Origin of the sequence: Peptoniphilus sp. HMSC075B08, assembly GCF_001815405.1 — a bacterium.
GTDB classification, from domain to species: domain Bacteria; phylum Bacillota; class Clostridia; order Tissierellales; family Peptoniphilaceae; genus Peptoniphilus_A; species Peptoniphilus_A harei.
Genome location: NZ_KV820437.1, coordinates 5673 through 63343, shown reverse-complemented (window position 1 = coordinate 63343; position 57671 = coordinate 5673). Strand labels below are relative to the sequence as shown.

52 protein-coding genes and 1 pseudogene (1 of these 53 only partly in view) are annotated in these 57671 nt (G+C 35.9%); 13 read left to right on the top strand and 40 right to left on the bottom strand.

What is annotated here, in order from left to right:
* The 4 genes from HMPREF3023_RS02370 to HMPREF3023_RS02355 all read right to left on the bottom strand — a co-directional run.
* Window positions 1–7774 carry the 5' portion of a SpaA isopeptide-forming pilin-related protein gene (locus tag HMPREF3023_RS02370; RefSeq protein ID WP_070700254.1) on the bottom strand. Its footprint begins 5675 nt before the window's first position, so the window shows 7774 of its 13449 coding nt (coding positions 1–7774); its start codon is at window positions 7772–7774; the stop codon falls past the left edge of the window.
* Between the two features lie 1357 nt (window positions 7775–9131).
* The gene (locus tag HMPREF3023_RS02365) at window positions 9132–10385 is read right to left on the bottom strand and encodes an ABC transporter permease (protein ID WP_070700253.1); all 1254 of its coding nucleotides are present in this window, start codon (window positions 10383–10385) and stop codon (window positions 9132–9134) included.
* A complete protein-coding gene (locus tag HMPREF3023_RS02360) occupies window positions 10385–11068 on the bottom strand; it encodes an ABC transporter ATP-binding protein (RefSeq protein ID WP_070700252.1) in 684 nt (227 codons plus the stop codon). The genes HMPREF3023_RS02365 and HMPREF3023_RS02360 overlap by 1 nt, the downstream gene beginning before the upstream one ends.
* On the bottom strand, window positions 11065–13188 hold the full coding sequence (locus tag HMPREF3023_RS02355) for an efflux RND transporter periplasmic adaptor subunit (RefSeq protein ID WP_083315493.1): 2124 nt from the start codon (window positions 13186–13188) through the stop codon (window positions 11065–11067). The genes HMPREF3023_RS02360 and HMPREF3023_RS02355 overlap by 4 nt, the downstream gene beginning before the upstream one ends.
* Before the next feature lie 173 nt (window positions 13189–13361).
* Here HMPREF3023_RS02355 and HMPREF3023_RS02350 point away from each other — a divergent pair, with 173 nt between their 5' ends.
* Window positions 13362–14663, top strand: a complete 1302-nt coding sequence (locus HMPREF3023_RS02350) for a Na+/H+ antiporter NhaC family protein (RefSeq protein WP_070700251.1) — start codon at window positions 13362–13364, stop codon at window positions 14661–14663.
* Between the two features lie 49 nt (window positions 14664–14712).
* Here the strand turns inward: HMPREF3023_RS02350 and HMPREF3023_RS02345 are convergent, their stop codons facing one another.
* The 4 genes from HMPREF3023_RS02345 to HMPREF3023_RS02330 are packed head-to-tail and all read right to left on the bottom strand — an operon-like array spanning window position 14713 to window position 18175.
* Window positions 14713–15357: an ABC transporter permease gene (locus HMPREF3023_RS02345; RefSeq protein ID WP_070700250.1), complete on the bottom strand. Its 645-nt coding sequence runs from the start codon at window positions 15355–15357 to the stop codon at window positions 14713–14715.
* Window positions 15350–16327, bottom strand: a complete 978-nt coding sequence (locus HMPREF3023_RS02340; protein ID WP_070700249.1) for an osmoprotectant ABC transporter substrate-binding protein — start codon at window positions 16325–16327, stop codon at window positions 15350–15352. The genes HMPREF3023_RS02345 and HMPREF3023_RS02340 overlap by 8 nt, the downstream gene beginning before the upstream one ends.
* The gene (locus tag HMPREF3023_RS02335) at window positions 16327–16962 is read right to left on the bottom strand and encodes an ABC transporter permease (protein ID WP_070700248.1); all 636 of its coding nucleotides are present in this window, start codon (window positions 16960–16962) and stop codon (window positions 16327–16329) included. Before HMPREF3023_RS02335 ends, HMPREF3023_RS02340 begins: the two co-directional genes overlap by 1 nt.
* The gene (locus HMPREF3023_RS02330) at window positions 16955–18175 is read right to left on the bottom strand and encodes an ABC transporter ATP-binding protein (protein WP_070700247.1); all 1221 of its coding nucleotides are present in this window, start codon (window positions 18173–18175) and stop codon (window positions 16955–16957) included. Before HMPREF3023_RS02330 ends, HMPREF3023_RS02335 begins: the two co-directional genes overlap by 8 nt.
* A gap of 195 nt (window positions 18176–18370) precedes the next feature.
* Here HMPREF3023_RS02330 and HMPREF3023_RS02325 point away from each other — a divergent pair, with 195 nt between their 5' ends.
* Window positions 18371–18742 carry an encapsulin-associated ferritin-like protein gene (locus HMPREF3023_RS02325; protein ID WP_070700246.1) on the top strand — a complete coding sequence of 124 codons (372 nt, stop codon included), beginning with the start codon at window positions 18371–18373 and terminating at the stop codon, window positions 18740–18742.
* 58 nt (window positions 18743–18800) lie between these two features.
* Here the strand turns inward: HMPREF3023_RS02325 and HMPREF3023_RS02320 are convergent, their stop codons facing one another.
* The 4 genes from HMPREF3023_RS02320 to HMPREF3023_RS02305 are packed head-to-tail and all read right to left on the bottom strand — an operon-like array spanning window position 18801 to window position 22820.
* Window positions 18801–20009 carry an AI-2E family transporter gene (locus HMPREF3023_RS02320; protein ID WP_070700245.1) on the bottom strand — a complete coding sequence of 403 codons (1209 nt, stop codon included), beginning with the start codon at window positions 20007–20009 and terminating at the stop codon, window positions 18801–18803.
* A 20-nt stretch (window positions 20010–20029) separates the two neighbouring features.
* Window positions 20030–20473 carry a hypothetical protein gene (locus tag HMPREF3023_RS02315; protein ID WP_070700244.1) on the bottom strand — a complete coding sequence of 148 codons (444 nt, stop codon included), beginning with the start codon at window positions 20471–20473 and terminating at the stop codon, window positions 20030–20032.
* Window positions 20474–20475: 2 nt separating this feature from the next.
* Complete coding sequence (locus tag HMPREF3023_RS02310) at window positions 20476–21342, bottom strand: radical SAM protein (RefSeq protein ID WP_070700243.1); 867 nt, start codon at window positions 21340–21342, stop codon at window positions 20476–20478.
* Between the two features lie 23 nt (window positions 21343–21365).
* Complete coding sequence (locus tag HMPREF3023_RS02305) at window positions 21366–22820, bottom strand: nicotinate phosphoribosyltransferase (protein ID WP_070700242.1); 1455 nt, start codon at window positions 22818–22820, stop codon at window positions 21366–21368.
* Between the two features lie 273 nt (window positions 22821–23093).
* Between HMPREF3023_RS02305 and HMPREF3023_RS02300 the strand changes: the two genes are divergently transcribed.
* Complete coding sequence (locus tag HMPREF3023_RS02300) at window positions 23094–23912, top strand: tRNA lysidine(34) synthetase (protein ID WP_070700241.1); 819 nt, start codon at window positions 23094–23096, stop codon at window positions 23910–23912.
* Between the two features lie 126 nt (window positions 23913–24038).
* The gene (locus HMPREF3023_RS02295) at window positions 24039–25250 is read left to right on the top strand and encodes an FprA family A-type flavoprotein (RefSeq protein ID WP_070700240.1); all 1212 of its coding nucleotides are present in this window, start codon (window positions 24039–24041) and stop codon (window positions 25248–25250) included.
* A gap of 143 nt (window positions 25251–25393) precedes the next feature.
* Here HMPREF3023_RS02295 and HMPREF3023_RS09440 read toward each other — a convergent pair whose 3' ends face one another.
* Window positions 25394–25531, bottom strand: coding sequence for a hypothetical protein (locus tag HMPREF3023_RS09440; RefSeq protein ID WP_168165796.1), 138 nt, complete (start codon window positions 25529–25531; stop codon window positions 25394–25396).
* 613 nt (window positions 25532–26144) lie between these two features.
* Here HMPREF3023_RS09440 and HMPREF3023_RS02290 point away from each other — a divergent pair.
* A complete protein-coding gene (locus tag HMPREF3023_RS02290) occupies window positions 26145–26495 on the top strand; it encodes a Spx/MgsR family RNA polymerase-binding regulatory protein (protein ID WP_070700239.1) in 351 nt (116 codons plus the stop codon).
* A 293-nt stretch (window positions 26496–26788) separates the two neighbouring features.
* Here HMPREF3023_RS02290 and HMPREF3023_RS02285 read toward each other — a convergent pair whose 3' ends face one another.
* The 4 genes from HMPREF3023_RS02285 to HMPREF3023_RS02270 form a co-directional block, all read right to left on the bottom strand.
* Window positions 26789–28324 carry a ClC family H(+)/Cl(-) exchange transporter gene (locus HMPREF3023_RS02285; protein ID WP_246829170.1) on the bottom strand — a complete coding sequence of 512 codons (1536 nt, stop codon included), beginning with the start codon at window positions 28322–28324 and terminating at the stop codon, window positions 26789–26791.
* Entirely contained in the window at window positions 28305–29501 is a 1197-nt protein-coding gene (locus HMPREF3023_RS02280; protein ID WP_070700237.1) for a hypothetical protein, read from the bottom strand. The genes HMPREF3023_RS02285 and HMPREF3023_RS02280 overlap by 20 nt, the downstream gene beginning before the upstream one ends.
* 111 nt (window positions 29502–29612) lie before the next feature.
* Window positions 29613–30965 (bottom strand): MATE family efflux transporter, encoded by a 1353-nt coding sequence (locus HMPREF3023_RS02275; protein WP_083315492.1) that lies wholly within the window; start codon window positions 30963–30965, stop codon window positions 29613–29615.
* Window positions 30958–31584 (bottom strand): NAD(P)H-hydrate epimerase, encoded by a 627-nt coding sequence (locus HMPREF3023_RS02270; protein ID WP_070700235.1) that lies wholly within the window; start codon window positions 31582–31584, stop codon window positions 30958–30960. The genes HMPREF3023_RS02275 and HMPREF3023_RS02270 overlap by 8 nt, the downstream gene beginning before the upstream one ends.
* 294 nt (window positions 31585–31878) lie before the next feature.
* On the opposite strand from HMPREF3023_RS02270, the gene HMPREF3023_RS02265 reads away from it, so the two are divergent.
* From HMPREF3023_RS02265 to HMPREF3023_RS02245, 5 genes are all read left to right on the top strand, one after another.
* Window positions 31879–32514, top strand: coding sequence for a helix-turn-helix domain-containing protein (locus HMPREF3023_RS02265; protein WP_070700234.1), 636 nt, complete (start codon window positions 31879–31881; stop codon window positions 32512–32514).
* A 55-nt stretch (window positions 32515–32569) separates the two neighbouring features.
* Entirely contained in the window at window positions 32570–34006 is a 1437-nt protein-coding gene (locus HMPREF3023_RS02260; protein ID WP_070700233.1) for an MBOAT family O-acyltransferase, read from the top strand.
* Window positions 34007–34014: 8 nt separating this feature from the next.
* Window positions 34015–35043, top strand: a complete 1029-nt coding sequence (locus HMPREF3023_RS02255) for a hypothetical protein (protein WP_070700232.1) — start codon at window positions 34015–34017, stop codon at window positions 35041–35043.
* Between the two features lie 172 nt (window positions 35044–35215).
* On the top strand, window positions 35216–36091 hold the full coding sequence (locus HMPREF3023_RS02250; RefSeq protein WP_070700231.1) for a LysR family transcriptional regulator: 876 nt from the start codon (window positions 35216–35218) through the stop codon (window positions 36089–36091).
* Window positions 36092–36613, top strand: coding sequence for a phosphatase PAP2 family protein (locus HMPREF3023_RS02245; RefSeq protein ID WP_070700230.1), 522 nt, complete (start codon window positions 36092–36094; stop codon window positions 36611–36613).
* Window positions 36614–36617: 4 nt separating this feature from the next.
* Here HMPREF3023_RS02245 and HMPREF3023_RS02240 read toward each other — a convergent pair whose 3' ends face one another.
* The 12 genes from HMPREF3023_RS02240 to HMPREF3023_RS02185 form a co-directional block, all read right to left on the bottom strand.
* Entirely contained in the window at window positions 36618–37307 is a 690-nt protein-coding gene (locus HMPREF3023_RS02240; protein ID WP_070700229.1) for a hypothetical protein, read from the bottom strand.
* A gap of 28 nt (window positions 37308–37335) precedes the next feature.
* The gene (locus HMPREF3023_RS02235) at window positions 37336–37941 is read right to left on the bottom strand and encodes a C39 family peptidase (RefSeq protein ID WP_070700228.1); all 606 of its coding nucleotides are present in this window, start codon (window positions 37939–37941) and stop codon (window positions 37336–37338) included.
* A gap of 42 nt (window positions 37942–37983) precedes the next feature.
* Window positions 37984–38718 carry a TIGR03915 family putative DNA repair protein gene (locus HMPREF3023_RS02230; protein WP_070700227.1) on the bottom strand — a complete coding sequence of 245 codons (735 nt, stop codon included), beginning with the start codon at window positions 38716–38718 and terminating at the stop codon, window positions 37984–37986.
* A gap of 9 nt (window positions 38719–38727) precedes the next feature.
* A complete protein-coding gene (locus HMPREF3023_RS02225; protein ID WP_070700226.1) occupies window positions 38728–39957 on the bottom strand; it encodes a putative DNA modification/repair radical SAM protein in 1230 nt (409 codons plus the stop codon).
* A 545-nt stretch (window positions 39958–40502) separates the two neighbouring features.
* On the bottom strand, window positions 40503–42101 hold the full coding sequence (locus HMPREF3023_RS02220; protein ID WP_070700225.1) for a Na/Pi cotransporter family protein: 1599 nt from the start codon (window positions 42099–42101) through the stop codon (window positions 40503–40505).
* 151 nt (window positions 42102–42252) lie between these two features.
* Entirely contained in the window at window positions 42253–43473 is a 1221-nt protein-coding gene (locus tag HMPREF3023_RS02215) for an MFS transporter (RefSeq protein ID WP_070700224.1), read from the bottom strand.
* Window positions 43474–43508: 35 nt separating this feature from the next.
* Window positions 43509–43784: a hypothetical protein gene (locus tag HMPREF3023_RS02210; protein ID WP_070700223.1), complete on the bottom strand. Its 276-nt coding sequence runs from the start codon at window positions 43782–43784 to the stop codon at window positions 43509–43511.
* A gap of 1 nt (window position 43785) precedes the next feature.
* Window positions 43786–44325, bottom strand: coding sequence for a GNAT family N-acetyltransferase (locus tag HMPREF3023_RS02205; RefSeq protein WP_070700222.1), 540 nt, complete (start codon window positions 44323–44325; stop codon window positions 43786–43788).
* Window positions 44326–44329: 4 nt separating this feature from the next.
* Window positions 44330–44749: a histidine kinase gene (locus tag HMPREF3023_RS02200; RefSeq protein WP_070700221.1), complete on the bottom strand. Its 420-nt coding sequence runs from the start codon at window positions 44747–44749 to the stop codon at window positions 44330–44332.
* A gap of 7 nt (window positions 44750–44756) precedes the next feature.
* Window positions 44757–44969, bottom strand: a complete 213-nt coding sequence (locus tag HMPREF3023_RS02195; protein ID WP_070700220.1) for a helix-turn-helix transcriptional regulator — start codon at window positions 44967–44969, stop codon at window positions 44757–44759.
* Window positions 44970–45073: 104 nt separating this feature from the next.
* Window positions 45074–45946, bottom strand: a complete 873-nt coding sequence (locus tag HMPREF3023_RS02190) for a hypothetical protein (RefSeq protein WP_070700219.1) — start codon at window positions 45944–45946, stop codon at window positions 45074–45076.
* 89 nt (window positions 45947–46035) lie between these two features.
* Window positions 46036–46518 (bottom strand): acyl-CoA thioesterase, encoded by a 483-nt coding sequence (locus tag HMPREF3023_RS02185; RefSeq protein ID WP_070700218.1) that lies wholly within the window; start codon window positions 46516–46518, stop codon window positions 46036–46038.
* 420 nt (window positions 46519–46938) lie between these two features.
* Between HMPREF3023_RS02185 and HMPREF3023_RS02180 the strand changes: the two genes are divergently transcribed.
* Window positions 46939–47904: a stalk domain-containing protein gene (locus HMPREF3023_RS02180; RefSeq protein WP_070700217.1), complete on the top strand. Its 966-nt coding sequence runs from the start codon at window positions 46939–46941 to the stop codon at window positions 47902–47904.
* Between the two features lie 98 nt (window positions 47905–48002).
* Here the strand turns inward: HMPREF3023_RS02180 and HMPREF3023_RS02175 are convergent, their stop codons facing one another.
* From HMPREF3023_RS02175 to HMPREF3023_RS02120, 11 genes and pseudogenes are all read right to left on the bottom strand, one after another.
* Window positions 48003–49520 carry an ABC transporter permease/substrate-binding protein gene (locus HMPREF3023_RS02175; RefSeq protein ID WP_070700216.1) on the bottom strand — a complete coding sequence of 506 codons (1518 nt, stop codon included), beginning with the start codon at window positions 49518–49520 and terminating at the stop codon, window positions 48003–48005.
* Window positions 49513–50250 (bottom strand): ABC transporter ATP-binding protein, encoded by a 738-nt coding sequence (locus HMPREF3023_RS02170; RefSeq protein ID WP_070700215.1) that lies wholly within the window; start codon window positions 50248–50250, stop codon window positions 49513–49515. The genes HMPREF3023_RS02175 and HMPREF3023_RS02170 overlap by 8 nt, the downstream gene beginning before the upstream one ends.
* Window positions 50251–50401: 151 nt before the next feature.
* Entirely contained in the window at window positions 50402–51160 is a 759-nt protein-coding gene (locus tag HMPREF3023_RS02165; RefSeq protein ID WP_070700214.1) for an SDR family NAD(P)-dependent oxidoreductase, read from the bottom strand.
* Between the two features lie 87 nt (window positions 51161–51247).
* Window positions 51248–51856, bottom strand: a complete 609-nt coding sequence (locus HMPREF3023_RS02160) for a hypothetical protein (RefSeq protein WP_070700213.1) — start codon at window positions 51854–51856, stop codon at window positions 51248–51250.
* Between the two features lie 8 nt (window positions 51857–51864).
* Window positions 51865–52266 (bottom strand): HIRAN domain-containing protein, encoded by a 402-nt coding sequence (locus tag HMPREF3023_RS02155; RefSeq protein WP_070700212.1) that lies wholly within the window; start codon window positions 52264–52266, stop codon window positions 51865–51867.
* A complete protein-coding gene (locus HMPREF3023_RS02150) occupies window positions 52263–53069 on the bottom strand; it encodes a molecular chaperone DnaJ (protein WP_070700211.1) in 807 nt (268 codons plus the stop codon). Before HMPREF3023_RS02150 ends, HMPREF3023_RS02155 begins: the two co-directional genes overlap by 4 nt.
* A 401-nt stretch (window positions 53070–53470) precedes the next feature.
* Window positions 53471–53782 (bottom strand): PadR family transcriptional regulator, encoded by a 312-nt coding sequence (locus HMPREF3023_RS02140; RefSeq protein WP_070700209.1) that lies wholly within the window; start codon window positions 53780–53782, stop codon window positions 53471–53473.
* A 2-nt stretch (window positions 53783–53784) separates the two neighbouring features.
* On the bottom strand, window positions 53785–55026 hold the full coding sequence (locus HMPREF3023_RS02135) for a DUF2812 domain-containing protein (protein ID WP_070700208.1): 1242 nt from the start codon (window positions 55024–55026) through the stop codon (window positions 53785–53787).
* Between the two features lie 291 nt (window positions 55027–55317).
* A pseudogene (locus tag HMPREF3023_RS02130) lies at window positions 55318–55953 on the bottom strand (MgtC/SapB family protein).
* A gap of 293 nt (window positions 55954–56246) precedes the next feature.
* A complete protein-coding gene (locus tag HMPREF3023_RS02125; RefSeq protein ID WP_070700207.1) occupies window positions 56247–56708 on the bottom strand; it encodes a hypothetical protein in 462 nt (153 codons plus the stop codon).
* A gap of 24 nt (window positions 56709–56732) precedes the next feature.
* Window positions 56733–56954 (bottom strand): DUF3784 domain-containing protein, encoded by a 222-nt coding sequence (locus tag HMPREF3023_RS02120; RefSeq protein WP_070700206.1) that lies wholly within the window; start codon window positions 56952–56954, stop codon window positions 56733–56735.
* A 147-nt stretch (window positions 56955–57101) separates the two neighbouring features.
* Between HMPREF3023_RS02120 and HMPREF3023_RS02115 the strand changes: the two genes are divergently transcribed.
* Window positions 57102–57359: an AbrB/MazE/SpoVT family DNA-binding domain-containing protein gene (locus tag HMPREF3023_RS02115; RefSeq protein ID WP_070700205.1), complete on the top strand. Its 258-nt coding sequence runs from the start codon at window positions 57102–57104 to the stop codon at window positions 57357–57359.
* On the top strand, window positions 57359–57625 hold the full coding sequence (locus HMPREF3023_RS02110) for a type II toxin-antitoxin system RelE/ParE family toxin (RefSeq protein WP_070700204.1): 267 nt from the start codon (window positions 57359–57361) through the stop codon (window positions 57623–57625). Before HMPREF3023_RS02115 ends, HMPREF3023_RS02110 begins: the two co-directional genes overlap by 1 nt.
* Window positions 57626–57671 lie beyond the last annotated feature (46 nt).

Genomic DNA, 57671 nt, shown 5'->3' with positions numbered 1-57671 from the left:
GATTAAATCCACTGTTTTTCGTTTTGTTGAATCTTATTTTTACTTGACCACTGATATTGTTGTCATCAGTAACCCCTTGTAGGAATAGGTCTTTTCCTGGCGATATTAAATCATCTACAGTAGACCCTTGGCCAACTGTAAATACCCTCACATTCACTTTTTTTTGCGATAATGATCCATTAGGTTGTCTATGGATATTAAGGTTAAAATCTCCATTTGCATTGTAATTTCCATTTATTAGGAAAATTTGCTTAAACTGATTTGTATCCTTGTTGATTTCAGTAATCTTTGTATGAACCCTTGTTGGATTATTAGGATTTGCTCTTGTATCTGGTTCATCTGATCTTGTTGGATCAATTGGTTGCCATCCACTAGCTCTTTGTGCCTCTGGAACTGGTTCATCAGAAATTTCTAATCCACCATTGTCTGCGGCTTGGGATTCTTGCAATGGAGCATTTTCTTTTTTCAAATCTTCTAGTCTTTCAGAAAAAGTTGATTTATAACCTATAACGTTACTTATTCCAAAGTCTTTATGACCTGTGTTGCCTATTCCCAATAGTTTTTCTGTAATAACATCTGGATCTTCTGATAAAGTAACTGCTGAATAAGATGCTACTCTCATTGCATTTGCACAAGTTCCTTTATTAACTTTTATTGTCGCATTTTTATCAGTAGGAGATTCTTGTGCTGGATCTAGGCTTACGCTATCTAGACTGTTATATTTCTCTGCTGCCCAGTAAGTTCCCCTATACTTAAAGTCCATACCTAAACCAAATGGTCCTGATTCTGGTAGGTCTGATTCTACTTCTACCATAAGAGTTTTACTTTGGTTAACTGTAGTATTGATTACAAACCTATCAATGTCTTGTCCTTCTTTGTTTCTTCTAGTCTCTATTTTAGATGTATATGGTACATCTTTTCCAGCATTTTCAATTTTATTAGGTTCAGAATTTGCTCCTACTTCTTTAATTGATAATATCTTTGTGTTTTCTTCAGAAAGATTTCTATTTTCTGGATAGAAGTGGATTTCAAGTTGTGGATTATCCAAGTAGTTTCTTTGTTTATTTACAATAAATACTTGTCTGAACTTCTTGTTTGCTTTATCTACTTCAGTAATATAGCCTTTATTGGCTTTACCAGAGTTATAAGGATTTGTATCGTATGAAGATGATTCTCTTTCTCTTCCAGCATTTTCTTTATCTAAGTCATTTACTTTTTGCCATTTAGGTCCTTGAGAACCTTTGTTATCTCTTATATAAGTTTTGCCATCTCTAGTTATTGTCACTGTCCAATCTGTATTGGCTTTTTCATAACCTTGAGCCGCGCCTGTTTCTATAAGTTTGTAAAATCCTGGTTCTAGGTCTCTGAAGTTTACATATCCATTTTCATCAGACTTAGCATATCTTTCATCTTCTTTTGGTTCTGGACCAGTAAGTTTAAATGTTGCTCCAGAAACTGCATCTGTAGAACCTGCTCTTATTTTTTTGAAAGAGAAGTTTTGTTTGTCAAGAGTATTAGTTACGTTAAGTGAGTCTTCTGAAATATATGCACCCTTGATGTTTCCAGCTTCACCTGTTTTTGTAACTGGTTCGCCTTCAACGATTTGGTTGGCTCTATCGTAGTAGTCAGATTTCCAGAACAAGCCTTTATCAGTTTTAAGGTCCATTCCTGTACCTACTCCACCATCTTCAGATGTGTAAGGTACTTTTACGTCAATAACAATAGGTTTTGTAATTTGTCTGTTGTTAAAGTCTAGATAAAGTCTTGGTTGGCCTGAGATAGTTTGACTTGAGGCTTTTACATCTGTTATTTCTGTAAGGCCATAGTTTTCAAGTCTAATGTTTTCTACATTGCCTTCTACTGCTTTATCTAATTGGAATATCTTATAAACTCCATTACCTACATACCAATCCATGTTAGTAAATTGTGGTTTTTCTCTATGGATTGATGCGTTGTTAAGAATTATTGAGTCGGCTTCTGGGTTTATTACATATCTTTGGATAACGTATTTTTGGTCAGTATTTTTAGCAACAATTCTTGTACCAAGTTTATGTGGTACTGGATAGTTGTTGTACCAACCAGTTTGTCTGTTATCTCCAAGAATCCAACCATCAAGTGGTCTTTTTGCAACATTAACCCATTTTGTTCCCACCTCTCCAAGGATTGACTTATTAACTTCAGGGTCTGTTGTTCCTGATGGTTCTACATAGTTGTAGACTTTTACTTTGTTGTCTGCATCTACTTCTACTACCCATTTTTTATTTAGCTTATTGTAGCCAGTAGGTGCCTTAGTTTCTTCTAGGATATATGTTCCTTGTGTCAAGTCCTTATTAAAACTTACTACACCTTGGTCATTTGATGTGCCTGTTGCAAAGACCTTTGTTTCGTCTTTTTTAGTTAGCTTAAATTCTGCACCTTCCAGTGGTCTATTGTCGCCGTCTTTTTTGTAGACAACAAACTTTTTAGCAACTGGTTGGTTGGTAACTTGAAGTGTGATATTATCTCCACTTAATTGTTTTCCAGTTGAGCCTATACTAAATTCAGTTATTGTTACATTTCCTTCATTACTTACATCTATTGTCCAAGTTTTTTCAGATTTGTTGTACTTTTCTGGTGCTTTAACTTCTTTTAGTGTATAGGATCCTGGTTTTAGGTCTGTGAAATCTATTTTACCATTTGCGTCTGTAGTCCTATAAATTGTGTTATTTTCTTCATCTGTCAATGAGAAGGTTGCACCTGATAGTTTTTCACTATTATTTAGTTCATTTACTTTCTCTATACTAAATTTACCTGGTGTAAACTTATAGTTGAAAAGTCCAACTTTTTGGCTGAAGAATTTTGGAATTTCTCCACCTGTTTGGTCTCCAACGGCCTTGTTATAGTTTGCTCTTGTAACAAAGGCAGAGTTAAAGGCGCCATTGGACATATTAAAGGCTCTCCAAGTATTATTGAACTTATTCATATCATCAATCTTGAAGGTTTGTTCAACTACATAACCATAATTAGGGAAAGGCCCTACACTTGGCATTTGTACATCTAAAGGCCCTTTTTGCCTCATAGTTCCAAATGGATTTAACCTATTTGGATCATAGCTAAGTGTAATGTTTCCTTGTCTATCATTGGTTATTTTTTGATTAGGATTAATACTTCTGCTGTATAACAAACGATAAGTTGATGGATCTTGTTCTGGCCTTATACCAAATGACAATGGCATATTTTTATTAATCTTCTTATTGTATATAGTGCCTTCTATAGGTTGTGTGATGATGTTTGGGCTTGTCCTATAAACTTTAACATCTCTTAGAGTAAAGGCTGGTGTTGTACCATTACCTTTCCAGTTAACATAGTTACCAGATTGGTAGTTAGTGGACTTCCAGTTGAAGTTTAGTGTGTCATTATCTCCCTCATTTGCATAAATAGGGTTGTAATATGCAAGAGCTGTTACATACCACTCGCCATCATCGCCCTTATAGACATCTCTAAAGTAATATGATTGTGATGTTTTTTTGGCTGCTGGGTCATAGTCATAATCTTCATAATTGGCCTTGACAGGTTGTGTTATTGTTTGTTGTCCAGTAATACCTTCCTTACCTGGTTCAACTGTTATTGTGAAGTTATAAGTTCCATCATATTGGGCAAAGTATTTACTTGGAATAATACCTCTCAGGTTAATCTTTGCAGTACCCTCACCACCAGCTGAGTTTTCATTAAATACATAAGTCAGCCTATTTGTACTGTAGTCAAAGTATGGATCTGCAACTTCTTTACCATTTATCAATAGTTTAGGAAGCTCTCCAAAATATTGAGTGAAGTCAAGGTTAGGGTCAAATTGGATTGAAAATCTCTTCCCTGGTGCTGTGTCTGTAAGCTCAATTTCAGCGTGGTATTTTAAAGATTCAAGTCTGTAGGCTTCCCATACACCTGGTCTTTTACCAATGTCACCTTCTTCTCCTTCTTGGATAGATAAGGTTTGAGTTACGTGTTTTACTCCTGCTTTAGCATCTTCTTGAGTTTGTTCCTCATCTTCTATCCAGTAATCTTTACCGTTTATTGGATTACCAGCACCTGTTTTAAATTTAGCCTCATAAGTTACTTGATTTGAATCATCTACTGTTACATTGAAAATAACATTTGATTTGTTGTAACCTGCTGGTGCTTCAATTTCTTCTATTATATATTTGCCTTCTGGAAGATTTCCAAAGGATGCTTTACCTTCAGCATCTGAAGTCACTGTAGTGATAGGATTTCCTGCTTCGTCTTTTATAACAAAAGTTGCACCTTGGATTGGTTTTTTGTCCTTATCGATTTTTAATACTTCTACAGGACGAGTTTGAAAGGCTTCATTTGTGATAGTAAGGGTTGTGTCCTTCTTAGCGTCTTCTGCTGTAGTAGGAGTAATAGTTTGGTCCAGTAGTTTAGCGTTGTTTCCAACTATTTCTTTATTAGAATCATCCATCAACCAGTCGTAGGTAACGCTTGTGTCTTTTGGTGAATTCGCTACTACTAAAAATCCCCAGTCTCTTTCAAATCTCTCTTTTGGGAATGTAATCCTATAACCTAACTTTTCTGTATAAGGATCTCTAGGATATATAGAAGCTCTGATTGGCTTTGAATCTGGTGCATTTAGGACGTTTGTATTTCCTATACGATTTAAAACATCTTGATTAACACCTTGTTGGATCATTTCTTTTCTAAGATAATCTCTATGGTCTGGATTTACGTCATAGACTTGGACGTCTTTAATGTTCTTGAATTTTCCTGGGTCTATTCCATTTAATCTTAGATTAAGCCTAGTGTCCTTGTCTGTGGATCCATCTTTGGATTCATTTGCCTTTAGATAGATGTAGGTTGTAACTGTTCCACCCTCATTCACTCTCGCATATTGCATAGCGTTCATAAAGTCTGGATAGCCCTGATGAGCAACTGTAACTGTTGGGTTAGCTCCTACTTCTAAAGTTCCAGGTCCACCTTCTTTTGAAAGTCTGCCATTTTCGTCAACATTTAGAATTGTATTTTCTGTGTTGACTTTAAAGCCTTTTGGAGCCTTTGTTTCTTTAAGAGTATGACGTCCAGGTTCTATATTAGAAAATAGTGCCTTACCATTTTCGTCTGTTACTACTTCAGGTCCGTTAAGGAGTTTGAAAGTAGCTCCTGGAAGTGGATTGCCTTCTTTGTCTTTCTTTACAAGTGTAAAGCTAGCAAAATTTGGAATTTCATCTACTGTTGCACCGTTGTGAATATAGTATTCGTCAGTTTCTTTTAGATAATAGTTGTTGTTTTCGTAATATCTGATTGTTTTTCCAGTATTTGGATCTTTATCAGTAGTCGGGAAATTTTCTTGGATAAGCTCTGGTTGAACTTTTGTAGTTTTCCCATTATCTATATTCCAAACTTTCACTTGTGGAATTGTTATAGATCTACTTGGATCAGTGTTTTCTGATGCAAGGACATCAACTTTTCCGAGTTCATCATTTGTATTAGGGTCTACTGCCTTAATAGTTTGACTTGGCATTTTTTGGTCTTTTTGTAGGGTCCAAGATTGGTTTATCTTAAGATCTTCGTATCTTGATATTGCTACTCCGCCAAGTGTTTGTGGTTCTTTGTTTTCTGTAGGAATGCTTGTGTCGTATTCATATACTGCAATTGTACCTACTGGTTGGTTCCCTATTGGATTTGATTCTTTCTTAGGAATTTCATTTACAACTTCAGTTGCTCCATCTTTAACCATCATTCCAGTAGATGGGTCAATCTTATAAACTGCAACTTGTCCGTTATTAAATGTTTGGTTTCCAAGTTCTCTTTTCTCTAATGGTAGAGCTGTTTCAGTGTCGCCAGTTGAAACTCCATCTGTTACTGTCCATTTTGCGGCATCATTTGATGTGAACTCACCAAGAATTGTAGTTCTGTTGTTCATGCCTACACGGTTTGGTGTGGCTTCTTTTACTTTTTCTTCTGGCCAGCCTTCTTCTATAACGATTCTCTTTGCACCGATTTTATTTTGTGCAGTTAGTATTACAGATAAGTCCATCATATAGGAAGTTTGCTTGCTTATTATAGGTGTGTGAAGTTTGTAAGTGATTTCTCTTATGCCTGCTTTTGGAGCATGGTGTTTAGAATCATTAATACCAAGGCTTCCTTTTATGCCGTTGTCATCTAATTGAATATCACTTTGGATATCTCCAAATCCAGATCCCTTTACTGTTGTAAAGTTAACCTTATAACCAAGTTCGTTTAAATCTCTATCTGCAGATACTCTTACTATCCAATCGTATCCTACAAGTTCTCCGTCTTTTATTACAGGAGTGGCATTTGCATCCATATTAACCTTGTAATTTTTATCGTCTTGTTCAATAATTTGGATAACATCGTCCCTACCCGGTTCGATAATGGATCCAACTACCTCACCGTTCTCATTAACTCTTTGTGGTAAAAGATCTTTAGGCGCTTGTACTCCAAGTCCTGATACCTTATTGATTACTACAAAAGTTCCGTCTTCATTAAGCTTAATGTTGTCTATGTTGTAGTCAACAGGTATATCAATTGGTACGTTAATATTTTTATTTATATCTCTTGTTATAGTATAAGTTATTGTATTATCTGTAGAATTATACTTTGGAGTTGCTATAACTTGTCCACCGTACTCTATGTTTTTTAAACTAGATTCATCTTTTACAGTTAGTTGTTTGTCTAAGTGAATTATAAAGTATTGCCCTTTTTTAATCGGTCCAACTGCTGTCGATGTATCAAATCTAGTTTTGATATTAAATTTTTTGTTTGCCAATGTTTTTGTCAAATCAACAAACATATTAGGTCTGAAGTTTTCTTCCCTGTCTCTTTCTATAAGTTCTTGGAAGGCTTCTGTGTTGTCTGCCATTAGTTTAGCTTGGTCTTCTCTTGACAAGTCGTACTTATCTTCGAAAGTATCAAGTAGGGCTTGAATTTCTTCTAAACCATTCTTCTTATTTTTGAGTGCTTTTTTAAGTTCTTTGTCTGCCTTTTGTAGGTCTGTAAGTCCAAGGCCTTCTTTGATCTTTTCTAGTAGACCTTTTTCTTCTTCCTCTTCTGCGACTTCTTCTTCTAATTTTTTATCTTCTAATTTATTTAATTTTTCCTGGTTTAGACTTTTTTCTGATTCTTGTTTTTGTTGGTCCCTTAGACCCTTTTCTTTTAACTTTTCTTCTAATAGTTTTTCTAGCTCGATTCTCTTTTGGCGAGCATCCCTATATTCTGCTTCGGCTGCTGCAGCTTCGGCTTCGTTGGCTCTTGCTGCTTGTGCTTGTTTTTCTGCTTCGATTCTCAAAAGCTCTTGTTTTTGTTTTTCAAGTTCTGCATTTTCTTTTGCAGCTTGTTCTTCTTTGGCCTTTGCTTCTTCTGCAGCTTTTGCTTCAGCTTCTGCCTTAGCTTTTTCTTCAGCTTGTTTTTGATTGTCTTGACTTTTTTGTGTGTTTTCAAAGAATTCATAATCATTCTTTGTTTTCTTAGCCGGTATTAGTTCAGGAGCCTTGCCTGTTTCTTTAGGCTTGTTAGAAGAATTTTTATGTACTTCTTCTTTCTTATTTGAATTGGTCTTCCTAGTATCCTTCTGACTGGTCTTCTCGGCCGGCTTATTAAAGAGTTCATCGGAAATCTTTTTCTCAACCTTATTTGAATTTGAGTTTTCATAATTAGTATCATCTACTAATCCTGCAGCCAGTGCTGTGACTGGACTAAATACCTCCAATATCATTAATAATGCCAAGAATAGGCACGTAAATCTTTTAAAAATATTATCCATTTTCTTTCTCCTATCTCTTAATCAGTAATAAGTCTTTACTAGGAAATATGTAACTCTCTAGTAATGATATATACATTCTAATACAAGGATAAAAAGATATCAATACCTATTTTGTAAATTATCCTTAGATAATGGCTTGTTTCGGTCTTTCTTGAATGCTCTCGAAGAATCTTCATTTTTATTCATGCCTTATTATCAATGTATCTTATGTAATACTTTTGTAACTTTCCCTAAATATAGCGCTTTCCTATATTTACTTATTTTTAAATATTTATATATGTATTATATAAGTATATTTTTTGTATTTATTTTATACAATTTTTCTTCAAAATAAAATTTTTGATTTTTTAATTTTTTTGATTTTATATTGTGACTCTCCCTGGTTTCCTGACCTATTTTTTTATTTTTGTAAAACCCTTTTATTTTTATGAAATCTTTTCTCCATAGATAAAAATACAAGAACCTAATTTTGATATTATTTATCTAATAAATATATTTTTTATTAGATCTCCAATTATTTTTAAAATTATTACATTTGTAATATTTATCTTATTTTTATTGGTCTTTTATAATTTTTCTCTTTTGAATATTTCTTCCATATATAATAGAAGGAATTTTGTTTTTACGCTTTTAATTTCATTCGTGGGTCTGTAATTTTGGGAAGATTTGCAAGAAAAAGTGACTTCATATTTTCTTATGAGTTTTTTTTAATTAAGTCTTTCTTACTTAAGTCCCATTTTTTATTGACTAGGCCCCTATTGGGACTTGGAAACTTATTATAAACTTATACTTATTTGTGACTTTGGAGTTTCTTATGGACTTATATTTGCTTACGACTTATGAATTTATTAGCAAGTCTTACTTATTTGTCACTTCGGAATTTATCATCAAGTCTTATTTGCTTATGACTTAAGAGTTTATCATCAAGTCATACTTATTTGTCACTTTAGAATTTATTAGTGAGTCCTACTTGTTTGTGACTCAGGAGTTTTTTTATAAACTCATTTTTCAATCAGGAACTTATAATTTTTTACTAGGTCATAGGACTTTATGACTTCAAAATTAATTTGCTCTTTAATCTTTTAGATCAAGAGCAGACGTCTGGTGAAATCGAAGTTCGTCTTGGTCTTTTTCCTATTAAAAATTGCAGCTGACCTACCTACAATTTGATTTTGCAAATTGGGTTAGGCAAGAGCAGACATCTGCTGCAAATCGAAGTTCGCTTCGGTCTTTCTTCTATTAAAAGTTGCAGCTGACCTAACAGCAAAGAAAAGCACTGCCTCTCGACAGTGCTTTTCTTCTATTATATAGTCTATTTAATTGTTTATAAGTTTATAAGTTTCTAATATCTTACGTCTTATTCATACCTCAAGGCTTCGATTGGGTCTAGCTTGGCTGCCTTGTTGGCTGGGTAGTAGCCGAAGAAGACTCCTATTAGCATGGAGAATCCCACTGCCACCACTATGGAGATAAGGGATGGAAGGCTTGGTGCTTTTAGGAGCTTGGATCCAACCATACCTATTACAGACCCTAGAAGGATGCCAAAAATTCCCCCGATGATACAAATTATTACGGACTCGATGATGAATTGCTTCCTTATGTCGCCCCTTGTTGCTCCCAGGGCCTTTCTTATTCCAATTTCCTTGGTCCTCTCTGTCACAGACACGAGGAGGATATTCATTACGCCGATTCCTCCAACTAAGAGAGAGATAGCTGCTATGGCTCCTATGGCAACTTGAATGGACCCCATGGCGGAGTTCATTTGTGATATTTCGCTCTCGGCTGAGTAGTGGGCAACTTCTGCTCGTGGGTTGTCCTTGTAGAATTTGGCATTTAAGTCATCAACTAGAGCCTTGGCATCTTCTTCTATAGTGTCGGGTTTTTTTAAAGTCATGGCGATGTCGTAGTAGGATGTCCTTGGTTCTGTCAAAAGTTCTCTGTCCCCTGTTGTCCTTGGGATGTAAACGGATGAGCTGGCCCCATTAAGTGATTGGCCCATGACCTTCATCTCTTCGTACTCATAGACTCCAATTATTGTGGCAACTAGGAGTTTACCATTGACGTCAATTTTTACTTCTTGGCCCAAGGCTTCTGGTGCTGGGACCTTGTAGATTTCTTCAAGGACCTTGTCTGATATTACTGCAACAGACTTGCCCCTTGCCACGTCTTGGTCATTTAAAAACCTTCCGGCAATCATCTTGAGTTTGAAAAGATTTTTTTCGCCCTCTGATGTGGAAACTATGGATACTGGCTCCTTGTCTCTCCCTTCCTTGACATAGCCTTGGCCGCTGGCTCCATGGTAGACTAAGTCTTCAATGGTCCTGCCCTTTTGTGCTTCTAAATAGTTTATTATGTTTTCTGAGAAGTAGTCGGAGTCGGTGAGTTCTCCCCCATCGTAGTCGGCATTTTTTGGCTTTACATAAATTTGGACTGCTGTGTTGGCTATGGAGTCAAAGGCCTTGTTGACTGACTTGGTGAGGGCATCTCCTATGGTTGTGATGCCGATTACTGACCCGATTCCAATTATTATCCCTAGCATGGTTAAAAAGGACCTGAGCTTGTTGGACCTAAGTCCCTCAAGGGAGAGTTTTATTGTTTCTAGTATGTCCATTAAATCTCCTCCAAAAGTCCATCTGTCATCTTGTAGATCCTGCCAGCTTCCTTGGCCAGTTCCATGTTGTGGGTGATGATAATTATGGTCCTCTTGTCTTCTTTGTTGAGTTTGTGGAAGAGGTCCATAACATTTCTGCCAGTCTTGGAGTCCAGGGCTCCCGTTGGCTCGTCTGCCAAAATGATATCTGGGTTGTTGGCCATGGACCTAGCTATGGCAACTCTCTGTTTTTGTCCTCCTGATAACTCATTGGGAAGGTGGTCCATCCTGTCCTTCATCTCCACTATTTCCAGCAGTCTTTCTGCCCTCTCTGCCCTTTCCTTTTTTCCCACTCCTGCATAGGTCATGGGAAGTTCTACGTTTTTTTGGGCATTGGACCTGGGGATTAGGTTGAAGTTCTGGAATACGAAGCCAATTTTTTTGGACCTGTAGGCTGAGAGCTCACTGTCCTTTAGGGTGGATATGTCTGTCCCGTTGAGTTCGTAATAGCCTGAGGTCTGCCTGTCAAGGAGTCCAATAATGTTCATTAGGGTTGACTTACCTGATCCCGACTGGCCCACAACTGATACGAAGTCGCCATCGTTTACTTCAAAGTCTATGCCGTGGAGGATTTCCAATTCATTTTCTTTTCCTATATTAAAGGACTTTTTTATGCCCTCCATTTTTATAAGCTTGCCTGTCATTTTATAATAACTCCTCCGGCTTCTGCAGTGCTGGCGTCTACACTTTTTTCATCTCCATCACTTTCTTTGGAGTTTGGGTCCTTCATAAGGGTTAGCTTGCTTCCCTCTCCATAACCTCCTGATGTGGCAAGGACCTTGTCGCCTTCCTTTAGGTCTTTGGACTTGATGGCAGTTTCTGCGTCATTTTCAAGTCCCCTTATGACTTCTACTTTTTCAACTTGGTAGTCATCCTTGCCAATGTTCTTTAGACCAAGGACATAGGACTTGCCATCTCTCTCGAAGATTGCGTCACTTGGCACCTTGAAGGTGTCTCTTTCTTGGCTGAGGATATATTTAACTCTTAGGGTCATGCCTGGAGCAAGCTTTTCTTCTTGTCCTTCATCTATTTCTATTACAGTTTTGTAGAGGACTTCGCCAGACTTGTTGTCTTCAGAAACTGGCATTGGTGCTGGGTCAATGGAGATGACCTTGCCCTTGAAGACTTCGCCCACAAGGGAATCTGATGTGATCTCAACTTCTGTTCCCACACTTATGGAGTTCTTGTCGTATTCTTTGACTTGGGATTCTATCCTAAGCTTGTCTATAGTTTCGATCTTGGCAAGATATCCTGTTGGGACTTGGCCTTCCTTGGCTGGGACTTCTGTCACAGTTCCGTCTGCTGGTGCCTTGATCATGACCTTGTCTAGTTCCTGACTTAGATTTTCGATTTCCACATTATCAAGATTGTTTGCTCCAGCCTTGGCTGTGTTTAGGTTGTCTCTTAGGCCAGAAATTTCGTTGGCAACTTGTTGTTTTGTTGATTCTAGATTTTTCTTGGCATTATCATAGTTGTTCTTAGCAGTTTCAAGGTTCTTCTCTAGAGTTTTTAACTCGTCGTCACGAGATTTTCTTGCCTTTAGGGCCTTGTCTGCATCGGCATAGAGGTCTTCTTTTGCCTTTCTCACTTCAAGTTCTGTTGATTCAACTTGTTTTACTTGTCCTTCCACTTCTTTTTCAAGAGCTTCGGCTTGGGAATCGTATTTTTGCTCGTCAGCCTTAGCAGTGGCAAGGTCTTCGGATATTTTTCCTATCAGTATTTCTGTTTCGGCTTGTTCTCTTGTCAGGCTTTTGATTTTGTTTTTCAAGTCGTCAATTTCTCTTTGAAGCTTAGCAGTATCAATTTTTTCTCCACCTGTGGTATTCTCAACAATTTTTTCCTCAAGTGTTCCTGTGTTCATGCCTTGGTTGTTTACTGAAGGCTTGTTGTTATTATTATAATTTCCTTTTACATTTGGATTTTCTCCACCTACAAGCTGTCCTTGTTTTTCCGTTATTTTACCTTGGCTTTCAGATATTTCAATCCCAATTTCTGTCAGTCTTCTCTTGGCATTGTCGAGATCTGACTGCAAGTAGTCCTTGGACCTGGAAGAGTCTCTTGCAAGAGACCTATTTTCTGCAATTTTGTCCCTATTATTATTTAGGTCTTCAACAAGTTGCTTGTATCTCAGGTCAGTTGCTTCTTCTTGGTGGGCAAGATTTTGCCTGGAGTCCTTCTCTGCAACTATTCCTTGGTTGTATCTCTCGTCGATACTTCTCTTGAAGTCATTGTAGGACTTCTCTGCAGAAAGGTATTGGTCCATAGCTTGAGTTAGGGAAGTTTCTGCAGCAACAAGGGCTGGGTTCTTGCCATTCTTTTGGCCAGTAACTGCTTCAGAAAGTCTCTTCTTGGCAGCAGAAATTTGTGCCGACACATTTTTGTCTGTGGCTTCCTTTTGGGCCTTCCTTGACTTTAGTTGTTGCTCTATGCTTGAGGAATCAAGCTTGGCTATGACGTCGCCCTTCTTGACCTTGTCGCCAACCTTTACATTGACTTCTGTCACTGGAAGGGACTTTTCAGCAAATACTTCCACTGAGTTTGATGGAACAACCTTTCCCTTTTCGCTGACGGAGTTTGTCACGCTCCCCTTCTTTAGGGTCACAACTTGGTTTTCAGAAATTGTTTCTCCCTTTCCTCCACCAAGGCCAGCAAATTTTGGTATAAGTATTAGGGCCAGGATGAGGGCCAGTCCTCCTCCTGCTAGGATTTTATTTCTTCTATTTTTAAGTATGGTGTCTTTCGCTTTTGTATAAAATTTTTTCATATCTACCTCCATGCTTAATTATATATTAAGTTTTTCAAGAATTACAATAGTAAAGACCTGCAAAAGTCTTTCAAATTTATTAAGATTTGCCTAAATTTCCTTGAAAGATGTCTTGGCTTAATTATAAAATAAAAAGTATAAAGCTAGAGTAAAGAAAGTCAGGGAGGTGGAAAATGCTAGAAATTTTAATTTTAATTTTATTTATGGTGAATCTCTTCATAGCAATAATTTTTGATATATCAATTGTCCTTGCCCTCTTTTTGAATTTGATTCTCCTAATAATTTACGCCTTTATAAAAGACTACAAATTAAAAGAAATTTTTCACATGGTCTATGAGGGACTCTTGGACACAAAGACCATCCTCTTTGTCTTTATGTTAATTGGAATGATAACAGGTATTTGGCGATTATCGGGGACTATTGCCTACATAATTTATAAAGGGACTGGGCTTATTGCCCCAAAATTTTTCTATGTGGGAGTTTTTATTTTTAACTCTGCCATTTCAGTCTTAACTGGGACAAGTCTTGGAACTGCTTCCACTTCTGGCATAATTTCCATGTCAATTTCTACCGCCATGAACTTCAATCCCTATATCACTGGTGGGGCAATTTTGTCTGGCTGCTATTTTGGCGACAGGTCATCTCCAATGTCAACATCAGCCCTATTGGTTGCAACTCTTACCAAGACTGACCTCTATGTTAACTTGAAAAATATGTTTAGGACCTGTGTCATTCCCCTAGTTTTGACCCTAATCACTTTTCAAATTTTTAATTTTGGAATTGATGCCGAGATAAATTCTCAAAGTTTGAGGTCCATTGCCAGCATTTTTAATTTTAATTTCTTCTTAGTGGTCCCAACTCTTTCCATAATCATCTTGGCTATATTTAAAGTGGACATTAGGATCAACATGGTAATTTCCATTATAATTTCTATTTTCTTTGCAATAATCTTTCAAGATGCTAGCCTTGGAGAAATTTTTAAGGCCTTGATTTTTGGTTTTCACATTGACTCTGATGTGGGACCACTAGTAAATGGTGGCGGCCTTCTATCTATGAGAAAGATGCTACTTATTGTAGGGATTTCATCTGGCTACTTTGGTTTTTTCAAGCACACAGACCTCTTAGTAGTTGTGAAAAAATATGTAAACATCTTGTTTGAAAAGCTACCCGACATGGTGGTCATGTCCTTTATTTCATTTATAATCGCAGGTTTTTCTGCTAACCAAACCTTGACCACTATGATCACCTACGAAATGGCAAGGGAAAATTATAAGGACTCCTACAAGTTAGCCCTTGATCTTGAGAACTCTGCAATTATGACTCCACTTTACATTCCCTGGAACATAACGGGCAGGACCCCTCTTGAAATGGTCGGAGGACCCATTGGGGCAATTTTATTTTCCTTCTACCACCACTACATTGTACTGGTGAATACGCTGGCATCTAGCGTGGAATTTTATAGGAGTAAAAAATAAATTAAGACATGAAAAAACTCAGGCTTATAAAACCTGAGTTTTTTTTATTCTATATCTTTGTAAAAGTTCTTGGTTTAAGTTTATTTTCTATGGCTCCAAGGGCGAAGTCTGCCAAGACTGCCATTAGGGCTGTTGGGATTGCTCCTGCTATTATTATAGGGCTTCCGTTGGCAACTGTGATCCCCCTTGTGATTATATCTCCAAGGCCACCTGCTCCAATGAAGGTTCCCACTGCCGTAACTCCTATGGCAAGAACAAGGGCATTTCTTATGCCACCCATTATTATGGATATGGCAAGGGGAAGTTCTACTTTTTTCATTATTTGAAATTTCGTCATCCCCATTCCCTTGGCTGCATCAACAAGTTCTGGTGTCACTGAATTTATTCCTCCAACTGTGTTTTTTAATATTGGAAGGATTGCATATAAGAATACTGCAAAGACCACTGTGTTTGGTCCCGTTCCTATTAAAAACATGAGGATGGCAAGCATAGCAAGGGATGGTATTGTCTGCATTACATTGGCAATACTTATTGTCAGTCTTGATAGTTTTCCCTTCCTTGCAACTGCAAATCCAAGTGGTATTGCCACTATTGATGCAAAGAGAACTCCGTAAATGGAAATTAGAAAGTGTCTAATAAATTGTTCAAAGACATAGGACGCGTTCTCCATATAGTAAATCATTACATCAGACATTTTTTCCTCCTTCCACTGCTTCCTTGTATTCCTTTATCTTTTCTGGATCAACTTTTACATCTTCAAAGTAATTATGCTTTTTCAAGAAGTTTTCTGCAACTAGTGCTGGCATCTCTAAATCTTCGTCTGCCTGACGGTTTAATTCTTGCATATCTTCTGATGAGATTTGACCCACAAGCTTCATCATTATTGTTTCAAGCTCTGGATATTTTTCTACAATAGCCTTTGATAGGACTGGCGAGCAGTCATAAGGTGGGAAAAGTCTCTTGTCATCTTCTAGAACAACTAAGTCATAGGATGAAATCTTTCCATCTGTGGAATATCCAAGGACGAGGTCCATCTCTCCACTGGCAAGAGCCGTATAAACTAGTCCAATGTCCATGGGATAAACTGTCTTAAAGTCAAAGCCGTAGATTTCTTTGAAGGCCTTGTATCCGTCTCCCTCTCTTTTTATCCAAGCTGTGTCAACTCCAACTTCGAGATTGTCTTTTAACTTCTCAAGGTCAGAAACTTTTTTAAGATTATTTTCTTCTGCAAATTTTTTTGTAACCATAAAAGCATAGGTGTTGTCAAAACCAAAGGATGGGTACCAATATCTCTCCCACCTCTTGTAGTATTCATCCATAACAACTCTCTCTGCTTCTTTTGGATCTTTAATAGGGTCCATGCCAAGTTCCCCACTTAGGGCTGTACCTGTGTACATGGCACCAACTATGTTTACATCTCCCTTTAACATGGCTATGTGGTTTAAGACAGATGATGACAAGTTGGTAATCAGCGAAACGTCTATGTCGCTGTGGTGTTCTATCATTTGCTTAACAATTTCTCCCAGGATCTGTCTTTCTGTATTGGATCCTGTTGCCACAACTACGCTAGTCTTGGTGTTGCCACCAATCCCTGGTAGGGTGCAGGATGTCAAAAAGATTGGAAGTATAAGAAATATTAAAAGAAATTTTTTAATTTTTTTCATTATGCCACCTCACTTTTCTTGTTGGGCGATAGTTTTTCTTCTAAAATTCCAAAGAAGAAATCCACTATTATGGCCATAAGGGTAACTGGGATTGTGCCCCAAACTACCATTGGCATTATTGCGTTAGTAAGTCCGTTGAAGATAAAGTCCCCAAGTCCACCTGCTCCTACATAGGCTGCAAGAGTTGTCCAAGCAAGGACATAAACTCCTGAAAGTCTTATACCACCCATAATAACTGGCATGGCCATAGGAATTTGGACCTTGAAAAGTATTTGGGACCTTGTCATTCCCATGCCCTTGGCTGCGTCAATTAGGTTTTCATTTACTCCTGCTATTCCAAGATAAGTGTTCCTCATAATTGGAAGCAAGGAGTAGATAAATAATGAAACTATGGCTGGTTTCTTTCCAACTCCAAAAAGTGGAATCATAAGTGCCAAGAGGGCAAAGGATGGAACTGTTTGAAGAACTGATGCTATTGCCATGACGATTTTGGCCGCTTGCTTGGACCTATTTAGTAAAATTCCAATGGGTACTGCCACTAATATTCCAAGTGCTAGTGAAATTGCCGCAATCATAAGGTGTTCCAGGGACTTTGATAAAATTTCTCCACTGTTTGCTAGTAAAAAATCAATCATTTTTATCACCTATTTTCTTAGGTGACTCACCTGATGCATCCTTCATAAGTTCGGACAAGTTGTCCTCTTCGTAAATTTCCTCAACTTCTTCCTCTTCTTCATTTTCCCAGAGGTTGGTGTAGATTGTATCAACTACTGATGCCCTGGTAACAAGGCCCACTAGCTTGTTCTCGTCATCAACTACTGGAAGGTTCTTTATGTCAAGATTATAGATGTCACGAATGGCATTCATTATAACTGTATCTTCTTCTATGGCATAGACCTTGTCCATGACTTCGTCAAGTGGTTTTATGTGCTTACCAAATTTTCCTATGTCAAACATACCCACTGCTCCAAGTAGGTGACCTTCTTCGTCTGTAACGAAAATCGTGTCGACCCTCTTGTTCCTCATAAGGGCAAGGGCATCGTAAGTTGACCTGTCACTTGTTAGGGAAACTGGATTCTTAAGCATTATTGTCTCAACAGTCCTATAAGAAGTCTTGGCCTCGTTCATCTTTTCTTGGCCCAACATTTCTTCTACGTATTTTGATTTTGGGTTCTTAAGTATATTTTCTGGAGTGTCAAATTGTTCAACGTGACCCTTCTTCATGATGACTATCCTGTCTGCAAGTGAAAGGGCTTCGTCCATGTCGTGGGATACAAAGACTATTGTCTTTCCCATTTCTCTTTGAAGTCTTTTCACAAGTTTTTGTAGAGCATCTCTTGTTATTGGGTCAAGGGCACCGAAGGGTTCGTCCATTAGGATTATGTCTTGGTCTGCTGCCAAGGCCCTTATTACACCAATTCTCTGTTGTTGTCCACCAGATAATTCTGATGGATATTTTTCTAAGTAAGAAAGTGGCAGGTCAACTTTTTCTATTAAGTTCTCTGCAATTGGTCTTAGTTTTTCTTCGTCCCACTTAAGAAGTCTAGGGACCAAAACTATGTTGTCATAAACTGTCATGTGGGGCAAGAGTCCAATTTGTTGGATTACATATCCAATTTGTCTCCTGAGGTCAACAGGATCCATGTCCTTGATGCTGACTCCGTTAATGAGGATCTCGCCTGATGTGATTTCATTCATCCTGTTGATCATCCTCATACAGGTAGTCTTGCCCGATCCACTGGCTCCAATAAAACATATAAATTCGCCATCCTTGAATTTTAAATTTATATTTTCAGCTGCAACCTGATTACCGGGATAGATCTTACTGACGTTCTTAAATTCAATCATTAACAATCTCTCCTTTAATCAATTTTCTCAGTATCTTTGAAAATTATTTCAATTCTCTTTCTCTTCATAATTTTTTCAACTATATCTATTATACCCAAAACAAGGAAGTTTGAAAAATCCATTCCTTTGTTAAAGCGTTAGTGTTATAATTAATTTAGAAGTAAATTAACATTTTTTATTGTAAAGGAGCTTATTATGGCTAACGATTATCACGAACCCGCTAGTGAAATGACGAAGAAGCAAAGGGAAATTGTAAGAGCAATTAACTCCCTAAAAGAAGAAATCGAAGCAGTTGACTGGTACTACCAAAGAGTTGCAGTTACTGACGACAAGGAACTAAAGGAAATCATGTGGCACAATGCCGAAGAAGAAATTGAACACGCAATGATGACACTTGAATGGCTTCGCCGCAACCAAGAAGGTTGGGACGAACAAATGAGAACTTACTTATTCTGCGAAGGCAACATAATGGAAGCAGAAGAAAATGCCAAGGAAGATGATGATGACGAAAAAGATGATAAAAAATCTTCTAAGTCAAAGAAAACTACAAAGAAGAAATCTAAATAAGATATAATTTTTTGCATAAAGAAAGACTTCTCACTGTGAAATGAGAAGTCTTTTTTGTTTATGTTTTTTTCATTCTTAAGTCTAAGTTCTTTTCATTGATCTTGTACTCTGTGTACTCTTTTATAAGGGCATAGATTGTTGATGCAAGTGGTATGAAGCCGCACATACCAACTACACCAAAGAGAGAACCACCTATTGTGATTGCCACAAGAGTCCAAAGTGACGGAAGTCCAACTTCGTTTCCCACAAGTTTTGGATAAACTAGGTTTGACTCAACTTGTTGCAAGATTACAACCAAGGCTATAAAGATGAGGCCCTTTGTTGGGTCTTCGATTACAATCATGACAAAGGCCATGGCACCACCAAGGAAGGGACCAATAATTGGAATAAGGTCTGTGACACCAACTATTACACCAATTGTGGCTGCATTTGGCATCCTCAATACTAGGCAGCAAATAAAAGTTGCTATACCTATAAAGGTTGAAACTGTAAGCTGTCCCCTGATGAAACCAAAGAAGTTTTCATGTAAAAGGTGGGCAACGTGTAAGATTTTGTTTGCGACCTTGTTGTTAAAACATGAGTAGCAAATTCTTGTTGCTTGATATCCCAGTCTTTCCTTGTCTGCAAGGATGTAAATTGATGTAATAAGAGCAAGGAAGAAGGAAACCAAACCGCCTAAGATACTTGATGCAGTAGAAAGTGCAGAATTTAGTATGTGGGATGAATTTTCATCTGACTTCACAAAGCCCTTGACCCTATCAAAGATTTCATTCCAAGATAGGTTGTCGTATTCTGCTTGGAGCTTATCAGAGTAACTGCTAAGGTAAGGTATCTCTCTTGTCTTATCAATTGCCATTTGCAAGAAACTTGGAAGGGACTTCCTAAGTTCGTTAAAGGAGTTAATAAGTTGTGGGACAATTATTGCCGTAATGATAAAGAAAACAAGGATTATCACTATAAAGGATAGGGCAATGGATATTGTCCTCTTGTGCTTTTGAAATTTTTCATTTTTTATTTTGTCAAAAACTTTTCTCTCTAAAAAGTTTAGGGGTATTTTCATTATAAAGGCAATGACTCCACCTAAAATGAAGGGAGCGCAAATGCCAAGTAAAACTCCAAGGCCTGAAAATATTGTCCTGGAGTTTACGAATAAGTATGCCACAAATAATAGGGCAAGCCCTGTCAAAAATATTTTTTTGTAGACATCTGTCTTAAAGGTCAATTTTGACGGGATATTTTTTTCTTTTAATTCTTTTTTTTCTTCCATTTTTTCCTCTTTTCTTGAGACTAGAGTCCAAAGTAGTCTTCAAAAAATTTTTTCTCTATGTTTTTTGTTCTATTTAAGTAAATCTCTAGGTAGTCATAAAAGAGAGAGCCCCTATCTATCTTGGGGTTTTCTCTCTTTGTTCTTTGAAGATAATGAACCCTGTGAGGGGCAGGAAGTCTTGAGGACCTTCCCTTCTTTTCATGAACTTCATGACCTTCTGGATTTAACTCAATAATAATTTCGAAATTCTTGTCACTAGGTCCTTTCTTCTTCTTGTAGTCAATGTCAAGTTTCTCCTTTTTATTAGGATCCCTCTCAAGTGGGATTAGGTACCTAACAGGATTTAGGGCAAGGGAGGTCTCTTCAGTCTTTTCTTCAAAGGAAATGACTCCAGAGTCCAGGTCTTTTTTTAAATTTTTTAGTCTTTGTCCTTCATCCATGCTTTCAAAATTCTTGTCCTTCAATTTTAAAATCCTCTCAATACATCAGGTCTAAAAGACTTTTTCTTTAAAGTTTTTTCTATTGCACTTATTAGGCCTTCCCTATCTTCATTTAAAGTTCCTGCAAGTAGGACATAGTTGGAAGCGTGATTGGACCTAAATACTGTGCCTTCAGAGTCAACGTGCTCCAAGAATATCTTCATCTCTTCAAGGATTTGACCTACATCTGGCATCTTGAACTTGCCATTTACATAGTCTTCATAAAGAGGTGTGTTCTTGTAGATCCTCATTGTAAGATAACCCAAGAAGTCTGGCTTAGTTTCTGAAATTAGCTTGGCAGTTCCAATGGCATTTCTCTCTATGCCCTCAACTCCGCCAAGGCCTGCAATGATTGTGATAGAAGTCGTAAATCCAGCTTCCTTTGCCTTCTTCATGGCAGTCACATATTCTTCATAAGTTACGCCCTTATTAATTTCTTTTAGGAGTTCTTCGTCTCCTGTTTCGAAACCAATGTAGAGCATCTCAAGTCCTTCAGCCCTAAGTTCTTTTAATTCTTCTAGGGACTTCCTATTTATATCTTGGGCAGTTGCATAGGAAGAAACCCTCTTTACATTGGGATAATATTTTTTTATTGTCCTTAGGATTTCAAGAAGGTCTTCTGTCTTTAATACTAGGGCATCCCCATCTGCCAAGAAGATCCTTTCAAAGTAATCTCCATAGGAGCTCATTTCTATTAGGTCCTTCTTTATGTCTTCAAGGGATCTTATCCTAAAATCATCTTCCTTGTACATGTAGCAAAAAGTACAGTCGTTGTGAGAGCAACCCACTGTAGCTTGAACTATTAATGACCTAGCCTCACTTGGTGGTCTAAAAACATTTCCGTAATACTGCATATAACTTCCCTCTCTTTTTTATTTTAATTCTTTCCGTGCTTCTTTAATAAGTTGTCCTTTAGTTGCCAAAGTTCTTCTGACAAGTCAACAATATATTCATTTGGATTGTCAAGTCTCTTTGTTTCTTCCCAAAGGGTATCAAGTTCGTCTTTTGCCCTTTGTCTTATTTCATCAAGACTTGGCATCTTGTAAACAAGTTCTCCCTTGTCATAAATTTGGACAAGAACCTTCTTCGCTGTGTAGTCAGTAAGAGTCTTTCTCTTCCAAGTGTAAATTGGGTGGAAGACTTCGTAATTGTCCTTAGGGATTTCTTCATCTCTTAGGGCAATGACATCACCCATGGCCTTGCCTGTTTCATTTTCATAGAACCTGTAAAGTTCCTTAAAGCCTGGTGTAGTAATTTTTGTCACGTTTTCAGAAATTTTAATCTTTGGAGTTATTTTTCCATTTTCATCTTCAGTGGCAACAAGTTTATAAACTCCACCAAAAACTGGTGATGACTTTGATGTGATTAGTCTTTCGCCAACTCCAAAGGAATCAAGCTTTGCTCCTTGGTGGAGGATTGTCCTAATTGTGTACTCGTCTAGGGAGTTGGATGCCATAATCTGAACATCTTCATAGCCTGCATCATCAAGCATCTTTCTCGCCTTGTTGGAAATATAAGTGATATCTCCTGAGTCTATCCTTATTCCCTTAGGTCTAAATCCACGAGGGACAACTTCTTCGTCAAAGACCTTGATGGCATTAGGGACACCTTCCTTTAGGGTGTCGTAAGTGTCAACAAGAAGTAGGCAGTTGTCTGGATAGACTCTTGCAAAGGCCCTAAAGGCTTCTAGTTCTGTGTCAAACATTTGAACCCAAGAGTGGGCCATTGTTCCAAGAGCTGGCACCCCAAACATCTTGTCTGTCAAGGTGTTGGCTGTTCCTGCACAGCCACCAATGTAGGCTGCCCTTGCTCCAAGATTGGCTGCAGAATATCCTTGGGCCCTTCTGGATCCAAATTCAACAACTGGTCTGCCCTTGGCTTGCTTAACAATTCTTGATGCCTTAGTTGCAATCATGGATTGGTGGTTAATTGTAAGTAGAACCATAGTTTCAAGCATTTGCGCTTGAATTGCTGGACCTCTTACTGTTAATAGTGGTTCGCCAGGGAAGGCAAGTGTTCCCTCTGGCATTGCCCAAACGTCACATTTAAATTCAAAATCTCTTAAGTAAGTTAAAAATTCTTCGTCAAAAATTCCTTTTTCTCTTAAAAAGTCTATATCTTCATCAGAGAAGTGAAGATTTTCCATATACTCGATAAGCTGTTCAAGGCCTGCAACAATTGTGTACTCTCCATTGTCAGGCACCTCTCTAAAGAACATGTCGAAGATAACAGTCTTATCCCTTAGTCCTTCCTTAAAAAATCCATTTGCCATTGTCAGCTCATAGAAATCCACAAGCAGAGTGTAATTTTTCTTTACATTATAATTTACCATTTTATACTTCCTTTTCTTTCAACTAGCCTAGCTAGTTCCCCTTAGTTAATTACATAAATTATATCACAAAGGCCTTTAATTTTATAATTTAATGAACTTTACCTATATATTCCCAAAAATATTTTTATAAAAGACTTCTTGTGTTATAATTTTTAAGCAAAATTTTTAATCGGGATTTTATTTTCATTAGGAAGGTCTTAAAGATTTAGACTTTCTTATCAATAAGTAAATAACTATGCTATAATAAAAACAGATTGGTAAAGGTGAAATTTTTTGGAAAAAGTTAAAAGTATTGTGGACATAGAGAGGTCCCTAATAAAAACTTATAGAAGAGATATTTATAAAAAATTCGTCAAGGGAATCAACAATTATGAAATGATTAGCCCTGGCGACAAGATTGCTGTTGCTATATCAGGAGGCAAGGACTCCCTAACTCTTGCCAAGCTCTTGCAGGAACTCAAAAAGCATAACAAGGTTCCCTTTGAATTAGAATTCATTGCTATGGACCCAGGCTACCTTCCTGAGAATAGGGAAAGGCTGGAGTACAACTGCGAAAAACTTGGGATACCCGTTAAGGTTCACGACTCTGACGTATTTTCTGTTGCAGAAAAATTGTCTGAAGGCGGATCAACTTGTTACATGTGTGCAAGAATGCGTCGTGGCAACTTATACAACAGGGCCCAAGAGCTTGGCTGCAACAAGCTTGCCCTAGGCCATCACTTTGACGATGTCATAGAGACAGTTCTTCTAAATATAATTTATGCTGGCGACTTCAAGACAATGATGCCAAAGTTAAAGTCTAAAAACTTTGAAGGTCTTGAGCTCATCAGGCCCATGTATCTTGTAAAGGAAGAAGCCATAATTAGGTTTATGAAGTCAACTGGCCTTACTGCTCTTGACTGTGCCTGCACAGTTACCCAAAAGAAGTCTGGCAACAAGAGATTTTTTATAAAAGACCTTATTGAAGAGCTCAAGAAAGAAAACAAAAATGTGGACATCAACCTCTTGCGTGCCACAGAAAATGTCAACATGGAACAAATTCTTGGCTACAAGGAGAAGGGCGAGAGACACAGCTTTTTAGAGTTTTACTAAAATTATATTAATCCTGAATTTTATTGGGATTATGGGGTAAGAAAGTTATTGTGATATTTACTATCTTAAATAATTGGAACAAAGACTTAATTAAGTCCTTGTTTTATGAAAATATAAGGAGGATATATGGAAAATTTATTATCAGTGCCTATTAAAGATGATATTTATTTCATAGGTACAAATGATAGGAAGACAGAACTATTTGAAGGAATGTGGCCACTACCAAAGGGTGTTGCTTACAACTCTTTTGTATTAAAGGGAGAAAAAAATATACTTTTCGACCTAGTAAGGGTTAACACAATTGACGATTACATTCAAAAGATCAATGAAATTATTGGAGAAAATGAAAAAATTGATTACATAGTAATCAATCACATGGAACCAGACCACACATCTTCAATTCAGTCAATCTTGGATATTTATCCAGATGCAAAACTTGTTACTAACAAGAAGGCTGTTGCAATGCTAAACAACTTCTACGAAGTTACTGACAACATCATAGAAGTTAAGGAAGGCGAAACTCTTGAACTTGGTAATAGAAAACTTACTTTCTACATGACTCCAATGGTTCACTGGCCAGAATCTATGGTTGCCTACGAAGAAGCAACTAAGACTTTATTCTCTCAAGACATCTTCGGTGGCTTTGGAACACTAGATGGTGGAATCTTTGACGACCAAATCGAATACGATTCACACTACCTAGAAGAAACTACAAGATACTTCATCAATATTGTTGGTAAGTACGCAACTCAAGCCCTAAGAGCTCTTAAGAAGCTAGAAGGTCTTGATATTGAACTAATTTGTCCAGACCACGGACCAATTTGGAGAGAAAACCCACAAAAGATTATAGACATCTACACTTCACTTGCTAAGCAAGAAACTATTGATGGTTGTGTGGTAATCTACGGATCAATGTATGGAAACACAGAAACAATGGCAGAAGCAGTTGCAAGAGGACTTGCTGAAGGTGGACTTAAAAACGTCAAGGTTCGTGACATCACAAAGACTTCAAACTCCTACCTACTTTCTGACATCTGGAGATACAAGGGAGTTATCTTGGGATCATGTTCTTATGACAACAACCTATTCCCACCAATGAACTACCTATTGACAGAAGTTTCTCACCAAAGAATGAAAAACAACTATTGGGGAATCTTCGGTTCCTACTCATGGTCAGGTGGAGCCCTAAAGACTCTAAAGAAATACATGGAAGAAGGCAAGTACGATGTGCTTGACACTCAACTTGAAATCCAAGGTGCAGCAACTGACGAAGAATTAAAACAACTAATTGACTTCGGTAAGGAAATGGCTGCAAAAATCTTAGCAAAAGAAGATTAATAAATTTAAATAAAAATAATCTCTACTTATGTCACAACTTATGTCACATAGGTGGAGATTTTTTATGTAGATTTTTATTTTATTGATTGCTTTTACTTCTATATTTTACTTATCTATAAATTTTTTAAGTTTTTAAATTTTACTTACTTATAATTTTCTTTAGTTCCTTTTAAAATTCCTTCTTTATTTTTTAAATTCACTATTCTATTCTTCCTATTTTTTATTTCCCTTGTAAACACATATAAAATACAAAAAATTTTAATTTTTTCTTTATAAATCATTTTTGTTATCTGTTTTTATATTTTTCAACTTTTTATAATCGCAAGCCTTATCTTCTTTAAAATTTTTTAAATTTCCACAACTAGCTTAAAAAAGCTTACAAAAAAAGAATGTCCTTAATCAATTATCTAAAGACATTCTTTTCAGATTCTTAATTCCATCCAATTAAAACTTTTTGGTTCAATCACATCAATCACCTATATTCTTCTTTTTACCAAAGCCCTATATAAATTAACATTCCCGAGAGCTCCCAACTCTAGGACTCCCTGCCATTTATATAAAAACTAAGAGTAAACTAACTTAAAAAATTCAAACTATTTACCATCTTACTTTAATTACATCTTCAATTTCAGTTTATATAAAAGCCTCATTGAAATTAATAAAAGGCTAATAAAATTAATAAAATCAAATACGCTTTTACTTTTTTATTGGATGGAATTGTCATTGTTCACAAATAAGATAAAACCTTAGCAATTCTTTCTTGCTTTATCACGTTAATCTTATTTGGTACTATTATTATATCACGTAATATAAAAATGTAAACACTTTTTGCAAAAATTTTTAAAATTTTTTATAATTTTTTTATAGTATAATTTGACTTAGGAGGAGGCTATTATGAACACATTAATCGGATACAAAAAATGCAGCACTTGCAAGAATGTAGAAAAACTTTTGGAAGAAAAAAATATTTCCTATGAATACAGGGAAATCGACAAGGACCTACTAAGCGTAGAGGAACTGAAAAAAATCAAAGACCTAGCAGAAGTTGACATCTATAAACTTTTTAACTCATCAGGAGTGAGGTACAGAGAACTAAACTTAAAGGACAAGAAGAAGGACATGACAGACCAAGAAATTTTTGAGCTCCTATCAACTGATGGGATGCTTGTCAAAAGACCAATCCTCTTAAAGGACGACAAGGCCTATGTGGGACCACAAGTTAAAAAATATTTAGAAAGTCTGTGAAATAATTAGAAGTTAATAAAATTTTTTAATTTTAGAATAAGTTGAAAAAATTCAAAATCATAATAATTTTAAATATTTAAATTAAATTTAAAGTCATAATAATTTCAAATTTTTTAATTAAATTTAAAATCAAAATACTTTCAAACTTTTAAACAAAAACGAAAGTAAAAACAAAAGAAGTGCAAGAAAACACATCTTGCACTTTTTCTTTTTGACAATTTAAAAAATATAAAAGCACTATCTTGTGTCTTATTACAAGTTTAGTGCTTTTTAATTATTTTGTTTTCTTAATTTTACTCGCCTTTAAAAAATTCGTCTATGTCTAGGGCATCTTCTGCACTTATTAATACTGTGACCTTGTCGCCAAGTAGGATCACGTCATCGGCTGTTGGAACAAATTCGCTGCCATCTCTTTCTATTGACATTATTATCAAATGTCTTGGGAAGTTTATTTCTTTTAGGGTTTTGCCCAGATTTTTGAAGTCGTCTGTGATTGTATATTCAAAGACTGAGTAGTCTCCAAGTTCTCTTTCTTTTGGACTTAATAAGTTCTTGTCCTTTAACTGTCTTTCAAAGAGGGTATCGTAAATTGGTGCGACTTTTAAGGCTTCGGCAACGTAATAGGAAACCATTACTACAATGGAAAGGGCAATCAAGTGCTCAAAAGTCGAAGTCATTTCTGATACCAAAATTATTGATAGGATTGGACTTCTCACTACTGATGCGAGGATTCCACTCATGCCAAGGATTATGAAGTTGATGTAAAAGGCATCTAGCCCAAAGGCATTGTGGACTGCAGAGAATATTAGGGCTCCACATGATCCACCTATTACAAGGACTGGCAAAAAGATTCCACCTTGGACTCCTGAGCCATAACAAAAGCTTGTGTAAAATAATTTTACCAAGAGGATTGCCAAGATATATTTTACGGCAAATCTTTCTCTTGCCATATTTTCTAAAAGTCCGTGTCCCCCACCTGTTCCTTCAAAAAACATAAATCCTACAAGGATTGTCACTCCCATCAATAGGGAGTACTTTAAAATTTTTGAATTTATTTTTTTGAAAAGGTCTTGGAATTTTGTTATTAGATAGTTATAAACTCCGCCCACTAAACCTGTCAAGATTCCTATTAGGATGGCCACCCAGATTAGCTTCATGGGCAGGGATTCTGTGACAAAGAAGGAGAAGGATGTTTCTTGTCCCATTATGATAAAGGAAATGTAGTTTGCAGTTATTGATGCAATTAGGGCTGGCAAGAGGACAAATTTTGAATAGGACTTGTGGAGTTCCTCTATTGCAAAGATGCAACCAGCTAAAGGTGCGTTAAAGGCCGCTGCAAGTCCTGCTGCTGCCCCTGCTGTTATCATGTACTTGATTTCATCTGGTGGTCTCTTTAAGATTTTGCCAAGTCCTTTGGCCGCTGCTCCACCCATTTGGATTGATGGGCCCTCTCTTCCCAGTGAAAATCCCATGAGGTTTCCCAAGCCTCCTCCAAGGATTTTGGATATGAGGGTTGGGACTTCTTCCATCCTAAATTTACCAAGGATTTCGCCACGAATTTGTGGAATTCCACTTCCTCCTGATAGGGGAGCCCATTTCAACAAGTGATGAATTATGAAGGAAATTATTGCTCCCAAGCCTATTAAAATTATTAGGGACCTTGGGTTAAATTCCCCGTATAGGAAGGACCTGTAGAAGTCCATTTTCATTATCACAAACCTATAAAGAACAGAGAATAATCCTGCCAAGGCTCCCACCATTAGAGAGTCTATTAGGATCCTAAATATCAGTTTGTCCTTCTTACTTATATCATTTTTCAAATTTTTCACCCCACATTAGTTCCTGCCAATCTTCTTCCTTTAATTTTAAAATTTCTATATAATTTTTTTCCCTTTCAATTTTTTCTGGGATTGTATAGAAGTTTAAGTTTATTTTTTTTATTTTCGCTCCATCTATATCAGCTATTAGCTTAAACTTCTTGGATCTCACAAAATTATAAAATCTGGCATTGATTAATGTCCTCCCATCGTGGTAGATGAGCTTGTTGGAATCGGGATAGTAGGACATCCTAAAGGGTCTGTCATTTATCTTTCCCCTTAGGGTCCTAAGTTTTTCATTTTCCTCTGGCTCGATGTAGATTCTAGTCTCTGGAAGTTTTATCTCTAAGTAGTCTTTTATAGCTAGGGCATACTTATTGTCGTCTGACTTTAGTTTCAAGAGATTTAGGTCATCATCTGTGTAGATGTAAAAGACAATTTGGTCCCTCTTATCTAGGTCATTTGAAATTTTTGCAAATTCCCTTCTCAAAAGTCTCGCAATATAAGAGTAAGGAAAACTATCTTCTTCATAGTAAAAGCCCTCAATTTTTTCGAAAAGGTCTTTTAGGTCCTTGGACCTCACCTTCAACTCGTAGGACTTGTCTGAAAGTTTCTTCACCTTAGTCCTTCTTATGGTCTCTGCCCATTCCTTTTTCACATATTTCTTAAGCTCTGTGTTTTTTTCAGAAAGGGAAACTGGTGGAAGGAAGAGTTTTTTGTTATTAATGTCATAGCCAAGGTCGGACATGACCTTGGAGTCACGAGACAAGTTCACCATGGTGTTCCTGTCAATGTAAAGTGGAAAATCTGACACGTCTTCTCTATAGAGATAGACGTCACTATTGACGATTTTTTCCCCGTAGGTCTTTATTTCATGGTCTACTTCTCTTCTCTCATGATAGTATCTTTCCTTCTTGTCAGGACTTTGGTAATTGATAATATTTAATTTATCATTTTTATTATCTTCAAGGCTAAGTCTTATTCCGTAGTCGCCAGTGGATTTGACCTTGTTAAAAATATCTGCAAAGCCAAAGTCTTGGATATTCTTATCAACAAAGGCAAGAATCCTGTCGTCAACGGTGTAGAGAATTTCTGCCACCACTTTTTTTGGATAGCGGTTAAAGTTATAGAGGGCAAAAAAAATTCCCAAGCAAAGAAGACTTATTAAAAATAAAGTTTTTTTCTTCATAGTATCACTGCTTTTCTTATATTAAGTATAGTTTACAATAAAGCCTGACTTCATTGCAATTAAAAAAGGCACCAAGCTGGTGCCAATTTGTCATTATCTATAAATTTTCATTTACATATCAAAATCTTTTCTCCATCTTCCAAATTTAAAGTAAAGTACCATGATCACAAAGTTTGCAAAATATGAAACTGGATAGATAATGGAAATTACTCTTATTGAATTGAATATTGGCATTGCAAAGTAAACCACTACAAGCCTAAATATACAAATTGTCAAAAGAGAAATGATCATAGGTCCCATTGCGTGTCCACTTCCTCTTATGAAACCAGAAATTGTTTCTGAAAGTCCAAAACACCAGATTCCAAGACTCAAAATCTTTAGGAAGTCGGCACCATAAGCAACTACATCAGGGTCTGGGTTAAAGATTGCTATTAGTGGACTTGCTAGGAAGTAGGCAATAAGTGATAGGACAAAGGAAATTCCAAATACAATTATTAGGGAGACCTTCATACCCTCACGAAGTCTGTCAAACTTCTTGGCTCCAAAGTTTTGTCCCGAGAAGGTTGTTGCCGCAAGGGCAATGGCTTGTAAGGACATAAAGAGGAAGCCATCAATCCTTCCTTCTGCAGCTACACCGGCTATGGCATCGGGGCCAAAGGAGTTAATCTTTGCTTGGAAGATTACGTTGGTAAAGGAAAGAAGGGCCGTTTGAATTCCCGTTGGGATTCCAACTTCAAAAATCCTCTTGGCTTCAAACTTGTGAAGTTTAATCTCGCTCTTTCTTAATTTATAAGATGAATCAGTCTTTAAGAGTGAGTATGTTACAAGTATTGCTGATGTAACTTGGGATGCAAGAGTTGCTATCCCTGCTCCTAGGACTGACATTTGTAAATATCCTACTAGGATTAAGTCAAGGACAATATTTACTACAGCTGACACACAAAGGAAGTTGAAAGGTCTCTTGGAGTCACCAGTTGCCCTTAGGATTGAGGCTCCCATGTTGTATATAAGTATAGGAACTGTTCCCAAGAAGAAGACCCTCATGTAGGTTGTTGCATCCTGCAAGATTTCTGGTGGTGTATCCATTATCCTTAGGAAAAATGGTGTTGTTAGATAACCAAAGATAGTTATAAGGAGTCCCGACATAAGTCCAAGGAAGTAGGAACAACCTACAGACCTCTTTAGGGCTTCCCTGTCATTGGATCCGTAATAAAGTGAAATTATTACGGAAGCACCAGTTGTAAGTCCAAGGAAGAGTCCAATTAACAAGTTGGACACTGGTCCCGTTGCACCAACTGCTGCCATGGGGTTCTTGCCTGCGAACCTACCCACTATCATAAGGTCAGCTGTGTTATAAAGCTGTTGCAAAAAGTTTGTGAGAAGTAGGGGGATGGCAAAGGCAATTATCCCCTTGGGAATGGAGCCTTCTGTCAAGTTTATGTTTCTGTTCATTTTTTTACTCATCTGCATACCTCACAATCCCTATATATATTTTTTTAAGTTCTCCAACCTTGCTGTTTAAAAGTTGACCGTCTTTTATGTCTGATATGGCAAAGGTCAAGTTGCATCCAACACAAGCTCCATATTCGTCACCAGTGTCTGGGTCCATGCCTGATGGGATATCAACTCCAATAATATAATTGCCATGAGCGTTTATAAGATTTATAAGCTTTTTATAAAAAGAATTTAGGGGCCTATTTAGTCCAAGTCCAAAGATTGCGTCAACAGTAACTTCATTAACTTCAAGAGACTCCACTAGGTCCTCAAATTTATTTTCGTCTTCAATATATTTTATTTCGGTAAGTTTTTCTAAGATCTCAAGATTTTTTGCAAATTCACTTGTCATCTTATGTCCAACAACAAAGACTTCAACAAGTTTGCCATTTAAAATCAAGTGTCTGGCTAGGACAAGGCCGTCACCACCATTGTTTCCCTTACCGCAAATTATTGTGTAGGAATTGTACTGATTAATTTCACGATAAATTCCCATTCCTGCGTTTTCCATTAAAATAAGAGAATCAATTTTGTATTCATCTATTGTTCTCTTCTCTAGTTCCATCATTTTATTTTTTGAAATTGTCACAGTAATCCCTCCTCTATCTTATTATATGCTATTTGCTAAAAATTAAAACCTTATAAGCTTTATTTCTTCTTGTGAATTGAAAAAAATTCAAATTAAATAAAATTCATTAATATATTTAATAATATTTTTTGTTTAGTAATCTCACAAAGATGATGGCATGGCTCTTATTAAGGCTTTTAAAATTTTAAAAATAAATTAAGCTTCTCTATTGATATTAGATATCAATTGTCCTATAATTATCTTAAGCTAAAAAATTATAAAAATTACATAAATAAAATTTTAACAGGAGGAAAAATGACAAATTATCTTAACCTTGCACAAATGACAAGACCAGAGTTGCTTGAATGTGCCACAGAAATCTTTGAAAAAATTTCACCTTGCAGCGAAACTTCTTCTCTTGATGAGATGAAAAGACAAATGGAAAACTTAAACACCTTTCTTTATACATATTTTTTGATTACATATAACAAGGACCTCACATACTTACATGAGGCCTTTGCAAAAAGACTTGAAGGGCAACTTGATGAAGTAGACCTTAAACTATTGGGTCACGACCTAATAGAGGCCTACTCCAATTCTCTTTTAGACGCCATAAGTTTTTCTAAAAATGAAATTATTGACAAGGCCATAAAAATTATTAACGAAGAATACAACAAGGGACTTGGACTTGAAGACCTTGCAGATAAACTTCATCTATCAAAAAATTATCTCTGCTCACTTTTTAAGGAAGAAACTGGCTTTACCTTCTGCCAATACCTAAACACTTTAAAGACAAATAAGGCCAAGAAGCTTCTCCTAGAAGACAAGAAGACCCTCGAATACATTTCTTATGAGTGTGGATTCTCTTCTCAGCCTCACTTTACAATGACTTTTAAAAAGTATACAGGCAAGACTCCTAAGGAGTACAAAATGAGCCTTCTTGCTGGATAATAATTTATTGAAATCCTCTAATTTTTACTATATTATATAGGAATTGGAGGATTTTATGCTTTTTAATTCTTTTGAATACTTAATCTTTCTCCCCATAGTTGTAATTTTTTACAACCTGCTTAGGGGAAAATCTAAAAATATATTTTTGCTCTTAGCAAGCCTTACATTTTATAGCTTTTGGAATGTGAAGTACACCTTCCTCATGGTTCTTTCAATTGTCATCACCTACATGACGGGGATCTACATTGAAAACAACCGTGACTCCAAGACTAAGATGAAGCTTGCTGTCTTTTTGTGCTTTTTTATAAATTTGGGAATCTTATTTATCTTCAAGTACTTTAACTTTTTTATGGACTTGGCAGGAAAGATCTCTGGCGGCAACTTTAACATAGCCTTGGACCTCCTACTTCCTGTTGGTATTTCCTTTTACACCTTCCAGGCTCTTGGCTACACCATTGATGTCTACAGGAAGGACCTTGAAGCTGAAAGGTCACTAATTGATTATGCCCTTTTCGTTTCCTTCTTCCCCCAACTTGTGGCAGGACCTATCGAGAGAAGTACTAACCTTCTTCCACAAATAAAAAATCCAAAAAAGTTTTCTTATGAAAATCTCGTGAGGGGTTTGCAGCTATTTTTTTATGGAATGTTTTTGAAGCTTCTCTTAGCTGACAGGGCAGCAATTTTTGTAAACGACGCCTTTGCAAATTATAAAACTTATTCTAGGGGATTTTTAATAATTGGGGCCTTCCTCTTTACCCTCCAAATTTATTGCGACTTCTATTCCTATTCAATTATGGCAAAGGGGTCTGCAAAAATTCTTGGCATAGACCTCATGGACAACTTCAAGGAGCCACTACTTTCAAAATCCATTACAGAATTTTGGAGACGCTGGCACATTTCCCTTTCCACTTGGTTTAAGGACTACCTCTACATTCCACTTGGTGGCAACAGGAAGGGAAGCTTTAGGAAGTGTCTAAACCTCTTAATAGTTTTTCTCGTGTCAGGACTTTGGCACGGAGCAGAACTTTCCTTTGTCCTCTGGGGCCTTATCCACGGAGTCTTTAACGTAATCGAAAGTTTACTTGGGATAAATAAAAATAGGAAGTCAAATATTTTCTTGGACTTCTTTAGGAGGATCTTGACCCTTCTTATTGTTGTCTTTGCCTTTATCTACTTTAGGGCAGAGACCATCCACCAGGGAAATGATTACATCTTGGGAATAATCAACAATCCTTGGTCCAATAATCTCTTAGAAGAAATTACAAATTCAAAGTTTGGCCTTGCCAACCTCTATCCTCTTGGAGTGGGAATTTTTATCCTACTTGTCTTTGACATCTTAAAGTACAATAGGATAAATCTTGGAGAAAAAATTATAAGACTCGTCCTTCCAATTAGATGGATAATTTATATGGCCTTTATCCTTGGAATTATAATTTTGGGAATTTATGGTCCAGAATTTTCTGAGTCAGCCTTTATTTATTTTCAGTTTTAGGTGGTTAAATGAAAAAATTTTTAAGAATTTTAAAATCAATAGTTTTTCTTGGCATCTTAATTTTTGCCTGCCTACAACTTAATAACCTCTTTATAAGAAAGTCCCTGGCAAAACCCTGGGACATGGGCAATAAAATTGGCGGCTTCTTTAACGAGACTGAAGACTACAATGCAATGTTCTTTGGGACAAGTCATTCCTACTGCTCTTTCGAACCCCTTTTTATCTATGAGAATACTGGTATAAAATCCTATGTCTTGAGCTCTCAAAAGCAACCCCTAAAGATAACGGCAACTTATGTAAAGGAAGCCTTTAAAAGAAAAAATCCTCAAGTGGTCTTTGTGGACATAAATGCCGGGATTTTTAAAATTACAGAAGACCTTGGAGTTGTGAATTCTTATTCCGACTACCTTCCCATGTCAGTTAACAAGCTCAAGATGATAGGGACAAAGGTGCCGAGAGATTTAAAAGCTCCTGCCCTCTTCCCCCTTGTTGCCTATCACTCAAGGTGGGACGAACTAAGGGATGAGGACTACGACTTTGACAAGGCATCTTATGACGACTACTTAAAGGGTTATGTCCTATTAAAGGGTCAGAGCCAAGACTTCAAGAATGATGTGATTGCAGATGAGGAAGAATTTCTAGAGTCTATAAAAAATTTTGACAATGATACTTATCTAAACGAAAACTTAAAAGCAATTGATGAGATAATAGATATTTGCCAAAAAAATGGAGCCCAAGTTTACTTTGTTAAGACACCAGTTTACGCCTACTTCTATTATGCTGACAACATAAGGGTCTTTAATAAATATCTAGAAGATCGCGGGGCAAAATTCATCGACTTCAACGATTTTTCTAATGAAATGGGACTAACTAAAGAGGACTTTTACGACCCTCAACACTTAAATGTCCGTGGGGCGGATAAGTTTAATAAATTTTTCATCGACTACATGAAGAGTGAAGGAGTCTTCCAAGAAAATCTTGCTGATGACAAGACTTGGCTTGAAGACCTAAAAACCTACCATATAAATAAATCTTGATAGACAGAGCAGTTTTTGCTTTGTCTGTTTTTTTTGTATTCTTTTTGTAATGTGGGTATATTCCTGCTTTTTTCTTTACATTAATATTTTTAAAAACAAATTTATAAGCTTTCTTCTATAACTTCTTGATTTTTGCTAAATATGATAATAGAATATGTTTGAGGAGGTTTTTATGACAATTAGAGATTTGGAAATTTTCATTGAAGTTTGCAAGACTAAAAACATGTCTAACGCGGCAAAAAATCTTAAGATTTCACAGCCAACTGTTTCACATGCCATTTCACAAATTGAAAATGAGTACAATGTCAAACTATTCGATAGGATTTCAAAAAAATTATACATAACAGATGTTGGTTTAAGACTTTACGATTTTGCCATAAATATTTTGGAGCAATTTCAAGATACTGTTATTTTCTTACAAGGTTCATCAACTGCACACAACATTAATCTTGGCGTAAGTTCAAACTTTAGCTCTCAATTTCTCCTAGAGATCATAGATGAATATGAAGAAAAAAAGGGAGACATAAAGATAAGAGTTTATGTTGACTCACGTGAAGAGATACTTAAGAAGTTAAATTCTGGAATAATTAACATGGCAATCATTGATGGTGATGCTGGTGTTGAAACAAATATTGCAGAACCCTTCTACGAAGATGAAATTTATATAATTTCGTCAAATCATTCTGACTTAAAGGAAAAACCAGTCCTAACTCACGATGATTTAAAGGACAAGAAGTTTGTCTTGGGTGACCTAGACGAAGCTTCAAAGAAAATTCTTTTCTCCTACTTGAGGGACAAGAATATACCAATTGATATTAAATATATCTGTCAAAATAAGGACATGGTCCTAAATATTGTCAAATCTTCTGATGCAATATCACTTGGTGCCAGGTCTTCCTTCGATGATGACGAAATTATTATGCACAAGGTGGAAGACTTAGCAATTTCTAGGGCTTATTATATGGTTTATCACAAGGAAGCCTTCCTAAAGAAAAACCTAAAGAACTTTGTGCAATTTATTAAGGGCAAGTTTAAAGAACAAGAATAAATGGAAGTTCAATTCTTAAAATTTTTAGAAACAATCCACTCCCCCATCCTAGACAAGGTCATGATTTTTATAACAAGTCTTGGCAATGGGGGAATCTTTTGGATTGCCCTTGGTCTTATTATCTTCTTCCAAAAAAATAAGGACTCAAAAAAGAAAGCCCTTAGTATTTTTTTAAGTTTGATTATTTTTTCTATTGTTGGACTTTTAATCTTAAAGCCCCTCATTGGAAGACCAAGACCCTTTATGGTAGAGGCCTTTGACCTCTTGATAAAAGAGCCCATGGGTTATTCCTTCCCATCAGGCCACACAGGCTCATCCTTTGCTGCAGCCTTTACAATTTATTATTACAATAAAAAGAAAGGGATTCTTGCCCTTATCTTGGCATCTTTAATTGGATTTTCACGTATGTATCTATCAGTCCACTATCCAACAGATGTCTTGGCTGGTCTAATACTTGGATACCTGTCAAGTCTTGTGGCTCTAAAAATAATTAAAAATAAGTATGAAAAAACTACCTCATAATTTTTTAAGAGGTAGTTTCTTTTTTTGCAATCTTAATATTTAATTCTTCGCCAAGGCTTCCGTAGATTTCTTGGTATTCTTCGTAGACATTTTTTAGTCTATTGAGGTTAAAGTCAATGGCTTCCTTGTCCTCAAGCATGTCCAATTGATTGAGGGGAAATCTCTCAAATAAAATAGAAATTTCTATTTCAAGGTCTTCCCTCATTTTTTCAAGTTGGTCATTACTCATCTCAAGTTCCTTGGGCCTCTCCTTTTTTAAAAAGTTTTCAAGTCCTTCCTTGTCGCAGGCCTTAAAGGCATTTCTCGCTTGGTCAAATTCTTCAAGAGAAAAATCGTAAAGCTTGGGACTGTAGAAAAATATTGCTTCTCTAAAGAGGTCTTCCACCTGTCTTTGGACCTCATCGTCAGCTAATTTAAGCTCAGCTTCATAGTCTTGGTCTTCTCTTAATTCATCAAGGTCCTTTTTAAATTCTTTCTCTGCTTCTTTTTTTGCAAGGTCTGGAGAAAGTTTATCCAAGAGCTTTAAGTTTCTTCTAACTTTCCTAATATTTAAATTTAATGTATCTACATAATTTTCTAATTCCCCAAAGATCTCCCTATACTTTTCTTCAGTCTTGGGGATCAAATTTATAAGTGTGTCTTCTCTTACGAAGATAAGCTCTGACACCAAAAATTTCAAATAATTTCTTTCCATATCATCACCTGTCTGGTCTTAAACTTTATTACAAGTCTTCTCCTATGTCAACATCAAAGACATTGTAGGAAAAAATTGGAACCTTCAAAAATCCCCTTAGATCATTGTAGTCGATGTAGGACTTAGTCTTGTTCCATCCATCATAAACATGCAAGAACTTGACCTTCATCCCCTTGAATTTATAAATTGAATAACCGGAGATAACTAATGAATGGTTCTTGTAATATCCTGATCCCAGGTTCATAACTAGTGGCCTGAAGTTGTCGATCTCGTCCTTCACGTGGGAGTAGAAGTTGCCAAGGTAAATTCCCCTTGCCCTTATGTCAATTTTATTTTTCTTGAAATAAATATTGGCAATGTGGGAAATCATCACAGGAAGGGTCCCTATTTTTTTGAAGTAGCCATTTTTCTTGGCGATTGCAAAGACTTCGTCATAGATTTCAAATTTGTCCTTGTCTCTATAGTAATAGTTTATAATCCTTGTTAGGCTTGCTATGGTGCAGTTGTTGTGACTGTCATTAAATTCCCTTTGCAAGAAGTCTGGCAATTCTAAATCGCTGGACTCAATAAATCTTGCTCCATGATAATGGTCTTCTATATAAGTATTTAAGTTTGCAATTCTATTTTTTTCCATTTTCTCCTCCCAAGTCCTTTATACCCTTAGAAGAAATTTTTATTAATCACATTTTTTTGGCCTATTCATCTCTGGCAAATTCTTCCAATATTTTTTTGGCATATTTTGCATCCTAAGTTTTTCATTTTTTCTCTCATCAATGGCAACAGCATCGTAGAAGGAAAGCCAGAGGTCAATATAAGAATCATCAGTCTTCATATCTTCTGACATTTCAAAGTCAAAGAAGTTGCCCCTTTCTCCATTGTAGATTACAGCCTTATTGCGAACTATATCTGCAATTACAAATTTTTCATTGACTAGCCTTCTCTTAAAGTGCTTGTAGACAAAAATCAAAATATCATTTTGTGGTTCAAACTTGGCAAAGAGGAGGCCATCCTTTTCTTCAAAACGAAGAAGTCCCTTGAAAGAGTGGATCTCTCCTGAGACCCTCTTTAATAAATTTTTGAATTCAACTAGGTCTTCGTCGGCACTTTCATAATAATAAAATCCATGGGTGTAGAGTTTTTTAAGGGTCTTGGCTATGGCCACTTCCTTTCTCTCGTTGTTTGCCGCAAATACCCTTAGGACTGAATCATAAAATGAATAAGAAAAGTTTTTTATTATTGAATCTCTAACCCTCTTGGCCTTGTCAATTTCTGTGGGGCACTTGATTCTGTCAGCCATAAAATTCATTTGGCCTGACCTCTTAGTGATTAAGTCCACATCTTCTAGAACCTTGTAGGCATTAAAAATTACTGTAAAAAGTCCTTCTATTGTCCCGTCGTATAAGTAAATCATATCTATCACTTAGTCGAGAAAACTAAGTTGTTCTCCTCCTTCCCTCTCCACCATTAAAGACCTCAAGGTCTCTTTGGAATCAAAGCTTCTTCCATAATACTTGCCTGAAATTGTTATAAAGTTTAGGGCCCTCTTGGTGGAAATCCTAAGCTTCTTTAGGTCTTCAAGAGTCAAGTTAAAGGACCTCCTGGCCCTCACAATTTTTCTTGCAGACTGGGGACCAAATCCTGGAATCTTTAAAAGTTCTTCAAGACTTGCCTTGTTAATGTCAATGGGGTCCCTGTAATTTTCTATGGCCCAGTCCATCTTTGGATCAAGATTTAAGTCAAAATCTCTTTTTGTCTCGCTTAAAAGTTCCCCTGCCCTAAAACCATAAAACCTAAGGAGGAAGTCTGCCTGATAGATCCTGTGTTCTCGAAGGAGGGGAGTCTTTATCCTTGGCAATTTGGAATTTTCTCTCACAGGCACATAGGCAGAGTAGTAGACCCTCTTTAGGCTGTAGTCGTCGTAGAGGGACTGGGACCTTGTGAGGACATCCCTGTCATGAATGTCCCCTGCTCCAACGATCATCTGACTAGTTTGACCTGCTGGCAAAAACAAGTCCTTCTTTGAAAATTTTTTATATTTTTTCTTTTCAAGCTTGTTGACCTTTAGAGTTTTGGAAACTAGGTCCATGGGCCTTGTTATTTCATCAAGACTTTTTTCTGGAGCAAGAAGGGCCAGGCTCTTTTCTGTTGGGAGCTCAATATTTATGCTCATCCTGTCCACGTATCTGCCCAATTCTTTTATAAGGTCTTGGCTGGCACCCGGTATTGCCTTCATGTGGATGTAACCGTTGAAGTTTTCTTCTTGACGAAGCCTCTTTGCAACCTCTATTAACTTCTCCATGGTGTAGTCGCAGGACTTGAAGATGCCAGAAGACAAGAAGAGGCCCTCAATGTAATTTCTCTTGTAAAAATTTATAGTCAAGTCGACGACTTCATCAACTGTAAAGGCCGCTCTCTTGGAGTCAACACTCTTGGCATTGATGCAGTAGTTGCAGTCGTAGATGCAGTGATTTGTAAAAAGTATCTTAAGAAGAGATATGCACCTGCCATCTTCAGACCAAGAGTGGCAGATTCCACTTTGGCTAGCGTTTCCCAATCCACCCTTATTCTTTCTATTGGAGCCAGAAGATGAGCAGCTCACGTCATACTTTGCAGCATCAGACAAAATTTTTATTTTTTCTTTTAATTCCATATTACCACCAAGGTCATTCTAACATCGAAACTTGTGTTTGTAAACAAATTTTCTTTTACAGTCTTTTGTTTTGATTTCTTTCAATAACTTGTGGATCTTCATGGATTTTTAAAATTTTTAAATTTTGTATTGATTTATGATTCAATATCTTCTAAGACTTCATAATTCTTAATGACTTTATAATTTTCTATAACTTCATACTTTTTATGAACCTATATTATTTCATGACTTCATGATTTTTTACGACTTTATAATTTATTATGATTCAATATTTTTCTATCACATAATAATTATTTATGACTTCATCATTCTTCATGACTTCATCATTCTTCATGACTTCATATTTCTTTACTAATTCACATTTTTTTGTGACTTCACACTTTTCTATGACTTCATAATTTTTTATAACGCCAAAACCTTTGAGGATTTCTCAAATTTTTATGACCTCATAAGTTTCCAGAACTTCCTAATTTTTAAAGTTAAAAATTCCCAATAAAAAAATCTGCCCGAAAGCAGATTAATTTTTATCATTTTCAATTAATTTATTATATTGAAAGCTTGCCAGCGTTGGAAATATAAGATGAAATTCTTTCCATGGCTGCAAGAGTTTTTTCATAAAGAAGTCCTGATTCAGGATTACAAATTTTTTCTCTCATCCTTATCATGTGGTTGTTCCTAAAGTCAGAAGCCTCTTTTTGAACAAGTTCATTGGACTCACGCATGAATACAACTCTTTGGTCTTTTTCCATGTCTCCGTCATAGGAGTGGAACATTTTTTCAATAATAGTATTTATTTCTCTCATTTCATCAAAAGTCACATCAGTAAAGAAAAGACCTTCGTCATTTTTTAACTTAGCAACTTCAGCAATATTTTTGGAGTGGTCCCCAATTCTTTCCATGTCTCTAGATATTCTAAGATAAGCTGCAAAGTTTGCAGAAGTTTCCTTATTCATTGGTAGGCCTAGTGAATCAATAATAAAGGCCGAAATTTGTTTGTTGAGGTAGTTAATAACTCCCTCTCTCCTAAATATTTCGTCGTATTTCTCGTCGTCAAACTCTCTTAAGAGTTCAACAGAGGACTCATAGTTCATAGTTACAATATCAAGTAGCCTTCTAACCTCTGCCTTGACATCAGTAAAGGTTGCTGGTGCATCCTTTGTAACATTTAAGTTGATATATTGTAGAGACATCTCTTCTTGTTCCTTGTCTATACCAGGAATAATCTTGAAGGCTAGGTCTGCAAGCTTCTTGGAGAAAGGAATTAAAATGATTGTAGTTGCAATATTAAAGAGTGTGTGAAGGTTGGCAATCTCTGCTGCCGGTAAGTTCCTTGAAAATCTTTCTACTATCTCGTCTATTGGGATCACAAAGGATACAAGGATAAATATTATTGTACCAATAATGTTAAAGAGAACGTGAACTAGGGCAGTCCTTCTTGCGTTCTTGGATGATCCAACTGAAGATAAAACTGAAGTCACACAAGTACCAATGTTAAATCCTAGGATTATATACATGGCTGAGTGAAGTGATATTACACCTTGATTGGCAACGGCTTGCAAGATACCAAGAGATGCTGATGAAGATTGGAGTAAGGCTGTTATACCTGTACCTGCCAAAACTCCCAAGATTGGATTGTCAAACTTAGTCATTACAGTTGAAAATCCAGGATAGTCCCTTAGGGGTTCCATGGAGTCACTCATAAATTGCATACCCATGAATAAAAATCCAAGGCCTATAATTGCTTGACCTACGTATCTTTTCTTCTTACTCTTGGAGAAAGTGCTCATCAAAAAACCTATAAAGGCAATTATAGGTGCTAGGGTTGAAATGTTTAGGGCTACCAACTGACCTGTGATTGTTGTACCAATGTTTGCTCCCATAATAATTCCAACAGACTGATAAATAGTCATTAGGCCTGCATTTACAAAACCTACAACCATTACTGTAGTCGCTGAAGATGATTGGATAACTGCTGTGACAAGAGCACCAACTAGAATAGATTTGAAGAAGTTGGACGTCATCTTTTCAATGACAACTCGGAGTCTATCACCTGCGACTAGTTCGAGGCCCGAGCTCATCATTTCCATTCCATAAAGGAAAAGAGCAAGTCCTCCTAATAGCTCAATAAAATAATTAATTGACATAAGTCCTCCCAAATTGTTTTTCAATTTCATCTTACAATATAATTTCTAATTTTTAAAGGAAAAGTAAAAAATTTGTAAAGAATTTGCAAAGTTATATAAAAAAAGACGGCTAAGCCGTCAAATTTTCTTCTTTTAATTTGTGTCTTTATTTTTAAATTTCTCTAGAAGCTCTTAGGTAAAAAGGAATTGCTAAGACTTGGGCAAAAATTGAAAGGCCAATCATAAGTGGAAGAGACTTAGCATAAATTACTCCAAGTATCCAAGACCCCAAGAACCAAAAAATTCCAAAGGAGCACTCAAAGATTCCATAGCCCGTTGCCCTATTTTTCTTTGGAACCATGGAAGTCACAGCAGCCTTTAAGATGGATTCTTGAGCACCCATACCTATTCCCCAAAGGACTAGTCCAAATAAAATAGCAGCTTCACTTTTGAAGCCAAAGATGAAAAGAGAGAAGGGGGCAGAAATAATCGTTGAGATGACGAGAGCCTTCACTCCCTTTTTGTCGTAGATGTGACCAAAGATAAGGGCAGCCACAGCATCCACTAACATGGCTCCTGCGTATAAAAGTGGTAGAGTCTCTTCACTTATTAGCCTAAAAGTTTCATAAGATCCTCCAAGGCCTGTAAAGTTTTTGGATATGTGCATAATGACAAGAGCGTAGTCCATAAAACCAAAGGCAAAGAATGAAATTCCAACAATATAATAAATAAAGGACTTCTTCATGACAAAGGCTTCTTCTTTCTTTGCTTCAGGTTCAAAGGCCTCTGGGTTTGGAAACTCCCTCTTAGTTATAAATAAAAGGAGGATGGTAATAAAACCTGGGATTGCCAAGAAGGCAAAGGCAGTCCTATAAATTTCAAAAGTTGTACCATCTGTTTTAAATAGCATGACTAGATATAAAAAGACTGGTCCCAAGAAGGCCCCAATTTGGTCTAGCATCTCTTGGATCCCAAAAGACTTACCGACTCCTTCTTGACTGGCAGCAAAGGACATAATTGTATCCTTTGCAGGTTTTTTTATTGCCTTGCCCATCCTTTGAATGACAAGTAAGAGAGCAGCTGCAATCCAACCCTTTTTGCCAACAAGTGCAAGGGCCGGCACTGCCAAGATGTCTAGTATGTAACCAAAGATTACCATGGGCCAATACTTCTTCGTCCTGTCAGTTATTTTTCCAAAAACATATCTCATGGAGTAACCAATGAGTTCTCCCAGACCAGAGATAAATCCAATAGTTCCTGCCGAGGCACCAAGTAGGGCAAGGTAGGCTCCCCTGATGCTTGATGCTCCCTCGTGAGTCATATCTGAAAAGAGGCTGACAATTCCAAATAAAATTATAAAGGTCATGGCCCTTGAAAATCTTTTTTCTTTCATCTTATTTACTCCCAAAACTTTTCTTCATTATAAATTTATTTCTTCTTAACAAAAACTGTAATGCCGTTGATTATTATTGATCCAAGAGTGCAGACAAAGAGGGTCTCTCTTATAGTTGGGATTACATCAAGGGCACCAGCAATATCTCCTTTTTCCAAGAAGTTTGCCCCCATATTGTAAAATCCAAAAATAGCAAGACATGTAAAGGCCATGCTGAGGAATCTATCCCTAGATGAATCTTTCCCATTTAACCATCCCAAAATATTTTTAACAGCAAAAAATATTGCAATAAGTCCACAAATAATTTCCATCTTATCCTTCTTTCTTTAAAAATTCTTCTCTCGTAAGCAAGTTTACATTTACATCTCGCCTCTCGTCCATGAGAGGAAGGTATTCATCTTTTATTACTTTTTGAGGAATAAAACCACACTTATCTTGAACTCTCTTTGATTTTTCATTTCCTGTGTAGTAGGCACACCAAACCTTGGTCATACCCAAGTCACAAAAGGCATGTCTCAAGATTTCTCCAACTGCTTCCGGCATAAGTCCTCTTCCCCAAAATTTTTTGCCCAGCCAATAACCAAGCTCACACTCATCATCACTATCTGTGAGCTTTGTATTACCCCTTAACTTCAATTCAATAGCTCCTATTGCCTCATTGCTTTCCTTGAGAGCAAGGGCATAAGCTTCTTTTCCATTAAAAATATTTTTTATTGTCATAATGCTATCTTCAATAGACTTGTGGGCAGGCCATCCTGCAACTGGTCCAACATCTGGGTCCTTAGCATACTCAAACAAAGACTCCGCATCATCGAGTGTCCACCTTCTAATAATAAGTCTCTCTGTCTCCATATTTTTAAATCCTCTTCCAATCCTTTGCTTTTAATCCTATAAATCTCTCTTCATTGCCATCAAAAATTCTGCCCTTGAAGTCAACTTCATACATGACCTTCTTTCCCAAGTGTCTAAGGCTTATGATGGCCTTGTTATTTTTCTCATCTACTTCAAATTCTTCTATTTCATTCCAAGGCATGAGGTAAAAGTCCCTCTTAGTTGAGTTTGAAATTTCACTTTCGTAAAGGCCCTTGGGGCTAAAGTAGAGGATAAAGGTCCTTGATGAATCAAAGGTGTAGAAGAGTCCACCTATTATCATAAGCTTAGCCAGTCCTGTCTTTAGGTCATTGGCCTTAAAGGCTACAAGATAGTTGTCCTTATCTCCAAATATTTTTTCAACTTTTTCACTAAATTCCTTCTTGTCATTAAATAATAATCCCATAAAAACCTCACTTAAATATAAAAACTTCCTTGATGTCCTTGCCCAGGACCTTGCAGATTTTGTAGGCTGTCTCAAGGGTTGGACTAATTGTGTTATTCTCATAGGCCATGATTGACCTCCTCTTAAGTCCCACAGCCTTAGCCAACTTGTGTTGAGAGAGCCCAAGATCTTTCCTGTACTCAGCAATTTTATTTTCTATTACTACATTTTCTATTTCCATTAAATCACCTGACGCTTTTGGTTACATTTATAGTACCAAAGTATGTTCTTACTTTCAATATTTTTAAATAAAAAATCAGTGACTCCCATCACTGACTTATAAATTTATTTTATTTTTTCAAAGGTCTTTCCATTGTTTCTTGAGATGTAGTTAGATTTATTGTTATTTATGTCCTCAAAGTCCAAATGGATAAGTCCCTCTTCATCCATATTTCCTTTAACTTTAGGGCTTGTCTCTTCAAGTTCAGATATAAATTTCATCTCATGGCCAGAAATTTTTACAAAAAACCAGCGAGACCTTGCCCCTGCCCTATCAACTTCTAAGAGACCAAGGTCAGAATTTTCTATTTTTATAGCGTCTTCTGCTTTAAAATTTTTTAAAATTTCATCTTTATTTTCTTCTTCATCAAAACTTTCTTTTTCATCAAGATCTTCAAGACCAGTCTTTGCAACTTCATCTTCTCTTGGCTCATCAAAGCTTTCTCTTTCGCGAATTAAGATTTCTAAAATATCTCTTATTTCTTGGTCATCAATCATTTTTAAATCATCAAAGGTATTTTTTATTTCATCTTCACTTAACTTGTCCATAGTGATGATCTTTTTTCTGTAGACTTCATAAATTGGATCCATCCAACCAACATTTAAGATGTAAAAATTTTCATCTCCATAAGTAAGTTTTCGATTTTCTTTACCAGAAAAGGCATATGCCAAAAACAAATAAGGGTTTGAAAGCAAAAAAAGTCCAATTAAGACTAAGCCCACAAGGACCTTTAAGTATTTGTTAAAGTTAAAATTTAAAATCTTGTAAATAGAAAAAATTTGCCAGCCTAAAAAAACTAAGAAGCTAAGACCAAGCAGGATGTTGTTAATTATTGGAATAAATTCAATTTTATTAACTAGAATCAAGATTCCAAGGACTTGCCCAAAGGAAAGTAAATAAAGAAAAATATATAAAAGTTTTTTATCTTTTAAAGTCATCGACTCTCTCCTAATAATCTTTTCTTACATTATAATATTTTAAAAAATTTTTGGGCAAAAAAATTAGGAGAGCTCCTCTCCTAATAATTTTACATATTATCTTTTACACCAACTGCAACCATCTTTGCCTTGGCGCGAACTTCGCCATCAGCTTCCATCACCATGTTAACAATTACCTTTCTCTCGCCAATTTCTTCAGCAGTGGCAGTAACTGTAACTTCCTTGTCCATTGGAGTTGGCTTTTTGAAGTCCACTTCAAGCCTTGCAGTGATAAATCTGCCAATAACTGTATCTTCCTTAAGTTCAAGGCCAAGATCTCTGTGTTTGAACCAAGCAGCTGAAGCAGTTCCGTGGCAGTCGAAGATCATGGCAATCATTCCACCAAAGAGGTTGGCAGGAACTCCACCTGTGTAAACTGAATCAGGTGTCACCTTTGCAATACACTCACTTCCGTCTTCTGATGGATAAGATCTTAGGTGCATTCCCTCGTGATTTTTTGGTCCACAACCCCAACAGTATTGGAATCTTTCGCCGTAAGTTTCTTGAATTGCAATTTTTTTATTTTCTGACATAATATCCCCCTTGTAATCTCATTTATAGACTTATTTTATCACATTGTCTTCTTAATTTCTTCTTTAAGTCTTTCTTTAAGAATTTTAATTTTAGAATTATAAAATTATATCTTATTATTAGTTATAGTAAATGTATCTTTTAAGTAGTAGATTGAAAAATATTTTGATAGGCCTTTTTGTTTTTAATAAAAACATGCTTTAATTTAATAAATTTTTATTTTAATGTCATTGTTATTTCCCTAAATAGCTGGTATACTTTAATTAACAAAAGTTGATAGAAAATAAAATAAGATAACTTACATATAGTTTTTTCAAAAAATAAAATAGATTAATATTTTTATCTTAAATAGTCTTTTATCAATTCTATCAATAATGTGTAGTATTAAATCTCGACCCAATCTTTTAAAAGGAGGATTGAATATGGAAAAAATAAAAAATTCACTTATAAGTTCCCTATTAATTATGAGCCTTATTCCAACTTGTGTTTTCGCGGCAGGACAAGTTCCACCTTCTGCATCTGATAAAAATATCAATATTATGATCAATGGAGAAAGAAAAAATCCTCCCCAAGAAATGGGAAGCCCTTATCTTGACATGAAAACTCAAAGGACCATGGTGCCTCTTAGGTTTATATCAGAAAATCTTGGCTTTAAGGTTGACTTCTTACAAAAGTCAAAGGACAACCCTAAGGGAGGAATTGTTATAAGGGACCAAAATAATGTGGAGATTAGAATGGAAATAAATTCTAAGAATGCCACTAGGATTACAGGGGACAAAAAAGAATCTCTTGCCCTAGACTCTCCTTCTCTTATCTATGACGTTAGAACTTACGTGCCTATTAGATTTATATCAGAAGCTACTGGCTACCAAGTTTCTTGGGAAAAAGACACGGTTATTATTAATAGAAATTCAGCTGGAGTAAATTCCACAACTGAAGAAGAAACTAAGGATATAGTAAAAGATTCGACTCTACAAGATAAAGTCCCTACTGGTTCAGTTGGTGACTCTAATAAATTTATAAAAAATCTACAAGACTACAGGACTTCCAAGGGTATTGGTCAAGTAAATGAAGATAAGGAATTAAATAGGCTTGCACTTTTAAGAGCTCAAGAAGAATTAGACCAATTTATAAAAACTGGTAATGCTGACCACGAAAGTCCTGGAGGATACAACAAGGATTTAGGAGAAAACCTAGCACTTTCACGTTACACTCTTGGAGCAAGAGATGGAGACCCAGGCGATGGCTGCTTAAAAAGATGGAAAAATTCGCCTTGTCACAATGACAACCTCTTAAATAAAGATTCAACAAGGGGTGGATATGCCTGTGCCAGAAAGATTATTGACAATAAGGTTTACGAAGCTTCAATTTATCTCTTTGGATTTTAATTTAAAAAACTAACGACTTATTATAAATTTTTACATTAAAAAATGGAGGACTCCCTCCATTTTCTTTTTTTATAAATTCTTTACCTCATCTTTTATACTTACTCATCAATTAAGCCTTCCTTAATTAAAAATTCTCTTGCCACATCTCTTGCAGGTCTTCCCTTAACGTCAACTTCATAATTCATCTCTGCCATTTGATCTGAAGTGATTTTGCCAGCAAGTTTATTTAAAGCTTTCTCCAAATCCGGATATTTTTCTAGGCTCTCACTTCTCATAAGTGGAGCTGCTTGATAAGGTGGAAATAATTTTTTATCATCTTCCAAGACTCTTAACTTGTTGGAGATTATCTGGCTGTCTGTTGAGTAAACATCAGTAACACCTATGGACCCATTGGCTATTGCAGTGTATCTTAGGGCCGGCTCCATGGTCTTCACCTCAAAATGAAGGTCGTAGAGACTTTTTAGTCCTCTGTTTCCGTCTTCCCTGTCATTAAATTCTAGGGTGAAGCCTGCCAGGATGGACTTTTCTAATTTTTTTAAGTCTGAAATTTTTTCCAAATTATTTTCTTCTGCAAAGTCTTCCCTCACTGCAAGGGCATAGGTGTTTTGAAATTCACTTGGGTTTAAATAGGCCAAGTCATCTTGCTTTAAGATTTCATCTCTTGCAACCTTATAATATTCTTCTGGATCCTTTTCAATATCTCCTGGATCAGAATTTAAAAGTGTAGAAGTGATTGTACCTGTAAACTCTGGGTAGATGTCAATGCTTCCTGACTTTAAGGCTTCGTATAAAAAACTAGTCTTGCCAAAGTTTGGCTTTAATTCAACTTTTATGTCGGTCTCGTCTTCAATTAGTTCCTTATACATATTGATTAAGATTTCTGGCTCGGCTCCAAGTTTACCAGCTATGACAAGGGACTTGTTCTTGTTTCCTCCAAAGGGAACAAAGGACATAGCCAAAAGAACAAGGGCCATAATAAAGGAAATTAAAATTGTCTTTAGCTTTTTATTTTGTAAGAACTTAATCAAGGCTCCAAATAAAACTGCAAGTAAGGCAGAAGACAAGGCACCAATTAAAATGAGGGCCGAATTATTCCTATCAATTCCCAATAAGATAAAAGACCCAAGTCCACCTGCGCCAACAAGGGCAGCAAGGGTTGCAGTTCCGATTATCATAATACTTGAAGTCCTTACGCCAGACATAATAATTGGCATGGCAAGGCTCAGCTTATATTTTTTTAATTTTTCCCACTTTGTCATGCCAAAGGCCCTGGCTGCTTCTTCAAGAGAGGGGTCGATTTCTGCAAAACCAGTGACAGCTCCTTGGTAAATTGGAAAGATTGCATAAATCACAAGGGCTGTTATGGCTGGCAGCTTTCCAATTCCCATAAAGGGGATAAAAAGTCCCAAGAGGGCAAGGGATGGAATTGTTTGAAAAATTCCCGTCACTTGAAGGACTCCTTCATTTATTTTTTTGCGGTTGGACAAAAATATGGCCAAGGGAATTGCTATTACAATTGCAATTACAAGGGACATCAGTGAAATCTGAAGGTGTTCAAGAAGAGAAGTGACCCACTGGCCCTTTCTCTCTGCAAATGTTGTAATCAAACTATTCATTAATTTCACCCTCCTCTTTGAAGAAACTTGCAACAAAATCATTGGCAGGATTGTTGACAAGGTCTTCTGGGCTTCCAATTTGGACAACCTTGCCGTCCCTCATGAGGCAAATCCTGTCAGCAAGTTTTATTGCCTCCCTCATGTCGTGGGTTACAAAAACAGTTGTAATCTTGAAATCTCTGTGAAGGTCTTTCACCAAGTCTTGGAGTTGACCTCTTGATATTGGGTCAAGGGCAGAAAAGGGTTCGTCCATTAATAGGACCTTGGGGTTGGCAGCAATAGCCCTTAAAATCCCAATTCTCTGTTTTTCTCCACCAGACAAGTCTTCTGGCAACCTATTTTTATAAACTTTTGGGCCAAGGTCAACTTGCTTCAATAGAGAGTCCACCCTCTTGGCAATCTCTTTTTTATTAATCTTTTTCATCTCTGGAATCAGTCCAATGTTTTCTGCCACAGTGAGATTTGGGAAAAGGGCAATCTCTTGCAAGACATAACCCATCTCAAGTCTCATTTCCCTTAGGGGATAGTCCTTAATATTTTTATTTTGGAAGAAAATATCTCCCTCAGTCTGCTCTATCAACCTATTTATTAATTTAAGCGTCGTAGTCTTACCGCTGCCACTGGGACCAACTAAGACGAAAAATTCTCCATCTTTGATTTCAAAATTGAGATCATCGAGGACTTTTTCCTTCCCGTCGTAAGACATAGAAACGCCTTGGTATCTTATCATCATATTCTCCTTTGTTGCTAAAAATAACTTACTTAAATAACTTACCCCTGGACAAAAAAATAATTCACAAATCCCAATTTATCTGAGACTTGTGAATTTTATTTAAAATTTATTTTTTTCTTAGAGTCCTAAAGATAAGGGACTTAAAAAATTACATATTAGTAAGTCCACCATCAGACACTAAAATTTGTCCGTTGATGTTTAAGGCTTGGTCTGATGCAAGGAAAAGGAGATTTTCTGCAATTTCTTCAGCACTTGCCACCATCTTGTCAAGCTTTGGTCCCCTCATTACAACTTCCATACCCTTTTCATCCACGTCATCAAGCTTTTCCATGATTTCTGTTGCAATTCCACCAGGTGCAACAGCGTTGCAGCGGATCTTGTCATTGGCATACATGGCTGCAGTATTTCTCACAAGACCATGGATTGCATGCTTGGACATTGTGTAAGCAACTCCTGCCTTGCCACCTCTTACACCTGCAATTGATGTTGTGGCAACAATGGATCCTCCATCCTTCATTAGAGGGATAGCTGCCTTAAAGAGCCTAAAGGACCCCTTGACATTAACTTCAAAGATCCTATCAAAAGTTTCTTCCTCGCAGTGAGTTACAGGTTCAAACTTGTCCATTATACCAGCGTTGGCAATTAAAACATCAAGCTTATCATTTTCACTTTTTACCTTTTCAAAAAGTCTGTCTACATCTTCTTGCTTAGACACATCTCCTGGCACAGGAATAATTTCTCCCTTGCAACCCGATGACTTGGCTTCTTCAGCTAGGGCTTCTAGTTTTTCCTTTCTCCTTGCAAAGGCATAAACCTTTCCGCCTTCACCTGCTGCCATAAGGCTTGCAGACCTTCCTACACCAGAGGAAGCACCAGTGATAACAAGAACTTTATTTTCAAATCTCATAAGATCCCCCTTTTTACTTTATTATAATACCATTGTAACAAATTATAAGGAACTTTTATATTAATTATTATTTTCTATTTATTAAAATTAGAGAACGTCACTCCAAATCTCATAAAAATTTTTCCCATCAAATAGCTTCTCCCTAAATGCTTTGTCTATATTTTCAAAAATTTTTTCTTCGCCTAGAAATCCAATTAGTATGTCTTTAGAAATACTTATAATAGCATCTTTACCGCCATAATTGAATTCATAACCAGCCCTGAATTTTTGCCAATCACTTGTCGTAAATTCAGACTTACCAGAAAAAATATCATTTAAATCTTCCAAAAGATAGCTTGTAAAATACTCGTCATCTGAAACTACAAAGTTTATAGAATTTTCTTTCAAAGTTGCCAACATTACAAGGTCATAAGTCATCCTAACCATGTCAACTTTACTTTGTTCTACATGAATACTTTGTCTTTTTTCTTTGGCTTTAATAAGAATAACTTCTGCCCATAAATTTGCTTCTTCTCCAAAAATATTAAAATAATTAAAGCCTGCTTTTACAAGTTTATCAGCAGCTTCTTCTAATATAGATTTCGACTTTACATGATGACCTATAATAAAACAATGGTCTCCCGGGAAGACTTCAAATCTCATATCGTGACTATCTCTTACATAAATATTTTGCCAAACCCATTTATTCTCGTACATACTTTCCCCTAACTTTCATGGAGATAAATTTTAATTTTTATTCTTAGCCAATCTCCTCGCATCTCTTTTTCTATTATCTTGGCAAAGAGGACCTTGCCAGCATCCATGAGTCTTGAAAATACCACATTGTCTTGGCGAGGGACATAGCCAATTTTTTCCTTATTCAAAGTTTCTATACGAATAGCTTGAGGGTCATGTTCATTTTCAGGCTCCCTATAAAAAACAAGTCTGTCTTCTTCCTTTAGCTTGTCACCAATTTCTTTTATACCATGGATGTGACTTGTACCAGCAACATAGGTGTCAAAGAGATAAATATCACGCTCAAAGGGTTTTGGAAGGTCAAGTCCTGTCCCAGACTTCACTAGGTATTCAATTAAATTACCATTATCTTTTTTTGCAATATCACTCATATCTCATCCCTCATTAAAACCTTTATTGCCTCTTCTTGAGTTCTGACTGCTTCCTCAAAACTTTTTAAATCATCCTCTAAGGACTTCAACCTCTCACTTTTCTTCTTCTCATCTTCCAAATAAATCTTCCAAGTGTAGGGTGGTGTGGACTTGATTATATTAATATAATCTTGAATTTGACCTACTAGGCCTTCTAGTCTTTCTATCTCGTCATCCAAGGACTTGCCAGATAAGTCCTCGTCTTTAATGTCATCGCCACTACAAACTATGTCATAAATAATTTGTAAACTTGGAAGGTCTCCATTCTTATAGGCTTCTGTTGCATTATAAAACAATTCCTTTTCTGCATCAGTGACTAAAGGATTGATGTCTGGATGCAAACTTTTGACAATTTTTTTGTAAAGTTTTTTAAGTAGCTTAGCATCTTCTTCACTTAGGACTTCAAGTTTTGCACGACTTAAGGCCTCGTTGATTTCTCCGATTTTTTCTTCCAACTTTTTCTTGTAATCGGCAAATTCTCCATCAAGCTTTTTATCAATTTCTTCAATATTTATCTTCTCTTGACGATTCTTTCTTGCCTGAATCATGTCTTTTTTTCTCTTTAAACGAAGATAAGTACAATAAGTCTTGTAAATCCTGTACTCAAGACTTCCAAAAATTAGCAAATATTCAGTTTTAATATTTTCACAAACTACAAACTCTAGATTGTCTCTTTCAAAGACAAGACTTTCCAAGGTCTTCTTAAGTTCTTTAATCCTCTCTCTTGATTTCTTGTCATCTGGAAACTCAATAATTTGTCCCATGCCAGTCCTCCCTTCTGTGTTAGATTCTCTATCTAAAAAAATTAAAGGGGAAAATTAAAAATTCTCTCCCTGTATAATAAGATTCGTCCGATTCCAATCTGTGGTAGATGGTGTAGGAATAAAGGATTACCTTATAGGAAACTGTTCCACCATCCTTATATCGATAGCTTATGGGAAAGCACAGGATTAAAATAATTAACAAAATAAGAAGTTTTTTTCTCTTCTTTTTATTCTTTTTTCTCATAAAATTTTATCCTCTCTCGCAAAATTTTTATGAAATGTATTCTAAATAGAGTATATTATTAAGACCACTTTTATTCAATTAAAAACAGCGAAGCTTTTGACCCCACTGTTTTACAACTTAAATTTATATAATTTATTTCGCCTAATATTTATCTAAATCACTTGTCAAAATGATTTTCGTAGTTATCTATTAAAAGTCTAAGTCTCTTAACTTCTTCCTCGAGGAGTTCTCGCCCCTCGTCGGTAATTTTATAATACTTCCCCTTCTTATCTACTTCAACTCTTGTAATCAAATCATTTTCTAAAAACTGTGCCAAGAGGGCATAGAGGGTTCCTGGTGCTAAGTTTATTCTTCCTCCTGTGATTTCACTAACCCAGGAAGTAATTTCTGCCCCATTTCTAACTTGGCCTAATGCCAAGAGGGTGAAGTACATGGGCTCTGTTAGGGTTTGGAATTGGTCTCTTGCCATGCTTACACCTCCAGGATCCTTGCAATCTCTTCTTGGGCCTTGTCATCCTCTAGATTTCCACTTACTTCTAAGACTACATTCTTATATAAAATCAAATACTCTTCTCCATCTAATAAGATATATGTCTTATCATAGGGATAATCCCCTGAGATGTCCTTAACATAGTCATCCCTATAAGGGTGCTTCGTAGAATTTTTTAATATTCTTCCAAATAAATTGCCTGCAAGGTCCTGAGACTTTACCACAGTCTTTCTTATGCCAAGATCCTTTTTTTCAGAAAAATAATAATCGCAGCTTTCTGTCAAAAAGCTTCTATTTTCCTTAGTCTTTATAAAATCTTCCACCACTTCTTTTTCAACTTCATTAGCCGTAGAGAATTTATCTATTAAGGTAAATATAGATACATTGGTAATTAAAGAAATTAAAATTACCATTGAGATTAGAATAAATTTTTTCTCACCTCTTTTTATATTCATTGTTTTAATTTTTTTGCGAAAGAAATAAACAAAAGAAATCATAATAAGACCTGGCAGCAAACTTATTAGAATAGTTCTGTCACTAGACCCATCATTAGGAAGTAAAAATTCTGATCCAAAGGCAAGCACAATTAAAATAATTGAAATATAAATCATTAAGACAAAAGCCTTGGAAAAAGTAAGTCTTGAAAATTTTATTTCACTTATGCTATTTACATCCTTGTTCCTCTTTCTAAAAAATATATAGTCTCCCAAGGCTAAAGTATTATATAGAAAAAACAAAATCATAGCCGGTCCCATAAATATTGTGTAGTTTGAATAAAATATATCCCTAGAAAAAAATCTAGAAGTTATAGAGAATACTAGAAAGACAAGAACCATGAAAATTGTGCTAAGAGAAATTATTTCTCCCTTGATCCCCTTCTTTAAAATTTCAATTTCTTCCTTTTCGTCGTTATAAAGAGAGTCTTGGCTTCCTTTATCAAGCTTATAGACGTTCATGCTAAAGGTCCTGTCTACAAGATGCCAACCAAAACCTTTTGCCATTTCATCAAAGTCCCTTAGTTCATCCTTGGAGAAGGCGGAAAAAGATCCTTCGTTAGGTGCAATAGAAATTTTATATCTAACATCTTCTGGTTCAGCTTTTTTAAACTTGTGGATGAAGGGCAAAATTATTTTTTCAATTTGCCAACCCTTCTTTGCCATGTCTTCGTACCACTTTTCAACAAGTCCGAAGTTTGTATAAGTTAAGTATCTTGTCTTTAACATAATCTATCCTCCTTTAGTATCGACTATCGATAATTGAATTATATATCGAGACTCGATAGATTGCAATAATACTTGAAATTTTTTATTTATAAGAATTTGTATTTCATCTTCTATTTCAAATTTTATCTCTCAAAGGATTTTTATATAAAAAAGATCCTTAAGATTTAACATCCTAAGGACCTTTGATTTTTTCTATTAAATTCTTATAAGTAAGTTTTTGTTTGCTATAAAAATGATCTTCAATGTCTTAAGTTAATATTCATAATTTTTTTGGCTCTTAACAAAGTCTGATCATTCTTCCTTATTTAACTTTACTGATTCCAAATGATAGTCCGATTTTAATCTCTTAAAAAATTTACCAATATTATAATGTTTGTGAAAAGATAAAGTCGATTTAATCATTGCTTTGTCCTCTATCTCTTCATCAAGTATGTCTAACCTTCTTATTTCCACGCCTTCTTTTGAAGCAAAATCTAAAAAGTTATCCTCATCGAAGATATCACTAGCAAACACCATAATGTAAGACTTGGATATCCTATCATTTATTAAATTACTGATACCCTTTAATGAAATCAAGGTCACTAGACATACTACAGTTGCTATTATTGCTCCTTCATGAAATCCAATTCCTACTGCAAGTCCTATTGCAGCAGATAGCCATAAGGTCGCAGCTATGGTAAGGCCTGACACACCGTCTTTTGTCTGAAGTATAGTACCTGCACCCAAGAAGCCAATTTCACTTACAACTTGACCTGCCATCCTTGCCGTATCTCGTCATACATTATTAGATATTTCACCAATCCCTTCTATTCCAATGAGCATAATTAAGCATGCACCAACGCTTACTATTATATGGGTCCTAAAACCAGCCACCCTATTTTTAATTTCCCTTTCTATTCCAATAATGGCACCTAAAAAAGCCGCCAAAAATATTCTAACTGTTACTAAAAATATATCTATTCCCTTCCCCTACCTTCGATAAATGTTTAAATGAACTTTATAATTTCTTTTTGAAGATATAATCTTTACCATATTAACACGTTTACTGTCCTGAAATTATGTTAGAAAGTTGGAATTTTATTAAAGAACCTAATTATTATGAATTTTAAATTACTATTCATTTGTTAAATAGTGATACACTTCACCTTGATTCACTTCTCAATAAATATAACAACTAACTCCTTCTATATTAAAAAATATAGAAGGATAAATTAGGTTGTCTAATAGTTTCGCTGACTATTTGGATATATCTTTTTAAAAGTTTCCAACACTTCTTTTTTGTCCGTAACAATAAAAATAGATGAAGAATCTTCTGCTACTATTTCAATTTCAGCTAATGGATGTTGGATTATAGAAACACCATCTTCATAGAGTTGATTATTGTCCCTTGCATTAGGAAGCCTATAACTCAATATTTCTTCATCTGAAATATTATCTGGTATTGCAGAGAAAACGGCCCATATCCATTGAAAATTTTCTTCATTTAAAGAATCTATTAACTTATCTGTGGACAATATTATGTAGTCCTTTTCATTAATTAAATTAAACAAATCTCTAGACAAAGGATACGCCTCAATATCTGTTATTAACCATTTGTAATTAACAATATATTTACCTATTGCATCTAAAATCTCTAAAAGATAAGAATATTCTTTTCTATCTCTTGTGGATATATATCTCATAATGCCCTCATATTCAAACTTTAATTATTTTATTATAATCACAATAATCCCAATTAAAATAAAAATAATCCCAATAATAAGCTCTACTAAGCCTACCTTCTTAGCGTAGACTTCAGTCTTTCTACCTGATTTAAATTCCCCTTCAAATCCATTAATCAAATTATATTTTTCTTTAAAATAAATTAAATAGCCGAAAGTAATAAAAGCTACTCCTACTAGTATAAGTATTATTTTTAATAAAGTCATAAAACTCCTCTCTTAAAACTTCTTAGGTGGACAGGTCTTTTGTAATAATTATACTATAATGAATTCAACTACTTCTATTGACTTTTTTCTTAGACAAAAATATAATTTAATTAGAAAGTACGAATTTCTAACTAAGGGGGTTTTGTTATGTTAGTTGAACTAAAAGCTAAATCACAAGTTACTATCCCAAAAGATATAGTAAGGTCTATGGAATTAAATCAAGGAGACCAATTCGAAGTAACTGAAGATAATGGAAAAATTGTGCTTGTCCCAGTTGCAATCTACCCAGAACATGTAATAAAAAATTTAAAGGCTGAAGTAAAAGAAATTAAAGAATCTATAAAAAATGGTGATCAACCAATCTTTGATTCTATTGACTCCCTATTTGAGGAATTGGACAAGTAATGTCATATAATATTACTTATTCTAAAGCCTTTAAAAAACATTATAAAAAACTATCTGATACTGAAAAGAAACAAACTAAAAAGAAAATTAAGTTTTTCGTGGAAAATCCCACTCATCCATCTTTAAGAACCAGGAAAATACAAGGTGCAGATGGAATATGGGAGTCTTCTGTTAACATGGATATTAGAATTATTTGGTTCTATGAAAATAATGAATTGATATTTCTTTTAGACATTGGACACCACGATATCCTGGACAAGTTTTAAATTTAATACTATAATAAAAACACGAATTGAAAACGAAAGTTTTTCG

What these genes read in the sequence shown, in the direction of transcription:
- HMPREF3023_RS02195 (WP_070700220.1), bottom strand. Translation starts at nt 44,969, where the DNA reads ATGGAAATAGAAAATGTAGTAATAGAAAATAAAATTGCTGAGTACAGG.
- HMPREF3023_RS02155 (WP_070700212.1), bottom strand. Translation starts at nt 52,266, where the DNA reads ATGAGTGATATTGCAAAAAAAGATAATGGTAATTTAATTGAATACCTA.
- HMPREF3023_RS02180 (WP_070700217.1), top strand. Translation starts at nt 46,939, where the DNA reads ATGGAAAAAATAAAAAATTCACTTATAAGTTCCCTATTAATTATGAGC.
- HMPREF3023_RS02210 (WP_070700223.1), bottom strand. Translation starts at nt 43,784, where the DNA reads ATGGAAATTATTTGTGGACTTATTGCAATATTTTTTGCTGTTAAAAAT.
- HMPREF3023_RS02250 (WP_070700231.1), top strand. Translation starts at nt 35,216, where the DNA reads ATGACAATTAGAGATTTGGAAATTTTCATTGAAGTTTGCAAGACTAAA.
- HMPREF3023_RS02225 (WP_070700226.1), bottom strand. Translation starts at nt 39,957, where the DNA reads ATGGAATTAAAAGAAAAAATAAAAATTTTGTCTGATGCTGCAAAGTAT.
- HMPREF3023_RS02280 (WP_070700237.1), bottom strand. Translation starts at nt 29,501, where the DNA reads ATGAAGAAAAAAACTTTATTTTTAATAAGTCTTCTTTGCTTGGGAATT.
- HMPREF3023_RS02265 (WP_070700234.1), top strand. Translation starts at nt 31,879, where the DNA reads ATGACAAATTATCTTAACCTTGCACAAATGACAAGACCAGAGTTGCTT.
- HMPREF3023_RS02115 (WP_070700205.1), top strand. Translation starts at nt 57,102, where the DNA reads ATGTTAGTTGAACTAAAAGCTAAATCACAAGTTACTATCCCAAAAGAT.
- HMPREF3023_RS02230 (WP_070700227.1), bottom strand. Translation starts at nt 38,718, where the DNA reads ATGATTTACTTATACGACGGGACAATAGAAGGACTTTTTACAGTAATT.
- HMPREF3023_RS02320 (WP_070700245.1), bottom strand. Translation starts at nt 20,009, where the DNA reads ATGGAAGAAAAAAAAGAATTAAAAGAAAAAAATATCCCGTCAAAATTG.
- HMPREF3023_RS02255 (WP_070700232.1), top strand. Translation starts at nt 34,015, where the DNA reads ATGAAAAAATTTTTAAGAATTTTAAAATCAATAGTTTTTCTTGGCATC.
- HMPREF3023_RS02325 (WP_070700246.1), top strand. Translation starts at nt 18,371, where the DNA reads ATGGCTAACGATTATCACGAACCCGCTAGTGAAATGACGAAGAAGCAA.
- HMPREF3023_RS02290 (WP_070700239.1), top strand. Translation starts at nt 26,145, where the DNA reads ATGAACACATTAATCGGATACAAAAAATGCAGCACTTGCAAGAATGTA.
- HMPREF3023_RS02310 (WP_070700243.1), bottom strand. Translation starts at nt 21,342, where the DNA reads ATGCAGTATTACGGAAATGTTTTTAGACCACCAAGTGAGGCTAGGTCA.
- HMPREF3023_RS02215 (WP_070700224.1), bottom strand. Translation starts at nt 43,473, where the DNA reads ATGAAAGAAAAAAGATTTTCAAGGGCCATGACCTTTATAATTTTATTT.
- HMPREF3023_RS02170 (WP_070700215.1), bottom strand. Translation starts at nt 50,250, where the DNA reads ATGATAAGATACCAAGGCGTTTCTATGTCTTACGACGGGAAGGAAAAA.
- HMPREF3023_RS02150 (WP_070700211.1), bottom strand. Translation starts at nt 53,069, where the DNA reads ATGGGACAAATTATTGAGTTTCCAGATGACAAGAAATCAAGAGAGAGG.
- HMPREF3023_RS02220 (WP_070700225.1), bottom strand. Translation starts at nt 42,101, where the DNA reads ATGTCAATTAATTATTTTATTGAGCTATTAGGAGGACTTGCTCTTTTC.
- HMPREF3023_RS02190 (WP_070700219.1), bottom strand. Translation starts at nt 45,946, where the DNA reads ATGACTTTAAAAGATAAAAAACTTTTATATATTTTTCTTTATTTACTT.
- HMPREF3023_RS02355 (WP_083315493.1), bottom strand. Translation starts at nt 13,188, where the DNA reads ATGAAAAAATTTTATACAAAAGCGAAAGACACCATACTTAAAAATAGA.
- HMPREF3023_RS02330 (WP_070700247.1), bottom strand. Translation starts at nt 18,175, where the DNA reads ATGATTGAATTTAAGAACGTCAGTAAGATCTATCCCGGTAATCAGGTT.
- HMPREF3023_RS02305 (WP_070700242.1), bottom strand. Translation starts at nt 22,820, where the DNA reads ATGGTAAATTATAATGTAAAGAAAAATTACACTCTGCTTGTGGATTTC.
- HMPREF3023_RS02365 (WP_070700253.1), bottom strand. Translation starts at nt 10,385, where the DNA reads ATGGACATACTAGAAACAATAAAACTCTCCCTTGAGGGACTTAGGTCC.
- HMPREF3023_RS02240 (WP_070700229.1), bottom strand. Translation starts at nt 37,307, where the DNA reads ATGGAAAGAAATTATTTGAAATTTTTGGTGTCAGAGCTTATCTTCGTA.
- HMPREF3023_RS02125 (WP_070700207.1), bottom strand. Translation starts at nt 56,708, where the DNA reads ATGAGATATATATCCACAAGAGATAGAAAAGAATATTCTTATCTTTTA.
- HMPREF3023_RS02360 (WP_070700252.1), bottom strand. Translation starts at nt 11,068, where the DNA reads ATGACAGGCAAGCTTATAAAAATGGAGGGCATAAAAAAGTCCTTTAAT.
- HMPREF3023_RS02345 (WP_070700250.1), bottom strand. Translation starts at nt 15,357, where the DNA reads ATGTCTGATGTAATGATTTACTATATGGAGAACGCGTCCTATGTCTTT.
- HMPREF3023_RS02200 (WP_070700221.1), bottom strand. Translation starts at nt 44,749, where the DNA reads ATGGGATTATTATTTAATGACAAGAAGGAATTTAGTGAAAAAGTTGAA.
- HMPREF3023_RS02335 (WP_070700248.1), bottom strand. Translation starts at nt 16,962, where the DNA reads ATGATTGATTTTTTACTAGCAAACAGTGGAGAAATTTTATCAAAGTCC.
- HMPREF3023_RS02135 (WP_070700208.1), bottom strand. Translation starts at nt 55,026, where the DNA reads ATGTTAAAGACAAGATACTTAACTTATACAAACTTCGGACTTGTTGAA.
- HMPREF3023_RS02140 (WP_070700209.1), bottom strand. Translation starts at nt 53,782, where the DNA reads ATGGCAAGAGACCAATTCCAAACCCTAACAGAGCCCATGTACTTCACC.
- HMPREF3023_RS02350 (WP_070700251.1), top strand. Translation starts at nt 13,362, where the DNA reads ATGCTAGAAATTTTAATTTTAATTTTATTTATGGTGAATCTCTTCATA.
- HMPREF3023_RS02260 (WP_070700233.1), top strand. Translation starts at nt 32,570, where the DNA reads ATGCTTTTTAATTCTTTTGAATACTTAATCTTTCTCCCCATAGTTGTA.
- HMPREF3023_RS02205 (WP_070700222.1), bottom strand. Translation starts at nt 44,325, where the DNA reads ATGGAGACAGAGAGACTTATTATTAGAAGGTGGACACTCGATGATGCG.
- HMPREF3023_RS02110 (WP_070700204.1), top strand. Translation starts at nt 57,359, where the DNA reads ATGTCATATAATATTACTTATTCTAAAGCCTTTAAAAAACATTATAAA.
- HMPREF3023_RS02275 (WP_083315492.1), bottom strand. Translation starts at nt 30,965, where the DNA reads ATGAGTAAAAAAATGAACAGAAACATAAACTTGACAGAAGGCTCCATT.
- HMPREF3023_RS02245 (WP_070700230.1), top strand. Translation starts at nt 36,092, where the DNA reads ATGGAAGTTCAATTCTTAAAATTTTTAGAAACAATCCACTCCCCCATC.
- HMPREF3023_RS09440 (WP_168165796.1), bottom strand. Translation starts at nt 25,531, where the DNA reads ATGATTTATAAAGAAAAAATTAAAATTTTTTGTATTTTATATGTGTTT.
- HMPREF3023_RS02165 (WP_070700214.1), bottom strand. Translation starts at nt 51,160, where the DNA reads ATGAGATTTGAAAATAAAGTTCTTGTTATCACTGGTGCTTCCTCTGGT.
- HMPREF3023_RS02120 (WP_070700206.1), bottom strand. Translation starts at nt 56,954, where the DNA reads ATGACTTTATTAAAAATAATACTTATACTAGTAGGAGTAGCTTTTATT.
- HMPREF3023_RS02185 (WP_070700218.1), bottom strand. Translation starts at nt 46,518, where the DNA reads ATGTCAGAAAATAAAAAAATTGCAATTCAAGAAACTTACGGCGAAAGA.
- HMPREF3023_RS02295 (WP_070700240.1), top strand. Translation starts at nt 24,039, where the DNA reads ATGGAAAATTTATTATCAGTGCCTATTAAAGATGATATTTATTTCATA.
- HMPREF3023_RS02340 (WP_070700249.1), bottom strand. Translation starts at nt 16,327, where the DNA reads ATGAAAAAAATTAAAAAATTTCTTTTAATATTTCTTATACTTCCAATC.
- HMPREF3023_RS02160 (WP_070700213.1), bottom strand. Translation starts at nt 51,856, where the DNA reads ATGTACGAGAATAAATGGGTTTGGCAAAATATTTATGTAAGAGATAGT.
- HMPREF3023_RS02175 (WP_070700216.1), bottom strand. Translation starts at nt 49,520, where the DNA reads ATGAATAGTTTGATTACAACATTTGCAGAGAGAAAGGGCCAGTGGGTC.
- HMPREF3023_RS02235 (WP_070700228.1), bottom strand. Translation starts at nt 37,941, where the DNA reads ATGGAAAAAAATAGAATTGCAAACTTAAATACTTATATAGAAGACCAT.